General features: G+C 65.7%; 59 protein-coding genes (2 of these 59 only partly in view). 32 read left to right on the forward strand and 27 right to left on the reverse strand.

Annotated features, from left to right (window positions below; translation table 11 throughout):
• The 5 genes from flgG to AC1DNE_RS03080 form a co-directional block, all read left to right on the forward strand.
• Positions 1-10, forward strand: the final stretch of a protein-coding gene (gene flgG, locus AC1DNE_RS03060; protein ID WP_441471616.1) for a flagellar basal-body rod protein FlgG. Its footprint begins 782 nt before the window's first position; 10 of the gene's 792 nt are visible here — the last part of the coding sequence; its start codon lies off the left edge, out of view; it ends in the stop codon at positions 8-10.
• A gap of 16 nt (positions 11-26) precedes the next feature.
• Positions 27-1,082, forward strand: a complete 1,056-nt coding sequence (gene flgA, locus AC1DNE_RS03065; protein ID WP_441471617.1) for a flagellar basal body P-ring formation chaperone FlgA — start codon at positions 27-29, stop codon at positions 1,080-1,082.
• Between the two features lie 17 nt (positions 1,083-1,099).
• Positions 1,100-1,852, forward strand: coding sequence for a flagellar basal body L-ring protein FlgH (gene flgH, locus AC1DNE_RS03070; RefSeq protein WP_441471618.1), 753 nt, complete (start codon positions 1,100-1,102; stop codon positions 1,850-1,852).
• 320 nt (positions 1,853-2,172) lie between these two features.
• The gene (locus AC1DNE_RS03075) at positions 2,173-2,895 is read left to right on the forward strand and encodes a 2'-5' RNA ligase family protein (protein WP_441471619.1); all 723 of its coding nucleotides are present in this window, start codon (positions 2,173-2,175) and stop codon (positions 2,893-2,895) included.
• A 162-nt stretch (positions 2,896-3,057) separates the two neighbouring features.
• Positions 3,058-4,035, forward strand: a complete 978-nt coding sequence (locus AC1DNE_RS03080; RefSeq protein ID WP_441471801.1) for an HAD family hydrolase — start codon at positions 3,058-3,060, stop codon at positions 4,033-4,035.
• 120 nt (positions 4,036-4,155) lie between these two features.
• Here AC1DNE_RS03080 and dksA read toward each other — a convergent pair whose 3' ends face one another.
• The 3 genes from dksA to AC1DNE_RS03095 all read right to left on the reverse strand — a co-directional run bounded on the left by dksA (position 4,156) and on the right by AC1DNE_RS03095 (position 7,145).
• A complete protein-coding gene (gene dksA / locus AC1DNE_RS03085; RefSeq protein ID WP_441471620.1) occupies positions 4,156-4,578 on the reverse strand; it encodes an RNA polymerase-binding protein DksA in 423 nt (140 codons plus the stop codon).
• Positions 4,579-4,762: 184 nt separating this feature from the next.
• Positions 4,763-5,671, reverse strand: a complete 909-nt coding sequence (locus AC1DNE_RS03090; RefSeq protein WP_441471621.1) for a hypothetical protein — start codon at positions 5,669-5,671, stop codon at positions 4,763-4,765.
• Positions 5,672-5,771: 100 nt separating this feature from the next.
• Positions 5,772-7,145 (reverse strand): MBOAT family O-acyltransferase, encoded by a 1,374-nt coding sequence (locus tag AC1DNE_RS03095; protein ID WP_441471622.1) that lies wholly within the window; start codon positions 7,143-7,145, stop codon positions 5,772-5,774.
• A gap of 20 nt (positions 7,146-7,165) precedes the next feature.
• On the opposite strand from AC1DNE_RS03095, the gene AC1DNE_RS03100 reads away from it, so the two are divergent.
• The 6 genes from AC1DNE_RS03100 to fabF all read left to right on the forward strand — a co-directional run bounded on the left by AC1DNE_RS03100 (position 7,166) and on the right by fabF (position 12,846).
• On the forward strand, positions 7,166-7,966 hold the full coding sequence (locus tag AC1DNE_RS03100) for a CerR family C-terminal domain-containing protein (protein ID WP_476766856.1): 801 nt from the start codon (positions 7,166-7,168) through the stop codon (positions 7,964-7,966).
• A complete protein-coding gene (locus AC1DNE_RS03105) occupies positions 7,963-8,922 on the forward strand; it encodes an HlyD family secretion protein (protein WP_441471624.1) in 960 nt (319 codons plus the stop codon). The genes AC1DNE_RS03100 and AC1DNE_RS03105 overlap by 4 nt, the downstream gene beginning before the upstream one ends.
• Positions 8,923-8,951: 29 nt before the next feature.
• The gene (locus AC1DNE_RS03110) at positions 8,952-9,845 is read left to right on the forward strand and encodes an ABC transporter ATP-binding protein (RefSeq protein WP_441471802.1); all 894 of its coding nucleotides are present in this window, start codon (positions 8,952-8,954) and stop codon (positions 9,843-9,845) included.
• Positions 9,842-10,981 (forward strand): ABC transporter permease, encoded by a 1,140-nt coding sequence (locus AC1DNE_RS03115; protein WP_441471625.1) that lies wholly within the window; start codon positions 9,842-9,844, stop codon positions 10,979-10,981. Before AC1DNE_RS03110 ends, AC1DNE_RS03115 begins: the two co-directional genes overlap by 4 nt.
• 73 nt (positions 10,982-11,054) lie before the next feature.
• The gene (locus AC1DNE_RS03120) at positions 11,055-11,570 is read left to right on the forward strand and encodes a winged helix-turn-helix transcriptional regulator (protein ID WP_441471626.1); all 516 of its coding nucleotides are present in this window, start codon (positions 11,055-11,057) and stop codon (positions 11,568-11,570) included.
• Between the two features lie 10 nt (positions 11,571-11,580).
• A complete protein-coding gene (gene fabF / locus AC1DNE_RS03125) occupies positions 11,581-12,846 on the forward strand; it encodes a beta-ketoacyl-ACP synthase II (RefSeq protein WP_441471627.1) in 1,266 nt (421 codons plus the stop codon).
• Between the two features lie 9 nt (positions 12,847-12,855).
• On the opposite strand, the gene AC1DNE_RS03130 is transcribed toward fabF, so the two are convergent.
• From AC1DNE_RS03130 to AC1DNE_RS03140, 3 genes are all read right to left on the reverse strand, one after another.
• Positions 12,856-14,385, reverse strand: coding sequence for an acyl-CoA carboxylase subunit beta (locus AC1DNE_RS03130; protein ID WP_441471628.1), 1,530 nt, complete (start codon positions 14,383-14,385; stop codon positions 12,856-12,858).
• Between the two features lie 119 nt (positions 14,386-14,504).
• Positions 14,505-15,293 (reverse strand): ATP12 family chaperone protein, encoded by a 789-nt coding sequence (locus AC1DNE_RS03135; protein ID WP_441471629.1) that lies wholly within the window; start codon positions 15,291-15,293, stop codon positions 14,505-14,507.
• A 42-nt stretch (positions 15,294-15,335) separates the two neighbouring features.
• Positions 15,336-15,992: a methyl-accepting chemotaxis protein gene (locus tag AC1DNE_RS03140; RefSeq protein ID WP_476840908.1), complete on the reverse strand. Its 657-nt coding sequence runs from the start codon at positions 15,990-15,992 to the stop codon at positions 15,336-15,338.
• A gap of 10 nt (positions 15,993-16,002) precedes the next feature.
• Here AC1DNE_RS03140 and AC1DNE_RS03145 point away from each other — a divergent pair, with 10 nt between their 5' ends.
• Complete coding sequence (locus tag AC1DNE_RS03145) at positions 16,003-16,872, forward strand: hypothetical protein (protein WP_476840909.1); 870 nt, start codon at positions 16,003-16,005, stop codon at positions 16,870-16,872.
• Here the strand turns inward: AC1DNE_RS03145 and AC1DNE_RS03150 are convergent.
• Complete coding sequence (locus AC1DNE_RS03150) at positions 16,794-17,108, reverse strand: hypothetical protein (protein WP_441471631.1); 315 nt, start codon at positions 17,106-17,108, stop codon at positions 16,794-16,796. The genes AC1DNE_RS03145 and AC1DNE_RS03150 overlap by 79 nt on opposite strands.
• A gap of 123 nt (positions 17,109-17,231) precedes the next feature.
• Positions 17,232-18,230, reverse strand: a complete 999-nt coding sequence (locus AC1DNE_RS03155) for a P1 family peptidase (protein WP_441471632.1) — start codon at positions 18,228-18,230, stop codon at positions 17,232-17,234.
• Positions 18,231-18,403: 173 nt separating this feature from the next.
• On the opposite strand from AC1DNE_RS03155, the gene AC1DNE_RS03160 reads away from it, so the two are divergent.
• A complete protein-coding gene (locus AC1DNE_RS03160) occupies positions 18,404-19,030 on the forward strand; it encodes a Spy/CpxP family protein refolding chaperone (RefSeq protein WP_441471633.1) in 627 nt (208 codons plus the stop codon).
• A 119-nt stretch (positions 19,031-19,149) separates the two neighbouring features.
• A complete protein-coding gene (locus AC1DNE_RS03165; protein WP_441471634.1) occupies positions 19,150-19,866 on the forward strand; it encodes an MgtC/SapB family protein in 717 nt (238 codons plus the stop codon).
• A gap of 56 nt (positions 19,867-19,922) precedes the next feature.
• Here AC1DNE_RS03165 and AC1DNE_RS03170 read toward each other — a convergent pair whose 3' ends face one another.
• Positions 19,923-20,165 (reverse strand): hypothetical protein, encoded by a 243-nt coding sequence (locus AC1DNE_RS03170; protein WP_441471635.1) that lies wholly within the window; start codon positions 20,163-20,165, stop codon positions 19,923-19,925.
• Positions 20,166-20,375: 210 nt separating this feature from the next.
• On the opposite strand from AC1DNE_RS03170, the gene AC1DNE_RS03175 reads away from it, so the two are divergent.
• Complete coding sequence (locus AC1DNE_RS03175) at positions 20,376-20,528, forward strand: hypothetical protein (RefSeq protein ID WP_441471636.1); 153 nt, start codon at positions 20,376-20,378, stop codon at positions 20,526-20,528.
• A 31-nt stretch (positions 20,529-20,559) separates the two neighbouring features.
• Here the strand turns inward: AC1DNE_RS03175 and AC1DNE_RS03180 are convergent, their stop codons facing one another.
• Positions 20,560-20,868, reverse strand: a complete 309-nt coding sequence (locus tag AC1DNE_RS03180; RefSeq protein ID WP_441471637.1) for a hypothetical protein — start codon at positions 20,866-20,868, stop codon at positions 20,560-20,562.
• A 76-nt stretch (positions 20,869-20,944) separates the two neighbouring features.
• Here AC1DNE_RS03180 and AC1DNE_RS03185 point away from each other — a divergent pair, with 76 nt between their 5' ends.
• The gene (locus AC1DNE_RS03185; RefSeq protein ID WP_441471638.1) at positions 20,945-21,265 is read left to right on the forward strand and encodes a DUF1059 domain-containing protein; all 321 of its coding nucleotides are present in this window, start codon (positions 20,945-20,947) and stop codon (positions 21,263-21,265) included.
• Between the two features lie 270 nt (positions 21,266-21,535).
• Here the strand turns inward: AC1DNE_RS03185 and rpsD are convergent, their stop codons facing one another.
• From rpsD to murI, 3 genes are all read right to left on the reverse strand, one after another.
• A complete protein-coding gene (gene rpsD / locus AC1DNE_RS03190; protein ID WP_441471639.1) occupies positions 21,536-22,153 on the reverse strand; it encodes a 30S ribosomal protein S4 in 618 nt (205 codons plus the stop codon).
• A gap of 301 nt (positions 22,154-22,454) precedes the next feature.
• Entirely contained in the window at positions 22,455-22,685 is a 231-nt protein-coding gene (locus tag AC1DNE_RS03195) for a hypothetical protein (protein ID WP_441471640.1), read from the reverse strand.
• 63 nt (positions 22,686-22,748) lie between these two features.
• Entirely contained in the window at positions 22,749-23,609 is an 861-nt protein-coding gene (murI, locus tag AC1DNE_RS03200; RefSeq protein ID WP_441471803.1) for a glutamate racemase, read from the reverse strand.
• 135 nt (positions 23,610-23,744) lie between these two features.
• Here murI and AC1DNE_RS03205 point away from each other — a divergent pair, with 135 nt between their 5' ends.
• Positions 23,745-24,695: a bifunctional helix-turn-helix transcriptional regulator/GNAT family N-acetyltransferase gene (locus tag AC1DNE_RS03205; RefSeq protein WP_441471641.1), complete on the forward strand. Its 951-nt coding sequence runs from the start codon at positions 23,745-23,747 to the stop codon at positions 24,693-24,695.
• Here the strand turns inward: AC1DNE_RS03205 and AC1DNE_RS03210 are convergent.
• Complete coding sequence (locus tag AC1DNE_RS03210; RefSeq protein ID WP_441471642.1) at positions 24,684-25,961, reverse strand: flavin monoamine oxidase family protein; 1,278 nt, start codon at positions 25,959-25,961, stop codon at positions 24,684-24,686. The two genes, AC1DNE_RS03205 and AC1DNE_RS03210, sit on opposite strands and share 12 nt — an antisense overlap.
• A 501-nt stretch (positions 25,962-26,462) precedes the next feature.
• Between AC1DNE_RS03210 and AC1DNE_RS03215 the strand changes: the two genes are divergently transcribed.
• Positions 26,463-28,607: a TonB-dependent hemoglobin/transferrin/lactoferrin family receptor gene (locus AC1DNE_RS03215; RefSeq protein ID WP_441471643.1), complete on the forward strand. Its 2,145-nt coding sequence runs from the start codon at positions 26,463-26,465 to the stop codon at positions 28,605-28,607.
• 105 nt (positions 28,608-28,712) lie between these two features.
• On the opposite strand, the gene AC1DNE_RS03220 is transcribed toward AC1DNE_RS03215, so the two are convergent.
• The 3 genes from AC1DNE_RS03220 to AC1DNE_RS03230 all read right to left on the reverse strand — a co-directional run bounded on the left by AC1DNE_RS03220 (position 28,713) and on the right by AC1DNE_RS03230 (position 32,295).
• Entirely contained in the window at positions 28,713-29,531 is an 819-nt protein-coding gene (locus tag AC1DNE_RS03220) for an RNA methyltransferase (RefSeq protein WP_441471644.1), read from the reverse strand.
• Between the two features lie 179 nt (positions 29,532-29,710).
• On the reverse strand, positions 29,711-30,850 hold the full coding sequence (locus AC1DNE_RS03225) for a dipeptidase (protein WP_441471645.1): 1,140 nt from the start codon (positions 30,848-30,850) through the stop codon (positions 29,711-29,713).
• Positions 30,851-31,044: 194 nt separating this feature from the next.
• Positions 31,045-32,295 (reverse strand): NAD(P)/FAD-dependent oxidoreductase, encoded by a 1,251-nt coding sequence (locus tag AC1DNE_RS03230; protein WP_441471646.1) that lies wholly within the window; start codon positions 32,293-32,295, stop codon positions 31,045-31,047.
• Between the two features lie 264 nt (positions 32,296-32,559).
• On the opposite strand from AC1DNE_RS03230, the gene AC1DNE_RS03235 reads away from it, so the two are divergent.
• From AC1DNE_RS03235 to AC1DNE_RS03265, 7 genes are all read left to right on the forward strand, one after another.
• Positions 32,560-33,537 carry a hypothetical protein gene (locus AC1DNE_RS03235; protein ID WP_441471647.1) on the forward strand — a complete coding sequence of 326 codons (978 nt, stop codon included), beginning with the start codon at positions 32,560-32,562 and terminating at the stop codon, positions 33,535-33,537.
• Positions 33,538-33,584: 47 nt separating this feature from the next.
• Entirely contained in the window at positions 33,585-34,268 is a 684-nt protein-coding gene (locus AC1DNE_RS03240; RefSeq protein ID WP_441471648.1) for a glutathione S-transferase family protein, read from the forward strand.
• A gap of 36 nt (positions 34,269-34,304) precedes the next feature.
• Positions 34,305-34,988, forward strand: coding sequence for a ribulose-phosphate 3-epimerase (rpe, locus tag AC1DNE_RS03245; protein ID WP_441471649.1), 684 nt, complete (start codon positions 34,305-34,307; stop codon positions 34,986-34,988).
• A 141-nt stretch (positions 34,989-35,129) separates the two neighbouring features.
• Positions 35,130-36,434, forward strand: a complete 1,305-nt coding sequence (gene purB, locus AC1DNE_RS03250) for an adenylosuccinate lyase (protein WP_441471804.1) — start codon at positions 35,130-35,132, stop codon at positions 36,432-36,434.
• 43 nt (positions 36,435-36,477) lie between these two features.
• Positions 36,478-37,056, forward strand: coding sequence for an RBBP9/YdeN family alpha/beta hydrolase (locus tag AC1DNE_RS03255; RefSeq protein ID WP_441471650.1), 579 nt, complete (start codon positions 36,478-36,480; stop codon positions 37,054-37,056).
• Positions 37,057-37,117: 61 nt separating this feature from the next.
• Positions 37,118-37,783 (forward strand): class I SAM-dependent methyltransferase, encoded by a 666-nt coding sequence (locus tag AC1DNE_RS03260; protein ID WP_441471651.1) that lies wholly within the window; start codon positions 37,118-37,120, stop codon positions 37,781-37,783.
• A 240-nt stretch (positions 37,784-38,023) separates the two neighbouring features.
• Entirely contained in the window at positions 38,024-38,488 is a 465-nt protein-coding gene (locus AC1DNE_RS03265; protein ID WP_441471652.1) for a VOC family protein, read from the forward strand.
• A 60-nt stretch (positions 38,489-38,548) separates the two neighbouring features.
• On the opposite strand, the gene AC1DNE_RS03270 is transcribed toward AC1DNE_RS03265, so the two are convergent.
• The 8 genes from AC1DNE_RS03270 to AC1DNE_RS03305 all read right to left on the reverse strand — a co-directional run bounded on the left by AC1DNE_RS03270 (position 38,549) and on the right by AC1DNE_RS03305 (position 46,135).
• Entirely contained in the window at positions 38,549-39,664 is a 1,116-nt protein-coding gene (locus tag AC1DNE_RS03270) for a branched-chain amino acid ABC transporter substrate-binding protein (protein WP_441471653.1), read from the reverse strand.
• Positions 39,665-39,792: 128 nt separating this feature from the next.
• A complete protein-coding gene (locus AC1DNE_RS03275; RefSeq protein WP_441471654.1) occupies positions 39,793-40,167 on the reverse strand; it encodes a DUF6867 family protein in 375 nt (124 codons plus the stop codon).
• Positions 40,168-40,291: 124 nt separating this feature from the next.
• On the reverse strand, positions 40,292-41,023 hold the full coding sequence (locus AC1DNE_RS03280; protein WP_441471655.1) for an ABC transporter ATP-binding protein: 732 nt from the start codon (positions 41,021-41,023) through the stop codon (positions 40,292-40,294).
• A complete protein-coding gene (locus tag AC1DNE_RS03285) occupies positions 41,020-41,874 on the reverse strand; it encodes an ABC transporter ATP-binding protein (protein WP_476808333.1) in 855 nt (284 codons plus the stop codon). Before AC1DNE_RS03285 ends, AC1DNE_RS03280 begins: the two co-directional genes overlap by 4 nt.
• Positions 41,874-43,259, reverse strand: coding sequence for a high-affinity branched-chain amino acid ABC transporter permease LivM (gene livM / locus AC1DNE_RS03290; RefSeq protein ID WP_441471657.1), 1,386 nt, complete (start codon positions 43,257-43,259; stop codon positions 41,874-41,876). The genes AC1DNE_RS03285 and livM overlap by 1 nt, the downstream gene beginning before the upstream one ends.
• 4 nt (positions 43,260-43,263) lie before the next feature.
• Complete coding sequence (locus tag AC1DNE_RS03295; protein ID WP_441471658.1) at positions 43,264-44,187, reverse strand: branched-chain amino acid ABC transporter permease; 924 nt, start codon at positions 44,185-44,187, stop codon at positions 43,264-43,266.
• Between the two features lie 392 nt (positions 44,188-44,579).
• Complete coding sequence (locus AC1DNE_RS03300; RefSeq protein ID WP_476766850.1) at positions 44,580-45,812, reverse strand: NAD(P)/FAD-dependent oxidoreductase; 1,233 nt, start codon at positions 45,810-45,812, stop codon at positions 44,580-44,582.
• Entirely contained in the window at positions 45,809-46,135 is a 327-nt protein-coding gene (locus AC1DNE_RS03305; protein WP_476766849.1) for a cupin domain-containing protein, read from the reverse strand. The genes AC1DNE_RS03300 and AC1DNE_RS03305 overlap by 4 nt, the downstream gene beginning before the upstream one ends.
• Before the next feature lie 178 nt (positions 46,136-46,313).
• Here AC1DNE_RS03305 and AC1DNE_RS03310 point away from each other — a divergent pair, with 178 nt between their 5' ends.
• The 3 genes from AC1DNE_RS03310 (at position 46,314) to AC1DNE_RS03320 (ending at position 48,251) form a co-directional block, all read left to right on the forward strand.
• Entirely contained in the window at positions 46,314-47,003 is a 690-nt protein-coding gene (locus AC1DNE_RS03310; RefSeq protein ID WP_441471661.1) for a GntR family transcriptional regulator, read from the forward strand.
• A gap of 141 nt (positions 47,004-47,144) precedes the next feature.
• Positions 47,145-47,663 (forward strand): flavin reductase family protein, encoded by a 519-nt coding sequence (locus AC1DNE_RS03315; RefSeq protein WP_441471662.1) that lies wholly within the window; start codon positions 47,145-47,147, stop codon positions 47,661-47,663.
• 135 nt (positions 47,664-47,798) lie between these two features.
• A complete protein-coding gene (locus tag AC1DNE_RS03320; RefSeq protein WP_441471663.1) occupies positions 47,799-48,251 on the forward strand; it encodes an SRPBCC family protein in 453 nt (150 codons plus the stop codon).
• Between the two features lie 47 nt (positions 48,252-48,298).
• On the opposite strand, the gene AC1DNE_RS03325 is transcribed toward AC1DNE_RS03320, so the two are convergent.
• The gene (locus AC1DNE_RS03325; RefSeq protein WP_476803942.1) at positions 48,299-49,642 is read right to left on the reverse strand and encodes a methyl-accepting chemotaxis protein; all 1,344 of its coding nucleotides are present in this window, start codon (positions 49,640-49,642) and stop codon (positions 48,299-48,301) included.
• Between the two features lie 327 nt (positions 49,643-49,969).
• Between AC1DNE_RS03325 and AC1DNE_RS03330 the strand changes: the two genes are divergently transcribed.
• The 3 genes from AC1DNE_RS03330 to AC1DNE_RS03340 all read left to right on the forward strand — a co-directional run bounded on the left by AC1DNE_RS03330 (position 49,970) and on the right by AC1DNE_RS03340 (position 53,755).
• Entirely contained in the window at positions 49,970-50,470 is a 501-nt protein-coding gene (locus tag AC1DNE_RS03330; RefSeq protein WP_441471665.1) for a (2Fe-2S)-binding protein, read from the forward strand.
• Positions 50,471-50,564: 94 nt separating this feature from the next.
• Positions 50,565-52,928, forward strand: coding sequence for a xanthine dehydrogenase family protein molybdopterin-binding subunit (locus tag AC1DNE_RS03335; protein WP_441471666.1), 2,364 nt, complete (start codon positions 50,565-50,567; stop codon positions 52,926-52,928).
• 17 nt (positions 52,929-52,945) lie between these two features.
• A complete protein-coding gene (locus AC1DNE_RS03340) occupies positions 52,946-53,755 on the forward strand; it encodes an FAD binding domain-containing protein (RefSeq protein ID WP_441471667.1) in 810 nt (269 codons plus the stop codon).
• A 154-nt stretch (positions 53,756-53,909) separates the two neighbouring features.
• On the opposite strand, the gene AC1DNE_RS03345 is transcribed toward AC1DNE_RS03340, so the two are convergent.
• A complete protein-coding gene (locus AC1DNE_RS03345; protein ID WP_441471668.1) occupies positions 53,910-54,263 on the reverse strand; it encodes a SnoaL-like domain-containing protein in 354 nt (117 codons plus the stop codon).
• 122 nt (positions 54,264-54,385) lie between these two features.
• Here AC1DNE_RS03345 and AC1DNE_RS03350 point away from each other — a divergent pair, with 122 nt between their 5' ends.
• Positions 54,386-54,582 carry the beginning of an AAA family ATPase gene (locus tag AC1DNE_RS03350; RefSeq protein WP_441471669.1) on the forward strand. 724 nt of this gene lie beyond the right edge of the window, so only the first 197 of its 921 coding nucleotides appear in the window; the start codon lies at positions 54,386-54,388; its stop codon lies beyond the right edge, outside the window.

The raw sequence follows: 54,582 nt of genomic DNA on the forward strand, positions 1-54,582 counted from the left end.
CCGCGGCTGATCGGAGGCTTCGCATCATGGTCCGCCTCTCCCTGATCGCTCTCCTGCTCTCCGGCACCGCCACCCTGGCGGCTCCGCAGCACGGCCAGCAGCACCCGCAGCCTGCGCCGGCCTCGGTCGCACCTGCCGCCGCGGCGCCGGTTGCCGCGTTGCCGCGCAAGCTGCAGCTGCGCTCCGAGGTCAACCTCCCCCGCGATCTCGTCACCTTCGGCGATCTCATCCCGGGGCTCTCGGGCGAGACCGCCGCGACGGCCGCCTTCCGCGCGCCGGGCCTCGGCGAGACCGGTACGATCCAGGTCGCGCGTATCATCGAGGCGGCGCGGGCCGCCGGCATCATCCGCGAAACGTCGGACTTCGACAGCCAGGGCTTCGCCCAGGTGGTCGTGACGCGCGCCGCGCGCCGGATCACTGCCGCGGACATCGAGATCGCGGTGAAGATCGGGCTGCAGGAGCGCTTCGGCATCGATGCCCGCATCTTCGCGCTGGCAATCGATGGCGGCGCTCCGGCCGTTGCGGTCGAGCCCGAGCTTACCGGCGATGTCGGCGTCCTCGACCTCTCCTTCGACGCCCGCTCGCGTCGCCTGCAGGCACGGCTTGCGGTGCCCGGCAGCATGGCGATGCGGCTGAAGCCGCTGCGCATCTCCGGTCAGCTCGTCGAAACGATGGAGGTGGTGGTGCCGAAGCGCCTGATCTCCCGCGGCGAGACGCTGGGCAAGGACGATGTCATCGTCGAGCGCCGCCCGCGCGACGGGCAGGGCGGCGAGATCATCAGCGACGCCCGCGCGGCGGTCGACAAGGTCGCGCGCCGGGCGCTGCTCGCCGGTGTGCCGCTGCGCGGCAGCGACGTCCAGCGCGAGGAGATCGTCGGCAAGGGCGATCTCGTCACCATCGTCTACGAGGCGCCGGGGCTGATGATCACGCTGCGCGGCAAGGCCAACGAGGCTGGCGCGATGGGCGATGTCGTCTCCGTCACCAATCCCCAATCCAAGCGCGTGCTGCAGGGCAAGGTCAGCGGGCCGGGGCGGGTCTCCGTCCAACCCTCCCTGAACGGCCGCATCGCCAGCGCCCAGTGACCCTCATGGAAACCGCTATGTATGCGCACCGCCTCGCCAAGCTCTCCGGCCTGCTGATGCTCACCGCCTCGCTCGGGGCCTGCGGCATCGGTGACCGCCTCGCCAATGTGGGCCAGGCGCCGACGCTCTCGCCTGTGGATGATCCGACCGCCGCCAAGGGCTACAAGCCGGTGCAGATGCCGATGCCGGCGATGGAGCATGCCTCCTACGCGCCGAACTCGCTCTGGCGCACCGGCTCGCGGGCCTTCTTCAAGGATCAGCGCGCCCGCAATGTCGGCGATCTCGTCACCGTCAAGGTCAAGGTCACCGACCGGGCGCAGCTCGACAATACAACCAAGCGCAGCCGCAAGAACGGCGAGGATTTCGGCGCTGGAAGGATCATGGGCTTCGAGAACAAGCTCGACAAGTTCCTGCCGGACGGTGCGAATGCGGGCGAGCTTCTGAAGCTCGATTCCGAAGGTTCGAGCGAGGGTGCCGGCTCCGTGCGCCGGAGCGAGCAGCTCGCCACCAATGTCGCGGCCGTGGTCACCCAGAACCTGCCCAACGGCAACCTGGTGATCGAGGGCAAGCAGGAGATCCGCGTCAACTTCGAAATACGCGAGCTGATCGTGGCCGGCGTGATCCGGCCGGAGGACATCGAGTCCGACAACACCATCGACTCGACCAAGATCGCCCAGGCCCGCATCGCCTATGGCGGCCGCGGCCAGATCACCGATGTCCAGCAGCCGCGCTACGGCCAGCAGGTGATGGATATCCTGCTGCCCTTCTGACCTTTCCCGAAATCCGGACGGCGCGGAACGCTCCCCCTTGTCTCCGCGCCGGCCCGAGCCGGCGGTCTCTCCCGAGCCGCCGACAACCCCGGCCGCCCGCAACGCTCCCCAAGCCAACCAGCTGGCGGCCAGAAGCCCCGCGTTCTCCCGACGCGGGGCTTTCGTCGTTGGGCGATGGCGTGGGGAGTGTCCGGGATCGGTGGGAAGCAGAACCCGAGTGCCGCTCCGCAAGTGGACATCGCCCGATCTCGACCTGGTTCGACCATAGGCGGCGGCGAATGTGATAGGATGTGTGCTGCATCGATTTGAAGGGTTTCGCCATGTCAAACAATGCAAAATCCCTTGTCGCGTTGTGCTTTGGTCTGGCGGCAGCTCTGATGAGTGTGTCGCCGTCTAATTCTCAGCAAAATCCGGTCACCGCCATCGATATCGCGCTGGAACCAGATGCAACAATGATCCAGCATGCACAGGCGGATAATGCCCGCCTGCTGAAAGCCTTCCCAAAAGGCTTTGCTCTGGACGCGACACGCCATCCGCACATCACGATGCTGCAGACATTTGTCCGCACCGCCGATCTCGAAAAAGTCTACGGGGCGGTCAATAACGTCTTGTCTACCGAGAAGCCGACAAGTTGGAAATTGAAAGCATACAAGTATTACTATATCCCCTCGCCACCGATCGGGCTGGCGGGAATCGTCGTTGAACCGACAGATGAATTACATCGGCTGCAGCAGAAAATAATCGAGGCAGTTGCGCCTTTCACGGCGAAGACTGGAACGCCAGCAGCCTTCATGAGTACTGAAAATGGCCGTGACATCCAAAAATTCTTGATCGGCTACGTCTCCAATTTTCCGAAAATAGCAGCTGGCGAGAAATTCAATCCCCACGTCACGATCGGTGTTGGTACCATCCCCTATCTAGACACCATGCTCGCGGAACCGTTCGCCGCCTTTACGTTCTCGCCAGTGGGAGCTTCAGTTTATCAGCTTGGCAGTTTTGGCACCGCTCGCAAGGAACTCAGGGCTTTGGCACTGACACCCTAAGGGAGGCGGAGAGGACGCATAAGCTCAGGACACGCGTCGCGCCCGCGTGGGCACAGTATATTTGGCTTTCATGGCAGGCGCTGGCCTCGAAAGGAGCCAATCATGTCACCGAATGCGCTTTTCTCCAGGCCTAGCCGTCGCAAACTGGTCTCGGCCTTGGCAATGCTTCCGGCGTTTTCCGGAGCCCTAACCTTCTCCGCATTGGCACAAACAGAGACTGCGAGCATTCCGCTCCCCTCTTGGAACGATGGCTCAGCCAAGCAAGCGATCCTGGCATTCGTAGCCGCTGTGACACGCGAGGGTTCGCCGGATTTCGTGCCTCCCGAAGAGCGCATCGCGACATTCGATAATGACGGCACCCTTTGGGTGGAGCAGCCTGGGCCAACTCAGTTGGCATTCGCAATCGACCGGGTGAAGGCTTTGGCGCCCCTGCATCCAGAATGGAAAGACACACAACCATTCAAGGCAGTGCTGGAAAACGATATGGAAACGCTCTCCAAAACTGGGGAGCGGGGCTTGGCCGAGTTGGTCTTGGCGAGCCACGCGGGAATGACGACAGAGGAGTTTCAGAAGATCGTCATCGACTGGCTCGCGACCGCTCGGCACCCGCGCTTCAAGCGACCATACACCGAACTTGCCTATCAGCCGATGGTCGAGTTGCTCGCCTATCTCCGCTCCAATCGGTTCAGGACTTACATCGTCTCAGGCGGCGGCATCGAGTTCATGCGTCCATGGACCGAGCGGGTCTATGGTGTACCGCCGGAACACGTTGTCGGCTCCTCGATCAAGACCAGGTTTGAGCTGCGCGACGGCAGGCCCGAGCTCTTCCGATTGGCGGAGATGAACTTCATCGACGACAAGGCCGGCAAACCGGTCGGCATAAACGAGTTCATTGGACGCCGCCCGGTCGCCGCTTTCGGCAATTCCGACGGCGACTTAGAAATGCTGCAATGGACGACGCTGGCTGGAGGCTTACGCTTCGGCCTCATTGTCCACCATACCGACGCAGAGCGTGAATACGCTTACGATAGGGACTCGCCCTTCGGACAGCTCGACAAGGCGCTAGATGCCGCGATCCTGAATAAGTGGACGGTGGTCGACATGAAGAACGACTGGAAGCGCATATTTGCGTTTGAGTAGCAGCTAAGGTCCCGAGTTGGGTCGGAAGGCGCCATTCCGCCGCAACTCTTGACCATCTAAAAAAGGCCCCGCGCCATGGGGGCGGGGCCTTCGAACTGGTAGGCAGCGAGGCGCCGCTCCTCAATCGTCGCGGAAGACGCGTTCGTTGCGCTCGTGGCGCTCCTGGGCTTCGAGCGAAAGCGTCGCGATCGGCCGGGCTTCCAGACGCTTCAGCGAGATCGGCTCGCCGGTCTCCTCGCAAAAGCCATAGGAGCCGTCGTCGATGCGAGCGATGGCGGCCTCGATCTTGGCGATGAGCTTGCGCTGGCGGTCGCGGGCGCGCAGCTCGATGGCCCGGTCGGTCTCCGACGAGGCCCGGTCGGCGATGTCAGGGTGATTCTCGCTCTCGCTCTGCAGGGTGACGAGGGTTTCCTTCGCCTCCTTCAGGATCTCGTCCTTCCAGGCGAGGAGCTTGCCGCGGAAATACTCACGTTGACGATCGTTCATGAACGGCTCGTCATCGCTCGGCTTGTAGTCCGCATCGAGGATGATCTGCTTCGACATGGGCGCGCTCTCTGAGTTGTCCGCTCACGCGCCCCTCGGCTTTGCCGTGGGAGGGTGAGCCGATTTGGCGCCCTTATAGCGATCCGTTTCAAGCGGAACAATCGCTTCCGACATCGCAATCAACGGCTTCGTGATCGCGGCCCGCCGAAAGGCCGAAAACGTGAAGAAAACCGCGATTAACGGCCTATCTTTCGAACTTGCCGAGTGCCGCCGCGATGTCGGCCTCGACCAACCGGGCAATAGGCCCGCGATAATGGTTGTGATCGAAGAACAGATTCGGCTCGTGCAGGGCTGGCCGATCAACCCGCCAGTCGACAAGAGCGGTGTTCGGGCGCCGAGCGGCGAGGTCGGCGAACGCCTTTCGGCAGGCCGCGTCAGCCGCGGCGTCCGGTGTTCCCGGCTTCGAGAGCGCGGTGACGTAGACCGGCGGCCGCACGAGAATCAGGGCCGTCCGCTGCGGCGCCGACTTCATCAATTCCTCGAGCTTCGCCGCAGCGGGGAAGGGACCGTCGACGTTGCCGCCGCCCAGTTCCACCGGTTGCTCCAGGCGCGCACGAAGCTCAGGCCGTTGCTCATGGCCCTGTAGCTCATTGCCGGCCTCGTAGTCCCAGTAGCCGTCGGGGCGCGCGCGCTCGGTCTTTCGCGAGGTCAGATAGGCGAAACGGCCCGGAATTTCCTCGATCAGGTCGTAGCGCATCAGTCCGCCGACATAGTCGAAGATGCTGCGGCTCAGCAGCCAAAACGGAAACGGCCTCTCGTTCGGCAGGGCCGGGTTGGAGGTGCACCAGTAGCTGTCGATGCCGACGACGATCGCCCGGGCCGGGGGCTGGCGATGGTGTCTCAGGAACCAGTCGATCGTTGCCAGTATCTCCCGCGGCATCGTCCCAGGTGCGATCAATGAGACGAAGGGGATGCCGGTTTTCTCCCGCAACTGCCCGGGGGAGATCAGCTGGATCTGCGAATTGCCGAAGATCGCCCCGGTGAACTGTGGATCACGCCCGCGGCTGGCCAAGGCCGTGCGCGGCCCTTGCGGGCGCACTCCCTCTTTCAAGGCAAGCGGTGTACGGCCGGAATCATAGGGGTCGACCAGCACTGCGAGCGTCAGGAAGGCGGCCGAGATCAGCGCGGCCGCGGCAAGCAGCGTCGCGATGAAGTTCCTCCACCTGGCCGCCTGACCCGGCGTGCCGGCCGGCTCAGAACTGGAAGTAGATGAACTCATAATTCGCGTCTTCGCCGATCTTCAGCAGGATGATGACGAACAGCAGCCCGGTCAGCACGGCGATCCAGCGGGCCGGTGGCAGCTTGTGGACGAGGTTCCAGGCGGTCGGGCCGATGATGGCGAAGCCCGCGGCCAGCACCAGCGCGCGCCATTTGAAGCCGGTCCCGATCGGGGCGAGGCCGAACAGCCCCTTGTAGATGGTCATCGCGGCTTCGAAGTTCGAAGCCCGGAACAGCACCCAGCAGAGCACCACGAAGAGGAAGGTCAGGAGCCAGCCGAGCGGCGCCGGCATCGGCCAGCCGGCGCGGCGCCAGAACAGCGCGAGGATCAGCGCGAGCCCGTGCGCCACGCCCCAGGCGACGAAGGTGAGGCCCGCGCCATGCCAGAGGCCGCCGAGCGCCATGGTGGCGAAGAGCGCCCAGACCTGGGTCGGCAGGCCGGATCGGGAGCCGCCGAGCGGGATGTAGAGATAATCGCGCAGGAAGCGCGACAGCGTCATGTGCCAGCGCCGCCAGAAATCCTGGATGCTGAGCGAGCGATAGGGCACCTCGAAATTCTGCGGCAGCACGATACCGAAGAGCAGCGCGAGGCCCAGCGCCATGTCGGTGTAGCCGGAGAAGTCGAAATAGATCTGGAAGGTGAAGGCGAGCGTCGCCTGCCAGGCTTCCATCACGCTGACGACCTTGCCGGCAGCGGCGGCTGCGAAGATCGGGTTGGCATATTCCGCCAGCGGATCGCCGATCAGCACCTTCTTGGCGAGGCCGAAGGTCAGGAGCATCAGGCCGCGCGCGATCCGCTCGGCGGCGTCGGGGCGCTGATAGGGCCGCTCGTCGAACTGGTGCATGATCTCGCGCCAGCGCACCAGCGGACCGGCGAGCACCTGCGGGAAGAAGGCGATGTAGAGCGCGTAGCGGACGAGATCGTAGCGCGGCGCCTGCCCGCGCCTCAGATCCGTCAGGTACATGATGTGGTGGAAGGTGAAGAAGGAGATGCCGAGCGGCAGCGCGATGTCGAATTTCGGCGCCGGCAAACCGGGAATCATTCCGGCGAGACTGGCGAAGAAGTTGAAGTACTTGAATACCGCCAGAACGGCGAGGTTCAGCACGATGGCCAGCGTGATGAGCCCGCTCGACTTCGTCTTCAGGAATGCTTCGGCAATCAGCCAGTTCACCCCGACGGAGAGGGCGAGCAGCGGCAGGAAGCGCCAGTCCCAATAGCCGTAGAAGGCGAAGGACAGCACGACCAGCACCGGCAGCCGCCATTGCGGCGCGAAGCGCTCGGCCAGCCAGTGGAGGGCCAGTGCCAGCGGCAGAAAGGCGAGCAGGAAGGCGAAGGAGTTGAAAAGCATCGGGCGGGGTGGGTGAGGGAATGGCTGCCGCCTTAGCCCATTCTCCCGCGCAAGTCATGTCATGGAGCGGCGGAGTTGCCGGGAAAGCCGCGGGAGTTCTTGTGCGATATTCAATCAATCAATTGATTGAATATCGCACAAGGAGTATTTTCATTCGGATGATCGCGACCTCAGATGCAGACCGTGGAACACGGGAGGCCCTGATCCGTGCGGGGCTGGAGCTGTTCGGAAAAAACGGCTTCGACGCGAGTTCGATCCGCGAAATCGCGCAGGCTGCAGGGGTCAACAGCGCCGGTATCGCCTATCATTTCGGGGGGAAGGACGGTCTGCGCCGGGCCTGTGCCGAGGCGATCGTGGCCACGATGCGGGAGCGGGTTCTGGGGCAGGAAAAGCTCGCTCCCTTGCCGTCGGCGTTGCATCCGGACGAGGCCTTGGAGGCCATGCTCATGGCGGTCAGCCGCGTGATCGCCTTCGCCACCCGGGCTCCCGAGAGCGAGGCGATCGCCCGCTTCGTCGTTCGCGAGATGATGGAGCCGTCTTCCGCCTTCGATCTGCTCTACGAGGGCATGGTGGGGCCGATTCACGGCCGGCTTTGCGCTCTGTGGGGCATGGCGACCGGCGGGGATCGCGAAGCGCAGGGAACCAAGCTCGCCGTCTTCGCGATGATTGGTCAGGTCCTCTACTTCCGGCTCGCACGGCCCGCCGTCATCCGGCGGATGGAATGGCAGGCGATCGGCGAGGTCGAGAGCGAAGCCATAGCCAGCACCATCCGCGCGACGATCACCGCCTCGGTTCTGGCAGCGCGAGGAGAACGCTCATGATTCTCGGCTTGCTCTGTTCCGTCGTTCTGTTGGGCTCGATCATTCCGGGCTGCGTGTCGGATTCGATCACGATCGCCGGCTATGTCGAGGGCGAATATGTGCGGCTCGGCCCGATCGATACGGCACGTATCGAACGCATCGACGTGCGCCGTGGCGAGCGCGTCGCGGCCGGAAGGGTCGTGGCTACGCTGGAGACGACGGATGCGCAGAATGCGGTCGCGGAAAGCGAGGCCCGGCTGATCCAGGCGCAGGCGCAGCTCGACAATCTGCGCATTGGCAGGCGCCCGGAGGAGATCGCCGTGATCGAGGCGAGCCTCGTCTCGGCCCAGGCGCAGCAGCGCGAGGCCGAGCGGGCGCTGGAGCGGCGACAGGATCTGCTGCGGCGCGGCGTCTCGACCCAGGCCGATTTCGACCAGGCGGAAATGGCGCGCGACGTGGCAGCCGCGAGCGTGCGCCAAAGCGCCGCTAATCTCGCCGTCGCGAAGCTGGCGGCACGTCCCGACGAGATCAAGGCGAGCGAGAACGCTGTCGAGGAGGCGAAGGCTACGCTGGCACAGGCACGCTGGAAGCTGGAACAGCGCCGCCTTGCGGCTCCCTCGGCCGGCCGCGTCAGCGACGTGCTGCGGCGCGTCGGGGAGCTCGCGGGACCGAGCGCGCCGGTCTTGCTGATGCTGCCTGACGGGGCGGCCAAGCTGATGCTCTATGTGCCGGAAGCGTGGATTTCGAGCGTAGAGCCAGGGATGCGGCTCGATGTGCACTGCGATGGCTGCGCGGCAGGGCTGACGGCGAGCGTCACTTATGTCTCGCCGGAGCCCGAATTCACGCCGCCGGTGATCTATTCGGCGCAGACGCGCCAGAAGCTGGTCTATCTCGTCGAGGCACGCCCGGATGGCGGGCCGCAATCGGCACTCCAGCCCGGCCAGATCGTCGACGTCATGTTGCGGGGGCAGCGGTGAGCGCGCCGCTCGCCATCGATGTGCGCGGCATGACCAAACGCTTCGGCCGGCGTACGGTCGTCGACAACGTCGACCTGGCCGTGGGGACCGGGGAAATCGTCGGCTTTCTCGGCCCCAATGGCTCGGGCAAGACGACTACGATCCGGATGATCTGCGGCCTGCTCAAGCCCGATGCCGGGGAGGGCACGGTGCTGGCGCTCGATATCCGCACGCAGAGCGCCGCGATAAAGCGCCAGGTCGGCTACATGACGCAGCGCTTCTCCTTCTACGAAGACCTGACTATCGCCGAGAACCTGACCTTCGTGGCGCGGCTCTACGAGCTGGAGTCGGTCGAGGAGGCGGTGGCGAAGACGCTCGACGGGCTCGGGCTCGCCTCGCGCAAGGACCAACTCGCCGGCACGCTCTCCGGCGGCTGGAAGCAGCGGCTCGCGCTTGCGGCCTGCATCATGCACCAGCCGAAGCTGCTGCTGCTCGACGAGCCTACTGCGGGCGTCGATCCCAAGGCGCGACGGGAGTTCTGGGACGAGATCCATCGGCTTGCCGGCGAGGGGATCACCGTGCTGGTCTCCACCCACTACATGGACGAGGCCGAGCGCTGCCATCGCATCAGCTACATCGCCCATGGCCGCATGCTGGCGACGGGAACCGTCGATGACGTGGTCGGCGGCTCCGGCCTCGTCACTTATGTCGTCCATGGGGCGCTGAAGCCCGCGCAGATCGCGGCGCTGTCGGCGGCCGAGGGAGTCGAGCAGGTCGCTCCGTTCGGCGCGGCGCTGCATGTCGTCGGGACGGACAGGGACAAGCTGGAAGCCGCGCTTGCGCCGCTTGCGCGCGCGAGCGGGCTCCGTGTCGAGCCGGGAGAGACCAGCCTGGAGGATGTCTTCATCAAGTTCATGGCCGACGCAGGGGAGCGGGCGGTATGAGCGCGCTGTTCTCCATTCGCCGGCTTGGCGCGCTGCTCGCCAAGGAATTCGTGCAGATGCGGCGCGACCGCATCACCTTCGCGATGATGCTGGCGGTGCCGATCCTCCAGCTCCTGCTCTTCGGCTATGCGATCAACAACGACCCGCGTGGCCTGCCGGCCGCGATCCTGGCGCTCGGGCAGGACCGCTATACGCGCGCCGTGGTCTCGGCGCTGGAGGTCTCGGACTACTATCGCTTTCGCGAGCGGCCGCAGAGCGCGGCGCAGGCGGAGAGCCTGATGGCCAAGGGGGATATCTCCTTCCTCGTGACCATTCCCAGCGATTTCGGCGTGCGGGTCGAGCGGGCTGACCAGCCGCGCATCCTGGTCGAAGCGGATGCGACAGATCCGGCTGCTGCGAGCGGCGCGGTCTCGGCGCTGGGGACGATCGTCAGCCGCGCGCTGCTGCGCGTGCAAGGCGAGCCCGAGACGAACCCGGCTGCCGCCGGCGCGGACGGGCTCTCCTTCGTGGTCCATCGCCGCTACAATCCCGAGAACATCACGCAGTACAACATTGTCCCCGGCCTGCTCGGCGTCATCCTGCAGATGACGATGGTGATGATGACGGCGATGGCGCTGACGCGCGAGATCGAGCGCGGCACGATGGAGAACCTGCTCGCCATGCCGACGACGGCCGGCGAGATCATGCTTGGCAAGGTTTTGCCCTATCTGGTGGTCGGCGCGATACAGGTCGTGATCGTGCTCAGCGCGGCCAAGCTGCTCTTCGGCGTGCCGTTCCTCGGCGATCTTGCGCTTCTCCTGAGCTGTGTCCTGATCTTCGTTCTGGCGCTCGTGCTGCTCGGCTACACCATCTCGACGATGGCGCGCACGCAGCTTCAGGCGATGCAACTCACCTTCTTCTTTTTCCTGCCATCGCTGATGCTGTCCGGATTCATGTTCCCCTTCGCAGGCATGCCGGGCTGGGCGCAGACCTTGGGCGAACTGTTTCCGCTGACGCACTTCCTGCGCATCATCCGCGGGATCATGCTGAAGGGCGCCGATCTCGGGGATATCGGCGACGAGGTGTTCTATCTCAGCCTGTTCGTGCCGGTTTATGCCAGCGTTGCACTGATGCGGTTCCGGAACACGCTGGATTGAGYGGAGCTGCCGCGTGAAAAGCAGATCGCCGAAGTAACTTGCAAAATGATAGTAACTGAACTAGCTGGGGCCCATGCAGCCCCGGCTCGTCCCGCTCGCCGAATGTCCCTGCGCCCGCGCGGTCGAGGCCGTGGGCGAGTGGTGGAGTATCCTGATCCTGCGCGACGCGCTGCAGGGCTTCACCCGTTTCGACGAGTTCCAGCGCAGCCTCGGCATCGCGCCGAACATGCTGGCGCGACGCCTGAAACATCTCACCGAAGCCGGGCTGTTCCAGCGGCGGCTCTATAGCGAGCGGCCCAAGCGCTACGAATATGTGCTGACCGAGCGGGGCAGGGATTTCTTCCCGGTCGTCGCTGCGCTGGTGGCCTTCGGTAACCAGCATCTCGCGCCGGAAGGGCAAGCCTTGCTGCTCGCTGATCGGGAAAGCGGGCGGCCGGTCGTTCCGGCCTATGCCGATGCAGAAACCCTACAGCCCGTGAATTCCGACAACGTCACCGTCATCGCTGGCCCGCAGGCCAGCCCCGGCATGCTGCAACGCCTCGCCATCGTGGCGGCGCGGGATGTGGCTGCGCCGGTCCACCGCACATAGGAGTTTTCGCATGCGCCGTATCGTCGTCACCGGAATGGGCGTGGTCTCGCCGCTCGGCTGTGGAACCGAGATCGCCTGGCAGCGCCTGCTCGCGGGGCGTTCTGGCCTGCGCCGCCTGCCTGACGCCATCGTCGAGACCTTGCCGGCCAAGGTCGCGGGCATCGTGCCGTCAAAGGCCGAGGATGCCGAGGGCGGCTTCGATCCCGATGCGGTCATCGCGCCGAAGGACCAGCGCAAGATGGACCGCTTCATCCAGTTCGCACTGGTCGCCGCCAAGGAGGCGCTGACGCAGGCCGGCTGGCAGCCGCAAAGCGAGGCCGAGCGCGAGCGCACCGCGACGGTGATCGCCTCCGGCATCGGCGGTTTCCCGGCGATCGCCGAGGCGGTGCGGACCACCGACGAGCGTGGGGTGCGGCGGCTTTCGCCCTTCACGATCCCGTCCTTTCTCGTCAATCTCGCCGCCGGCCATGTCTCGATCGAGCACGGCTTCAAGGGGCCGATCGGTGCGCCTGTCACAGCCTGCGCCGCCGGTGTTCAGGCGATCGGCGACGCGGCACGCCTGATCCGGGCCGGCGAGGTCGATATCGCGCTCTGCGGGGGCACCGAGGCTTGCGTCGATCTCGTCGCGCTGGGCGGTTTTGCTGCCGCGCGCGCGCTTTCGACGGGCTTCAACGACGAGCCCGAGAAGGCTTCGCGGCCCTTCGACGCGGATCGCGACGGCTTCGTCATGGGCGAGGGCGCCGGCCTGCTGGTGATCGAGGCGCTGGAGCATGCGCAGGCGCGCGGCGCGACGATCCTGGCCGAGCTGACCGGCTACGGCACGAGCGCCGACGCCTATCACATCACCTCGGGACCAGAGGATGGCTCAGGCGCGCGGCGGGCGATGGAGACGGCGCTGAAGCAGGCCGGGCTCCAGCCGGCCGATGTCGCCCATCTCAACGCCCATTCGACCTCGACCCCGGTCGGCGACCGTGGCGAATTGGCCGCGATCAAGGCGGTATTCGGCGATGAGGGCGGCATCGCGATCAGCGCGACGAAATCGGCGACCGGCCATCTGCTCGGCGCCGCCGGCGGACTGGAGGCGATCTTCACGATCCTGGCGCTGCGCGACCAGATCGCTCCGCCGACGCTCAACCTGGAAAGCCCGGACGAGGCGGCGGCCGGGCTTGACCTCGTGGCGAAGGAGGCGCGCCCACTCGCGATGGAGCACGCCATCTCGAACGGCTTCGGCTTCGGCGGGGTCAATGCCAGCGCTGTGTTCAGGCGCTGGCCGTAGGCAGACCGCTCACAGCGGAATGTTGTCGTGCTTGCGCCAGGGCCGCTCGACGTTCTTCGTCCGCAGCATGGCCAGCGCCCGAGCGATGCGCCGGCGCGTCGAGTGCGGCATGATGACTTCGTCGATATAGCCGCGCTCGGCGGCGACGAAGGGCGACATGAAGCGGTCCTCGTATTCTTTCGTCTTGGCCGCGATGCCATCCGCGTCCATGCCGCGGAAGATGATCTCGACCGCGCCTTTCGCGCCCATCACCGCGATCTGCGCCGTCGGCCAGGCATAGTTGACGTCGGCGCCGATGTGCTTGGAAGCCATCACGTCATAGGCGCCGCCGAAGGCCTTGCGGGTGATGATCGTGACCAGCGGCACGGTGCATTCGCTATAGGCGAAGAGCAGCTTGGCGCCATGCTTGATCAGGCCGCCATATTCCTGCGCCGTGCCCGGCAGGAAGCCGGGAACATCTACAAGTGAGACGATCGGGATCTCGAAGGCGTCGCAATAGCGCACGAAGCGGGCGGCCTTGCGCGAAGCGTCGGAGTCGAGCACGCCGGCCAGCACCATCGGCTGGTTGGCGACGATGCCGACGGTGCGGCCCTCGATGCGGCCGAAGCCGGTGACGATGTTTTTCGCGTAGGCTTCCTGAATCTCGAAGAAGTCGCCCTCGTCGACCGTCTTCAGGATCAGTTCCTTGATGTCGTAGGGCTTGTTCGGATTATCGGGGACGAGCGTGTCGAGGCTCATGTCGACACGGTCGGGCACGTCGAAGCTCGGCCATTCCGGCACGCCGGCCGTGTTGTTGGCCGGCAGGAAGTCGAGCAGGCGCCGCACCTGCAGGAGCGCCTCGACATCGTTCTCGAAGGAGCCGTCGGCGACCGAGGACTTGGAGGTGTGGACCTTGGCGCCGCCGAGCTCCTCGGAGGTCACGGTCTCGTTGGTGACGGTCTTCACCACCTCCGGCCCGGTGACGAACATGTAGCTGGTGTCGCGGACCATGAAGATGAAGTCGGTCATCGCCGGGGAATAGACGTCGCCGCCGGCGCAGGGGCCCATGATCACCGAGATCTGCGGGATGACGCCCGAAGCCTGCACGTTGCGCTTGAAGACCTCGCCATAGCCGCCGAGCGCCGCGACGCCCTCCTGGATGCGGGCGCCGCCGGCATCGAACAGGCCGACGATCGGCGCGCGCATCTTCAGCGCCATGTCCTGGATCTTGATGATCTTCTGCGCGTGGGTCTCGGAGAGCGAGCCGCCGAAGACGGTGAAGTCCTTCGAGAAGACGAAGACGGTGCGGCCGTTGACCGTGCCCCAACCGGTGACGACGCCGTCGCCGGGGATCTTCTCGCCCTTGTCCATGCCGAAGTCGACGGCGCGGTGCTGCACGAACATGTCGAACTCCTCGAAGGAGTCCTTGTCGAGCAGGAGCTCGATGCGCTCGCGGGCCGTCAGCTTGCCGCGCTTGTGCTGGGCCTCGATGCGGCGCTCGCCGCCGCCCTTGCGGGCGCCCTCGCGCCGGGTTTCGAGCTGTTCGAGGATGTCCTTCATGGCGGCAAGGCTCCCGGCCGGAAATCGCGTCTCGAAAGCCGGCTTAAGCGGGGCTGTGTTGAGAGTCCATTGCGACGTTTGCCGAAGCGCGCCCGCGCATTCTGCAGACGAACGGCGGCTCAGCCTTTCGACAGCAGAAGCGCTGCAGCGTCGAACTCGCGGCGGCGGATGGCGCGGCGCTCGGCGGCTTCCTCGTCCTGGCCCCAGACGGAGATCTGGTAGTCCTCGTCGAGATGGGCAGCCTGCCAGGCCGCTTCCGCGTCGATCGACCCGCTGGCGAGGGCGAGCAGGATGATCGTCGAGCCCGTCAACGTCATGACGTTGTGCGCGCCGGCCAAAGCGAGCGGTGCGGGGATGTCCCCGACCTGCCGGGCGACGGCGGCCAGCGTCTCGGCCGGCTGCTCGGCGAAGACGACGCCCTCGGCCAGAACGAAGCGGGCGCCGATCAGCGCCTCGACGCTCTCCAGGATGGGCTGCCAGACGGCGTCGTAGCGCGCGACAAGCGCCTCCGGTTCGCCGGCGCGATAGCAGAGCGCGTCCGAAGCGGCGTAGCGCACGATCTCGGCGCGAACCGCTTCCTGCTGATCCTCGACGCCGTCCAGCGCCGAATTGACCAGACGCGTGAGCGGCATCTGCGCGGGGTCGATCCGCTCGGCCTGCCGCTCCCATTCCGCCGCGAGCGCGTCTGCGACATTGCGGGAGCCCACCGCCAGCGGCTTGCGCGCCGGGGTGCGGGCGGTGCGGCCGTCGAGCGCGACATGGAACAGACCGTCGCGCTCGAGCACGCCGGCCTCCTTGTAGAAACGGGCGGGCAGGGGATTACGCATGGCCTGCTGGGCGGCCGCCACGGGATCGGGCTGGCTGGCGCCGGGCGAACCGAAGCGGGCGAGAAAATCGTCAGTGGACATGGCGCTGCCATACCGCATTCGCGCCAGGCATGAAACCGGTCTTCAGGCAGCTCGGACGCGCCCGAGGAACTGCGCGACCTCGGCATCGAGATGTGAAGATTGGAGCGAGAGCTGATCGGCGGACTGGGCAATGTGGCTGGCGGCCTCGTCGGTCTCGGCCGCGACGCGGCTGACGATATCGATGTGGCCGGCGGCAGCGATCGTTTCATCGGCAGCCTGACGAATGTTGTCGGCGATGCCAGCCGTCGCCACGTTCTGCTGTTCGACGACGACCGCGACCGTGCCGGAGATCTGGTTCAGCGAGCCAATGGTTGCGTTCATTGCGTCGATCGCTGCGATGGCCTCGTAGCCCGAACGATGGATTGCCTCGATCTGGCCCTGGATTTCCTCCGTCGCGCGCCAGGTCTGGTTCGCAAGGGACTTGATCTCCTGCGCCACGATGGTGAAGCCGCCGCCGGAGCGCCCGAGCCGCGCCGCCTCGATAGATGCATTGAGCGCCAGCAGGTTGGTGTGCTTGGCGATCGTCGAGATCACCCCGGCGATATTGCGGATCTCGTCGGCCTTGCGCGAGAGATCGCCGACGGTGTGCAGGACGTTGCCGGCCTGCAGGGTCGCGTCGCCGACGATACGTGCTGTTTCCGTTACTTGCCGGTCCACCTCCGCGAAGGACTGTGCCAGCTCGGAGGTGACCTGCGTCACCGCCACAACGTTGGACGAGGTCTGGCGCGAAGATTGCGAGGCTGCGGTCGAGCGCTGCAAATACCTCAAGCGCGCCGTTCTTCATCTGCTGCGCGGCGGTGCGAAGAGACTGCACGGACGCTATCACGTCGCGCGCGATGCGGGCGATGGCGTGCTCGAAGTCATTCGCGACGCTGTGCAGGATCCGCTGCTTTTCGTTCGCCGCTCGGGCTGTGGTCTCGGCGACGTCGCGGCGGGCCTCGTCGGCGACCTCGCGCGCGGCGTCGGCCTGCCGGCGTTCGGTTTCCGAGATTTCGAGGGATTGTCGCAAGGACCAGACGAGCCAGCTGAGTGCTGCGGACTGCACGACGACGATCAGGCCGTGGAGCAGCACACGGCCGATATCGTTGCCGTTCAGAAAGACGCCTGTCGGCTGCAGAAGGCTGAGGAGGAGATGATGAGCCGCGATCGCGATGGTGGCCGGGACGAAGACGCGCCAGTCGAGCCAGCCGGCGAGCACGGCCAGCATGGCGAAGAAGTACATGTGCATGTCGGATTGATAGGGGTGCCCGGCAAAGGCGTAGACCAGCAGCATGACCTGGCAAAGTGTCGCGATGCTGGTGATCTGCCGGGTGGGCCAACCCGTGCCATAGACACGCCACGCCAGAGTGCCGAGCGCGGCCAGCGCCGCCCCCGCCAAAACAAGAGATCGCCGGCTGATCAGAGGCTCGGTGAGCGGGGCGAGCGCCAAAAGGGTCGCATTGATCCACAGGAGGAGGAGCAGCAGGCGGGCGAAATGTGCGCGAAACCGGGCGACGTCGTTCATCGACTGCTCCATTCGGCAGAGCCTACGCAGAGTCGGGCGAGGCCAGCATCGATCACCAGCCAGGCTCCGGCCTGATAGAGCGCTCCAATAAAGCGGTCGTTCTCGCCAAGCGTGACGGTGACGGCGGGTGTCGTGTCGATCCGGATCAGGCTGCCGCCGGCAGTGGCAATGGCGGCGGCCATGTCGTGCGCCGAACTGCCGGCCGGGAAAAAGGCCGCGACGGGGCGGCCTTGCACCGGCCACGCCGCGATCAGGAAGGCACCTAACGCTGCGGCAATACCGCAGACCAGGCCAAAGCCGATCTCCCGCATCCTGCCCCCCTAGCCTTCCGGCCTTGCAGGCTGAACCTATCGCTCAGGTTGCAGGAGCAGGCTTGCGATTTGGTAAATCGGCTGGGTTCGGAAGCGGTGTGCCCGCGGTGGTTGCGTCGCCGCTCAGCTGCCGAAACGGTCTCTCCAGGCCGGTCTGGCTTCGGGGAAGGGCAGTGCCGTTGCGGCATATACCCCGCGGGCGACGGCACGGGCCAGGACATCGGCTGCGGTGGCGCAAAGTTCGGTGAGAGCGAAAGCGTCGGACGGCGCTCCGCTATGGCCCGTCGCTGCGGCAAAGACGACGTCACCGTCGAGCGGGGCGTGGGCCGGTCGCAGGGCGCGGGCAAGCCCGTCATGAGCTGCCAGCGCAAGCCGCCGCGCCTGGGCCTTGGTCAGCACCGCATCGGTCGCCACGAGCGCGATCGTCGTGTTCTGGCCGGTGCCTCCCTTGAAGCGCAGGGCCAGGTCCGCCGGGGCGATCGTCGCCGGCCAGCCGAGCCCGCCGAACTCGCCTTCACGCTCATAGGGCGCGGCCCAGAAATGCGGGCCGTCGCCGATCGTTGCGGTGCCGACGGCGTTGACCGCGACGAGGGCGCCCACGATTTGCCCGGTCGCGGCACGGGCGCTCGCCGAGCCGATGCCGCCCTTGAGGTTGGCCGTCGTCGCGCCGAAGCCGGCTCCGGCAGTACCCAGCGCGAAAGAGGTCGATGCGCCTGCGGCGGCCTTCGCGCCCAGTTCGCCATAGGGCGTGTCGCCGTCTCCACGCGCCCAGGGCTTCTCGCCGCCATTGGTGAGGTCGAAGAGGATGGCCTGCGGGACGATCGGGACGCGGAAGGCGCCGACCTGGAACCCGCGCCCTTCTCCCGCCAGCCAGCGCATCACGCCGTCGGCCGCACCGAGCCCCCAGGCGGAGCCGCCGGAAAGCACGATCGCGTCGATATGCTCGACCGTCATCTCCGGGATGAGCAGCGCCGTCTCCCGGGTGCCGGGCGCGCCGCCGAGCACGGCGACGGAGGCGACCGTCGGGCGCTCGAAGACGACTGCCGTCACGCCGGTCGCTGCCGCGACGTCATCGGCATGGCCGACATGGAGGCCGCGGACGTCAGTGATGAGGTTTTGCATGGAACGTCCGATGGCGAACCGAATCGCGTCGCGCGCGTTGTCGCCACATTACGATCTTTTCATCTTGAGGCCATTGCCGGGTCAGACATCAGGAGGCAGGCTGACCTCATCGCCAATCGGCTTCGAGACCCGCTGCGCGACACACCGACCGGACTGCCTCAAGGGAGATTCCCATGAAACCCATCGCCCTCATCGCCGCTTCGTCGATTGCGATGCTCGCCGGCACCCTCGCATTCGCGCAGCCGCAGCCGGTTCCACCGGCAGGTGGCGATCAGAAGCAGGAGCGTACCGACAGCCGCGACCAGCGCCGGCAGGATTGGCGCGAGCAGCGTGCCGAGCGCGCCAAGGCGCGGCTTGACGAGCGGCTGGCGAAGGTGCGCGCCGACCTCAAGCTCAAGCCCGAACAGGTCCCGCTGTTCGACAAGGTCGAGGCGCTCGTCAAGCGACGGAGCGAGCAGCGTGTCCAGCAAATGGCGGGGATGCGCGAGGAGCGCGAAAAGCTGCGCCATGCCGATCTGATGGAGCGCCTGGATGCAGCGGCCACGCGGCAGAATGAGCGGGCGGTGCGTTCCAAGGAACTGGCGGACACGGTTCGCCCGCTCTGGGTCACGCTCAGCGACGAGCAGAAGACCGTGCTGCGCCGCTCGGTGCGCGAGGCAGTGGCGGAAGGGCGTGAGCGTTTCCGCGAGATGCGGGCCGGGCGCGGCGGCTGGCAGCAGAACGAGGACGATCGCGGGCCGCGCCGCTGGCGCGACCGGGAAGACCGGCGCGATCGTGGTGGGTACGACGACGACGAGTGAGCTAAGGTTACAGCCGCCAATTCCTGCCTGGCACTGAATCCTGACGACATGGCGCCTCCGGCTTGCCGGAGGCGCACCTTCATGCGAAGCACCGCCGCCTGCCACGCGAGCCAGCGGCCATGCGCTTCATCCAGACCTTCGAACTCGCGCCTTTCCTGGACACGGTCGTCAGCCTGACGGCCGCTTTCGTGCTGGGCATACTGATTGGCGCCGAACGCCAGTATCGGCAGCGCACTGCGGGATTGCGCACGACCGTTCTCGTCGCGCTCGGGGCTGCGGCCTTCGTCGATCTCGGCATGCGCATCGAGGGAGCGCCCGGCGCCATCCGCGTGATCGCCTATGTCGTCTCGGGCATCGGCTTCCTGGGCGCCGGCGTGATCATGAAGGAGGGCACGAACGTTCGCGGCCTCAACACGGCGGCGACGCTCTGGGGCTCTGCTGCCGTGGGGGCCTGTGCCGGCGCGGATATGATCGCCGAGGCGGTGCTCGTCGCGGCCTTCGTCATCCTCGGCAATACGCTGCTGCGGCCGCTCGTCAACGCGATCAACCGCATCCCGCTCAACGAGCGGACACTCGAGGCGACCTACGAAGTCGTTGTCACCGCAAGGACCCAGGCGCTCGCCGAGGTGCGCGAGACGCTCGTCGACTATCTCGAAGCGGCGCAATATCCGGTCAGCGACATTACGACGGTCGAGCGTGGCGAGGACGCAGTCGAGATCGTTGCCAAGCTGATCAGCACGGCGGTCGACCGGAAAGAACTCGATCAGGTCGTCGACAGGCTGGCGCGCCTGCCGGCTGTGAGCCATGCGACCTGGGAGAGCAGCACCGCCGATTGACCGGGCCGGTCATTGCGAGCGGCCGTATCGCGATGCTGCCGACTTTGCTCAGGCGCTCAGCCGCCGACGGCGTCGGTCACGCATTTCTTGGTGAAGCTCGTCTTGGCGGCGCCGGCCAGCTTCTTGTCGGCCGCCTGCTTGTCGCAGGTCGAGGTCGCGTCCTTCTCGCATTTGGTCAGGAAGCTGGTTTTGGCAGCGCCAGCCAACTTCTTGTCCGAAGCCTGGATATTGCAGCTTTGGGCATAGGCCAGGCTCGCGGAGCAGGACAGCGCGAGGGCAATCAACAAGGTTTTGGTCATGGCGAATCTCTCCGCGGTAGCGAGGGCAACGATGACGCTACGGCATTATGGCGACACTGAGAACGGAATTCATCGGCTTCGCCCCGATTTTGCCGAACTTGCTAACGTGCGGATCTGAATAGGGATTTCGTGATTTACCATATCCGTTCAGATCGGATTCACGGCTTGCCGTTTACGTTTTGTCAGGAAAGGCAATGCGAGAGGTTAGCCATGAAGCAGATGTGGTTAGCATGGGCTATGCGGGCCTTTATCGGCTCCGTTTTTGTCGTGTGCCTTTTCGGGCCCTACGCGCTGTCGATCCTGATCGGCTGCATCGGGCTGGGCTGCTACTTCTTCCGTGACGAGGTCGGTTCGCATCTCTAGGAGATGCCCGCCGCGGCTGCTCGGTCGCGGTTCACCTGATCCGACGCAGGTGACAGGTCTTCACTCTTCCGCCCCGTCCATCCGAACGCCAGACGCAGCCGGAGTTGCTCGGCGTCCGATCATAGAGATGGATGGCCGCGCGGCGCTTGCGGTCGAAGCTCTGGTTCGAGAAATCATGGCCTCCGACGCGGACGTTACGCCCGAACCGCACTTCGGCCTGCGCCGTCGATAGCGTTGCCAGAAAGCCCAACAGGGCGAGCCATCCAAGAGCGCGGCCGCGCAGGCATCTGCGGGCCCGGACATCGGGATTCCCGGCGAAATGCGCGGTCGTCGTCTTCATTGGCATCGGTGAATCTTAGGAAAGCGGCGCCGAGTGCTCAAGGACGGGCGGCTGCCCTCGGATCGGAGGGGCTCGCTTGCCGCTGTATCTTTTTGCGGCGGCCTCGGCAGAAGCGTATGGTGAGTTGCGCAGCCTTCAGCTGATGCAGCGGAGGGTTTGCTGTTTCCCAAGGGAGGATGCCATGGGTCGCAAGTTCATCGACTGCCGGGCATTTCCGAGTGAGATGAAGTGCTCAATCGCGATCAGTGCCGATACTGAAGGCGAACTCCTGGAGGCGGCGGTGCAGCATGCCGTCGCAGTGCACAGGCATCAGGATACGCCCGAGCTACGTGACCAGATCAAAAGTGTCATCAGGGATGGCATGCCCTCCGAGAGGGCGCCGGATCGCGCCGCTTGACGCGCCAAACGCGGCGGCTCCGCTTAAACAGCACAGTTGGACAGCGATAAAGCGCCTCGCAGCGTTGGCCATGAGCACATGAAGGCTGGCTTCTACCAGGAGAGCGGGGAGCCTGCGGAACTCTGCCGGGCGTCTCCAAGAGCGCCTTGAGGGAGCCGCGCCGAATATGCGGCCACCCGAAGGGAGGTAAAAACATTTTGGGGGAGGGCAAAATCTTGCCCTCCCCCAAAGCATTGAACGTAAACGGATATTCTGCCCGTGCCGAACGGCTTAGCGCGAGTAGAACTCGATAACCAGGTTCGGTTCCATCTGCACCGCGTAGGGCACGTCCGACAGCGTCGGGGTGCGGGCGAACGTGGCGGTCGACTTGCTGTGGTCGGCGTCGATGTAATCGGGAACGTCACGCTCGGCCAGCGTGGCCGACTCGATGACGATCGCGAGCTGGCGCGAGCTCTCCTTGATCGCGACGACGTCGCCCGGCTTGACCTGATAGGAAGCGATGTTGACGCGCTTGCCGTTCACGGTGACGTGGCCGTGGTTGACGAACTGACGGGCCGCGAAAACGGTCGGCACGAACTTGGCGCGGTAGATCACCGCGTCGAGACGGCGCTCGAGCAGGCCGACCAGGTTCTCGCCCGAGTCGCCCTTCAGGCGGATGGCCTCGGCGTAATAGCGGCGGAACTGCTTCTCGGAGATCGAGCCGTAGTAGCCCTTCAGCTTCTGCTTGGCGCGCAGCTGGGTGCCGAAGTCGGACGGCTTGCCCTTACGGCGCTGGCCGTGCTGGCCGGGGCCGTACTCGCGGCGGTTGACCGGGGACTTCGGGCGGCCCCAGATGTTCTGACCGAGACGGCGGTCAATCTTGTACTTCGCCTCATGGCGCTTCGACATGTCGCGTGTCCTCTATGGTTCGCGAGTTTGAGGACCGCGCCCTCCTGCTCCCTGGCATCTTGCCGGGCATCCTGCGGATGCCACGTTGGTAAGCTGCCATTTTCTTTGCATCGGTTTGCCCGAAAAGCGGGAACCACTTTTCGGACCGATGCACCGGGGCGACAGATCCGGCTTCCGAAGGAAAGCGGATCACGGGTGCGGAAAAAGTCACGCGGCCCCGTGAGGAGCCGCGTGACGAGAGGCCTATGACCTAAAGCCGGCTTCGAGTCAATTCCGCTCCGGCGGAAACCACCGCTCAGCGCTAGTAGCGATAGCGGCGATAATAGTGGTGGTGATGTCGGTGGTGGTTGTACCAGCCATAGTGATGGCCGCGGTGCCAGCCATGGTGCCGGCGCGGACCATGGCCATGATAGGCATGATGTCCGTGGCCCCCGTGCCAGCCGTGAGGCCTCGCCTGCGCTTCGGAGGTCGCTCCGAAACCGATGAAGGCGAAGCCGAGTGCAAGCACTGACAGAAGCAGCAATTTTCTCATGCGCATGCCTTCCTTGCGATGGTCGCCATCACAAGGAACGCGAGGAGGGAATCAGAGTTCCTGTCAGCTCACCAGCGGCATGGGCTCGATCGCCACATGCGCGAGGCCGTAGCCGGCGAGCGCGATCCGCAAGGGACCGCTCAGCCCTGCGCCGGAAGTGAAGATGGCGGTGGCGTTCGGGCAGGGGACGTCGCCCACGGGGCCGAGCAACTCGACGACGCGGCGCGCGATCGCCGGAGCGGGATCGATCCATTCCACGGGCCAGGGCGCGAGCCGCTTCATCCGCTCCAGCAGAAGCGGGTAATGCGTGCAGGAGAGCGTGACCACGTCGGTGCGTCGCCCGTTCGCCTCGACGAAGCAGGGCGCGATCTCGGCGAGCAGCGCCTCATCATCGACGGGTTCGCCCTTCAGCGCCTGCTCGGCCAGGCCCGCGAGCCGCGTCGCGCCGATGAGCGTGACGTCGCAGGCGGCGGCATAGGTCTCGATCAGCTCGCGGGTATAGACGCGCGCGACCGTACCGGGGGTGGCGAGCACGGAGATCATCCCGCTCTTGGTTGCGGTTGCTGCCGGCTTGATCGCCGGCACGGTGCCGACGAAGGGGATGGCAAAGCGCGCCCGAAGCGTTGGCAGGACCAGCGTCGAGGCCGTATTGCAGGCGATTACCACGAGGTCGGGATGACAGCGCGCGATCAGCCGCTCCATCACGGCGAGGATGCGGGCGACGAGCGCGTCCTCCGCGAGCCGGCCATAGGGAAAACCGGCATCGTCGGCGGCGTAGACGATATGGGCGCCCGGGCAGGCCTGCGTCGTGCGCGAGAGCACGGTAAGGCCGCCGAGCCCGGAATCGAAGACAAGGATGGTGGGTTGGGGGCGCGGGATCGCGAGGGGGCGGTATCCCGTTCCGGCGAGAAGATCGACCTGCATGTCAGCGCCGTGAGACATCAAAACCCGACTTCGCCAGAGACCGGTTAAAGGATGGTCAATGTCGTATCGTCAGCCTGTCTCGAAATTAGTTGATTCTGTCTACTAGTTGAATTGGTGTCGCGGCGGAGGTGAGCCATGGATGCCATTGAGACCGAAGCCGTCGCTGCGATCCGCCGGTTCAATCGCTTCCATACCCGCTGGGTCGGGGCGCTCGGCGGCAGCCGGCATAGCTCCGGGCTGTCGCTGGCGGACGCGCAGGTGCTCCACGAACTGGCGCAGCGCGACGATTGGCAGGCGGCGGAGCTGGCCAAGGCGCTCGACCTCGATCCGGCCTATCTGTCGCGCATCCTGCGGCGCTTCGCGACGCGTGAGTGGCTCGACCGCAGCCGGTCTTCGGTCGACGGGCGGGCATGGCGCCTGCAATTGACCGATGAGGGCAGGGCCGCCTTCGCCGCGCTCGACGGTGCGTCAGACGCTCAGGCGCGGTCGATCCTGTCGCGACTGCCTCTCCCCGAGCAGGCTGACCTGGTTGACGCGCTCGCCACGACGCAGCGCCTTCTCTCGGGAGAGCGGCAAGCCTGTCCTCGTCCCACTATCCGCGAGCACCGGCCCGGCGATATCGGCTGGGTGATTGCTGCCCATGGGCGGCTCTATGCCGAGGAATATGGCTGGGATCAGAGTTTCGAGGCGCTGGTCGCCGAGATTGCCGCCAAATTCCTGCGCGAATTCAAGCCCGATCGCGAGCGCTGCTTCATCGCTGAATTGGAGGGGATGCCGGCAGGTTCATCCTTTGTCGTCGAAGAGGACGAAGAGACCGCGAAGCTCAGGCTCTCGCTGGTCGAGAAGCGCGCGCAGGGGCTGGGGCTCGGCAAAGCGCTGGTGCGCGATGCCGTCGACTTCGCCCGCAGGGCGGGTTACCGGCGCATGGCGCTCTGGACCAACGACATTCTCCATGCCGCCCGCGCGATCTATGTCGCGGAGGGCTTCCGCCTGGTTGCGGAAGAGCGGCTCCATTCCTTTGGCCAGGACCTGGTCGGGCAGAACTGGGAGCTTGTGCTCCGGCCCGAGATGGCGTCAGGCCTTTAGCCGCGCCAGTGCTGCGGCTGCTGCCCGGCCGGCGAGCGTGGCCCCGCCCACGGTCATCGCGCCGCCGCCCGCAGTCGCCTCTCCGGCAATGAGCAGGCGCCCGCCGATCGGCTGGGCGAGGGCTTCCCGGGCCTTCTCATGGCCGGGATCGCAGACGGAATAGGAGCCGCGCGCGAACGGGTCGGTCCACCAGGCCGGGAAGGAAGCGGCCTTGACCGTCTTGCGGAAGTCGGCGCCGACCATCTTCGCCAGGAGGTCGACGACATGGGCGCGCGCTTCTTCCGGGCCGGCCTCGGAGAGCTTGCGCGCATAATCGCCGCCGCAATAGCCGATGACGATGTCCTTGCCGTCCGGGTACATGTCGAAATTCATCATGCGCTCGGGTGCGCCGGTCTCGAGCAGGCTCGCGCCAGGCGTGAGGCCGAAGCGATCGCCTTCGACCTTGAGCGCGATCTTGGTCAGCGCTCCCATGTGCAGCCCGCCGAGGGCGTCGCGGGTGGCTGCCGGAAGGTCCGGGGCAAAGCGGATGGCGCCCGACTTGAGCACGCCGACCGGCACGGTGAGAATGCAGGCATTGGCGCGGATGTCGCCCGAAGGCGTGGTGACCGTCACGGCCGGTCCGTCCCAGCGGATCGCTTCGACCGCCTGATTGAGGCGAATATCGAGGCCCGCGGCGGAGCGCGTGACGAGATTGCCATAGCCCGAGGGGACAACGAGATCGTCGCCGGCCCAGAGACGCTGATAGTCGCGCGCCGAAATCCGGCTTGATTCCTCGCCGATCGAGAGCAGCAGGCCCGACGCCGCGATGGGGGCGCTGTTCGGGCCGAGATCGCCGAGCAATTCTGCGATCGACATGTCGCGCCCGGCGAGATCTACCGTCTCGAGCCGCCGGTCGATCTGGTTGAAGGCATCGCGCCGGCGGCGGCGATCGGCGTCAGCCATGGGGTGGCCGTCGGTAAAGACCCGGAAACCGCCACCCCGGGGTTCCGATGCGGTCTCGACACCGAGATCGCGGGCAATCTGGACCCAAGGGTTGCGCTCCGCCCAATGGATGAACATTGCGCCCGCGTCGTATGCCGCGCCGAGAGAGGCATCGGTAAAGGCGCGTCCGCCGACGCGTCCGCGGGCCTCCAGCACGATGGGCTTGCGACCTGCGGCGCGCAGCGCCTGAGCCGCGGCAATGCCTGCCGCTCCCGCGCCGACGACGACAACATCGGCATCGGTCGCGGCAGAGCTGCGGCCGGCGACGGCGAAAGCAGTGACCATGGCGCTGCCCCCAGTCAGCAGCCTGCGGCGGGTCACTCTGGCATGACGGAGATTCATGACACGACAATGCGCGCTGTCTGCGACGTTGCAATGGCCGGAAGCGCGGAAGACGCGGCTTTGACGATCACGACATCGGGAGCGAGGCGTGGCCACAAATCTATCGCGTGTAATTCTACATTAGAATAGTTCTCTTTTGGAATGAATCTATTGTTTATGCGAATGTTTTCCGACAATTGACAGTATACGACTCAATCAATATCGATCCTGTCGCCTTGCATTAGCGTATAAGGCCTTCTTTTTACTCATTTTAAATTGCCGCTCAAGGCCGAAGGGCCGAGCGGCAAGGACGGGATACGGGCGATGGGGAATCTTTCCGGCCGGCTTCGCGGCAGTGTTGCGCTTGGAAGCCTGGCATTGGTGCTTTTTGTTTCGACTGCTGAAGCGCAACAGCGGAACCAGCAGGCGGCGCCTGCACCGAGTTCCGTCGGCGAGGCGCCGGTTGTGCTGGATCAGATCAATGTGCAGGGGGAGGGTGCGCCAGGCGGCGCGCTGGTGAGCGGGCCGACGACGACGCGCGTGACGCGCCAGGAACTCGACCGCGAGCAGATCCAGAGCCTGACGGACCTGTCGAACCGGGTCGAGGCGGGCATCACGCTCAACCGCCAGACCAACTCGCTCAATATCCGCGGCCTCGATGGCGCGCGCGTGCTGACGACCATCGATGGCATCCGCCAGCCCTTCCTCATCGATACCCGCGTCAATCGCGGCGCCCAGAACGCCTTCGATTTCGATTCACTGTCGACGCTCGACCTGCTGCGCGGCGGCAGCGGCGCCAGCACGCTCGGCGGCGGCGCGCTCGGCGGCGCGCTCGCGGTGCGCACGCTCGATCCGGAAGACCTGCTGCGCAATGGCCGCTCCTACGGCGCGCTCGCCAAGACCGGCTATGACAGCACCGACCGCGCCTGGTTCGGCAGCGCCGCTGCGGCAGCGCGCATGGGCAATACCTCCGTGTTGCTGCAGGGCGGCTTCCGCAACGGGCACGAGACCGACAACCGGGGCGATGACAAGACCATCGGTGCGGCGCGCACGGCGCCCAACCCGACCGACTTCAACCAGTACAACTTCCTCGGCAAGATCTATCAGCAGGTCGGCGAGGCGCATCGCTTTGGTCTCACCGGTGAGATGTTCAAGCGCGCCGACCGCGTCCAGACCCGCACGAACGCTGTTTCGCTGACCGGCAATTTCCGCCCCGGTTCCTACGAGACCGGCGAGGATGTCGAGCGCAATCGCGTCTCGCTGAGCTACGACTACAACATGCCGGGCTCGTTCTTCGATGAGGCCCATGCCGTCGCTTATTGGCAGCGCCTGAAGCGCAACGATCTCGTCAACGCCTGGCGCTACACCAGCATTGTCGGCCCCTATGCGCGCGACAACGAGAACGAAGAGAACGCCTACGGCTTCAACGGCCACGTTATCAAGAATTTCCAGACCGGCGCGTTCTCGCATCGCGTGCTGGCCGGTACTGAGCTGCGCATGTCGACGCTGGAGCAGTTCTCCTCGGGTATCGACAACTGCCCGGCGCGGCCGGCTTCCGGCCTCTTCGCCGCGCCGTTCACGACCTGCAACAATCTGCACACCAACCAGGCCGACCAGCCGAAGGTCGATGGCAAGCTCGTCGGCATTTACCTGCATGACGAGATCGGCATGCTCGACAATCGCCTGCGCCTGACGCCGGGTGCGCGCTTCGACTGGTATGAGGAGAAGCCGCAGAACACGCCGGCCTACACGCTGGGCGGTTCCCGCCCCACGGGGCTGCCGGCGTCCTCCAGCGATACCGGTTGGTCGCCGCGGGTGCGCCTCGAATACGACATCCTGAAGAACGCGCCCTGGGTGAAGGACGTCACCTTCTTCGCGCAGTGGGCCAAGACCTTCCGCGCCCCGACGGCGAACGAGCTCTATGGCCGCTTCGGCGGGCCGGGGACCTATCTGCGCGTCGGCAATCCCGACCTGCGCCCTGAAGAGGGCAACGGCATCGATGTCGGCCTGCGCTTCGGCGACAAGCAGCTCGGCGGCTCGATCACTTACTTCTACACGAAGTACCACAACTTCATCGAACAGCAGCAGATCGCTCCCCCGAACGCGCTCTATCCGCAGGGCGGGATCGTCGGCTTCCGCAACATTCCGCGTGCCGAGATCCAGGGCGTGGAGATCAACGGCCGATATGCCTTCGCTCAGAACTGGCTGGTCCGCGGCTCCTTCGCCTACACCCGTGGCGTGAACCAGACCGACAATACCTACCTGAACTCGATCCCGCCGGTGCAGGGCATCCTCGCCATTGCGTATGGCACGGACAGCTGGGGTGCGGAGGTTTCGACCAAGCTCGCCGGCAAGCGCGACGATGTCGCGGCGACGACGGGCGCCAACCAGGGCTTCCGGGCGCCGGGTTATGCAATCTTCAATGCTTCGGCCTGGTGGCGACCGATGCCGCAGATCGCAGACCTTGAATTGCAGATCGGCGTCTATAATATCTTTGATCGCAAGTACTGGGATGCGGTTAACGTTCCCACCGGGGTACTGGCGCAGGCTCGCGATTACTATACCGAGCCGGGCCGCACCGTGAAGGCGACGTTGAAGTATCAATTCTGACCGGGTGTTTCGAGACCCCCCGACCAGACGAGCCGGCCCTTCGGGGCCGGCTTTTTTCTTGAGAAGAGCGCGCCTTCATTCCGGAATGACGGTGCGTTTTGTCGATCAGTCTTCCGAGGTTTCGGCCTGCCGCGCGAGCAGGCGGGCCTTCTTCGGTCCCTCGACCAGCGACTTGAAGACGCCGCGCAGCGTGCGGGCCTCCTGCTCGGTCATGTCGAGCCGGTGCAGGATGTCGCGGAGGTTAGCGGTCATGACCGGCTTCTTGCCGGCGGGAAAGAAGCCGCAGAGGTCGAGCTCGGCTTCGAGATAGTCGAACATCGACAGGATCATCTCCCGCTTGGCCGGCGGAGAGGGATTATTCTCGCGGAAAGGCGGCTCGCCATTGGTCGTCTTGAACCATTCATAGCCGTTGAGCAGCACGGCTTGGGCGAGATTCAGCGAGGCGAAGGCTGGATTGACCGGGAAGGTCAGGATCGCGTCGGCGAGGCTGATTTCCTCGTTGGTCAGGCCGATGCGCTCGCGCCCGAACAGGATGCCGACGCGCTCGCCGCCGCCGATGCGGCCCGCGACCTCCGGCATCGCCTCGGCCGGGGTGAGCACGCGCTTCATCTGGCCGCGCTCACGGGCCGTCGTCGCCAGCACATGGTTGAGGTCGGCGATCGCCTCGGCCGCGCTGCCGAACAGCCGGGCATTCTCGAGGATATGCGTCGCGCCGGAGGCCGCCGCCGTGGCGCCCTTCTTGAGGCCGCCACCGCCCGGCCAGCCGTCGCGCGGCGCGACGAGGCGCATCTCGGAGAGGCCGAAATTCGCCATGGCACGGGCGCACATGCCGATATTCTCGGCGAGCTGCGGCTCGACCAGGATGACAATGGGGGCAGTGGCCTGGACGGCCGGGCGGGTGCGGTCGGTGCCGGAACCGGTCATGGGAAATCAGGTCTTGTCTTTGCGATGAGGCTGGCATCGCACTCCGACTGGCCGAGCGCGATGGGCAAGCTCATACGTCATGCTCGCCCTTGTGGCGAGCATCCACGTCCTGATCCCACGCCAGACAATGAGAGACGTGGATGGTCGGGACAAGCCCGACCATGACGCTATCGGGAGCGTCAGCCCGCCGCCGCTTCCACCGCACGGAGCACGCGCAGCATGTTGCCGCCGGCGAGCTTGGCGAGGTTTTCCTCCGACCAGCCGCGGCGGATCAGCTCGGCGATCACCGACGGGAAGGTCGTGGTGTCCTCCAACCCGTCCGGATTGACCCAGCCGAAGAAGTCCGAGCCGATGCCGATGTGATCATGGCCGATGCGCTTGGCGAGGTATTCGACATGGTCGCAATACTCCGGCAGCGTCGCGGTCGGGCGCGGGCCTGACTTGGCGACGATCTCGGCCTCGACCTTTGCATAGTCCATGCTCTCGGGCGTCTTGCCGTACTGGTCCTTGGCCGGGCGGTGCCAGTCGCGCGAGGCCTGGCTGATGAAATCCGGCACGAAGGTCGCCATCACGACGCCGCCATTGCCGGCGACACGGTCGAGCACGTCGTCGGGAACGTTGCGCGGGTGGTCGCAGAGCGTGAAGGCGTTGGAATGCGACCAGACCAGCGGCGCGCTTGAGACGTCGAGCGCGTCATGCATCACCTTCGGCGCGACATGGGCGAGGTCGATCACCATGCCCAGCTTGTTCATTCGGCGCAGCACGTCCTTGCCGAAGGCGGTGAGGCCATTGTGGCGCGGGGCGTCGGTAGCGGAATCGCACCAGTCGGTGGTGTCGTTGTGACAGAGCGTCATCAAGCGCACGCCGAGATCGTAGTAGGCGTCGAGTGCGTCGAGTTCGCCGTCGACGGCAGAGCCGTTCTCGATCGTCATGAACAGGGCGATGCGCCCCTCGGCCTTGGCGGCCTCGACATCCGCCGCGGAGAGGCCGGGGCGGAAGGCGCTCGCGTGGCGCTTGAGGATGTCGCGCATCAGCGCGATCTGGGCAAGGGCGAAACCGGCGGGATTGGCCTGCTTCGGCGGGACATAGGCCGCGAAGAACTGCGCCGCCATCTTGCCGGCCTGCATGCGCGGGATATCGGTGTCGCCTTCCGCGTGGACCTCGTCGAGGCCGTAGGCGGCGACATCGCCCTTCGCGTTGCGGTCCTTGCGGATGACGTAGGGCAGGTCGTTATGGCCGTCGATCAGTGGCACACGGTCAAGCAGGGCGAGCGCGGCGGCGTAGGCATTGTCCTGGACGGGCGGTTTGGCGAGGGCCATGGCGAGGTCTCGGTGAGAATCGGGAGCCGGATCGTGGCAGGGCGCGGACTGGCAGGCGAGGGGGCTTGGCGCAGGGCTGACCGTCTTCCCGCGTCATGCTCGGGCTCGACCCGAGCATCTCATGCCGACAGGCGCCGCTATAGGCTGGCAATTCTCGGGTCCGCGCAGGCGCGGCCCGAGAATGACGGCGCTGCTTAGGCGAAGCGCGACGGCGCGAAGGGCGACGGATCGACGAAGACCTTCCGGCCACTCACCATCTCGGCGACCATGCGGCCGGTGACGGCGGCGAGCGTCAGGCCGTGATGGGCGTGGCCGAAGGAGAACCACAGACCCTTGTGCTTCGGCGCCGGGCCGATGATCGGCATCATGTCCGGTGTGCACGGCCGGCGGCCAAGCCAGGGCTCGGGATCGACACGTTCGCCGAGCGGGAAGAGCGCCTTGGCGATCGGCTCGGCCCGTGCGAGCTGGACTGGGGTCTTGGGTGCGTCGCGATCGGCGAACTCGGCGCCGGTGGTCAGGCGGATGCCCTGCTGCATCGGCGCGAGGAAATAGCCGCGCTCGGTGTCGAGCACCGGGTGGTTGAGCACAGCATTGCCCTGCGGCTTGTAATGCATGTGGTAGCCGCGCTTGACCGCGAGCGGCAGCCGGTAGCCGAGCTGCTTGGTCAGCACGTCGGCCCAGGGGCCGAGCGCGACGACGACGTCCTTCGCTTCGGCCTTGGTGCCGTCGGCGAGGGTGACGCTCCACCCGGCGCCGCTCTGCGCGAGCGTCGCGGCATCGCCGATGGCGAGCTTGCCGCCGAGCTTCTCGAAGAGTGCGACATAGGCCTTGGACAGGCCGAGCGGATCGATGACGGTGACCGGATCGGTCCAGTGCAGGCCGCCGATCAGGCTGGCATGGTCGAGATGCGGCTCCTCGGCCCTGAGGGCGGCCATGTCGAGGGCGCGGTAGTTCACGCCGAATTCACGCTTCCAGCGGGCGGCCTCGGCGAGGCGCTCCTCGCGCTCCCTCTCGGTGCGGAACACCTTCATCCAGCCCTTGCGGCGCAGAAGCTCCGTGGCGCCGGCTTCCTGCGCCAGAGCGTCGTGCTCGGTGACGCAGTGCTCGATCAGCTTCGCGTATTTGTGGGCGATCGCCTCGTGGTGGGAGGCGCGCGAATGCATCCAGTAGGAGAACAGGAAGGGCGCGAGCTTCGGGATCGCGCTCCAATGGTAGGACGCGTCGATGGTGTTGTTCATCGCGTAGCGGAAGAGCGCGCCGAAATCATGCGGGAAGCCGTAGGGGTAGACGCCCTCGCGCTGGATCAGGCCGGCATTTCCGTAGCTCGTCTCCTCGCCCGGCCCGCGCCGGTCGACGAGCAGCGTGGAGCGGCCGGCCTTCTGCAGGTGAAGCGCGACCGAAATGCCGACGATGCCGGCGCCAAGAACGATCGTATCCACCTTCATGAACCTACTCCTGCCAACCCCTTTTTCCGCAAAATACCGGTTTGCGCCGGCTTGTCAGCGGCGCGACCGGATTTTGCGTCGGATCGCGGTATCTTTCGTAAGTTCTGCGCCATCTTTGTGAAAGTGTCCCGTTAAGGCAGCATTCGAGGCGTATGGGCGCAACTTTATGCCGGCGCAGGACCGCTCCGCTCGGCGTGCAGGTGACGCCCCGGGCGCGATGGGCCAGTGTGGGGCCGTTTCGCGAACGATTCCAGAGCTATGCCGATGCGTCCAGTCGCCCTTCTCGCCGCCGCGCTCGCATGGCTCGGGCGCTACGGCACGCAAGGCTTCGCGCTGTCCATTTTTCTCGGTCTCGCGCTCCCGCAGTTTTCCGCCGCGGCGCGGCCGGTGCTGCCCATCACCATCTTCTGCTTCACGACCGTCGTATTCATGCGGGTCGATCTGGGAGTCACCGCCCGGCTGCTGCGCCGGCCGGCCAAGCTTGCGGCCTCCTGCCTGTGGCTGATCACCGGCCCGGTGCTGCTGATCGGCGGGGCGCTGCTGCTCGTCGGGCGCGAGAACCTCGATCCGGGGATCGTGCTCGGGCTCGCGATCATGGGGTCGGCGCCGCCGATCATGTCCTCGCCGGCGGTGGCGATCCTCTACGGCTTCGAGCCGTCGCTGATCATCGCCAGTGTCATCGTCACCACCATTCTGAGCCCCCTCATCGCGCCGTTTCTGGTCGAGCTGCTGGCGGGGGCGGCGGTGCCGCTCGACCGCGGGGTGCTGATGCTGCGGCTGCTGATTTTCATCGGCGGCGGCATGGCGGTCGCTTTCGCGCTGCGCGCGTGGCTCGGCACCAAGCGGATCAAGGCGATGAAGGCCAATCTCGATGGCTTCGGCGTGCTGATGTATTTCATCTTCGCCATCGCGGCGATGGATGGTGTGACGCGGGCCGCGCTCGGCAATCCCCGGCTCGTCCTGTTCGTCCTGGCCTGCGTCTTCGCGGTCTCTGCGGCGGGGTTGCTCTCGAGCTGGCTCGTGTTGCGGAAGCTGCCCGCATCGGAGCGCTTCATGATCGGCTACGGCACGGGCCAGCGGAATATGGGGTTGCTGGTGGCGGCGCTGGGCGCCGGCGTCTCGCCGACGACCTTCCTGTTCTTCGCGCTGGCGCAGTTCCCGATCTACCTCTTGCCGTGGCTGCTGGGCGGCATCGCGGCGCGAATCCGGCGCAAGGAGTCCAGTCAGGCTGCTGACGGGTGATGACGCGCCGTCCTGCGAGGTTTTCACCGCCGCAGGAGAACCGCGTCGTGATCACACTCTATTCCGGGCCGCTGAGCCTGTTCTCGCGCAAGGTCGAGATCGCGCTGGAAGAAAAGGGCCTCGCCTTTCAGCGTATCATGGTGCCGTTCAACCAGACGACCGGCTACGATCCCAAGCATCCCGAGGTGGTCGCGCTCAACCCGAAAGAGCAGGTGCCGGTCCTCAGCGATTGCGGGCTCGTGCTCTACGACTCCACAGTGATCAACGAATATCTCGATGAGGCCTATCCCGAGCCGAAGCTGATGCCCGACAGCCCGGTCGAGCGAGCGCGCTGCCGGCTCGACGAGCTCTATGCCGACGAGATCATGCTGCAGGCGCTGAGGCCGCTGATGAACCGGACGAGCCCGCCTTCGCCCGACCGCGACCGGCGCATCGCGCAGGAGGCCGATGCCCTGATCGCCGAGGAGGCGCTGATGCGCCATTACGAGGTGCTGGAGCAGAAGCTGGCGGGGCGCGAGTTCTTCGGCGGCCGGCTTTCGCTGGCCGATATCGCGCTGTTCATGAGCGTGCTCTTCTCCCGCCGGCTCGGCGGGCCGCCGCTCGACGGTTTCGAGGCGCTGGCCAGTTGGTTCGTCCGGTTGAAGCTGCGCCCGGCCTTCGCGAAGGTGGCGGCGGAGATCGCGGAAGCCGACAGAAGGCTGTCCTTTCCGGTGAAACTGCGCTCGGCATGATTGCGGCGGCAGGGGCATGGCGTTAAACCGCCAGCCATGACGCACCCCATCCGTATCGCCCCCTCCATCCTCTCGGCCGATTTCGCCAAGCTGGGCGAGGAGGTGCACGCGGTCGATGCGGCCGGTGCCGACTGGATCCATTGCGACGTGATGGACGGGCATTTCGTGCCGAACATCACCTTCGGCCCCGATGTGCTGAAGGCGATCCGCCCGCACACCAAGAAGTTCTTCGACGTGCATCTGATGATCGCGCCCGTCGACCCCTATGTCGAAGCCTTCGCCAAGGCCGGCGCCGATCTGATCTCCTTCCATGTCGAAGCCGGACCGCACCCGCACCGCACGCTGCAGGCGATCAAGGCTCAAGGGAAGCAGGCCGGCATCGTGCTCAATCCCGGTACACCGGCGAGCGCAATCGAGGCACTGATCGCGGATGTCGACCTCATCCTGCTGATGACGGTCAATCCCGGCTTCGGCGGGCAGAGCTTCATCCGCTCCGTGGTCGAGAAAGTTGCGCAGGTGAAGGCGCTGATCGGCGACCGCCCGATTGCGCTGGAGATCGACGGCGGCGTGACGCCGGAGACCGCGCCGCTGGTCGTGAAGGCCGGCGCGAACGCGCTGGTCGCCGGCTCGGCCGTGTTCAAGGGCGGGCCTTCGGCCTATGCCGGGAATATCCAAGCGATCCGCAAGGCGGCAGAAGCCGCGCGCGGCGACTGGGTTTGAGATTATTGCCGTTTTCGGCGCCGACCGTCATGGTCGGGCTTGTCCCGACCATCCACGTCTTGGCAGATCGAGGGTGGTGTTCAAGTCGTGGATGCTCGCCACAAGGGCGAGCATGACGGCGGTGCAGAGGCTGAAACGAGCATGATCCCGCGCTATTCCCGCCCCGAGATGGTCGCCATCTGGGAGCCGCAGACCCGCTTCCGCATCTGGTTCGAGATCGAGGCGCACGCCACCGACAAGCTCGCCGAGCTCGGCGTGGTGCCGAAGGAGGCCGCGGCGACGATCTGGGCCAAGGCCAAGGACGCCGTCTTCGATGTCGCGCGCATCGACGAGATCGAGCGCGTCACCAAGCACGACGTCATCGCCTTCCTCACCCATCTGGCCGAGATCGTCGGGCCGGAGGCGCGCTTCGTCCACCAGGGCATGACCTCGTCGGATATCCTCGACACCACGCTCTCGGTTCAGCTTGCGCGGGCCACCGATATCCTGATTGCCGATGTCGACGCGCTGCTCGCCGCGATCAGGCGCCGTGCCTTCGAGCACAAGCTCACCCCGACGATCGGCCGCTCGCACGGCATTCATGCCGAGCCTGTGACCTTCGGGCTCAAGCTCGCGCAGGCCTATGCCGAGTTCGATCGATGCAAGGCTCGTCTGATCGCTGCACGGGCCGAGATCGCAACCTGCGCCATCTCGGGCGCGGTCGGCACCTTCGCCAATATCAACCCGCAGGTCGAAGCCTATGTGGCCGAAAAGATGGGGCTCACCGTCGAGCCGGTCTCGACCCAGGTGATCCCGCGTGACCGGCACGCGATGTATTTCGCGACGCTCGGCGTCGTCGCTTCCTGCATCGAGCGGCTGGCCACCGAGATCCGCCATCTGCAGCGCACCGAGGTCTATGAGGCGGAGGAGTATTTTTCGCCGGGCCAGAAGGGATCCTCGGCGATGCCGCACAAGCGCAACCCCGTCCTCACCGAGAACCTGACCGGCCTTGCCCGCCTCGTGCGCGGCATGGTCACGCCTGCGCTGGAGAATGTTGCGCTCTGGCATGAGCGGGATATCTCGCACTCTTCGGTCGAGCGCATGATCGGCCCGGATGCGACGGTGACGCTCGATTTCGCGCTGGCGCGGCTGACGGGCGTCGTCGACAAGCTGCTGATCTATCCGCAGAACATGCGCCGGAATCTCGACCGCCTCGGGGGCTTGCACAATTCCCAGCGCGTGCTGCTGGCGCTGACGCAGGCGGGCGCGAGCCGCGAGGACGCCTATTCCATGGTCCAGCGCAACGCGATGCGCACCTGGGAGCATGGCGAGGACTTCCTGACCAATCTGCTCGCCGACAAGGACGTGGCGGAGAAGCTCTCGGCCTCCGAACTGCAGGCGATGTTCGACGAGGGCTATCACTTCAAGCATGTCGACACGATCTTCCGCCGGGTGTTCGGGGAATAACTGACGGTCTGGACTTCGGCGACGGCAGGGCTATCTACGGCTGATGAAATCCTCCGACGTCGATATCCTCATCATCCCCGGCTGGTCGGGCTCTGGCCCGGATCATTGGCAAAGCCGTTGGGAGTCCCGGCTCCAGACGGCGCGCCGCGTTGTTCAGGACGACTGGTACAAGCCGTCTCGCCATGTCTGGGCCGGGCGCATCGTGCAGGCGGTGCGCAGCGCGACGCGGCCGGTCGTGCTCGTCGCCCATTCGGCCGGCGTGAGCGCCGTCGCCCATGCGGCGGAACATCTGCATCCGGGCGAGGTCGCCGGCGCGTTCCTGGTCGCCCCGGCTTCCGAGGCGGCCAAGCGCGCGATCCCCGGCATGGGGCCGGACTTCATCGAGCACCGCCGCGAGAGGCTGCCGTTTCCCTCGGTGCTGATCTCCAGTGCGACCGACCCTTACTGCACGCAGGATGAGGCGCGGGAACTGGCGAAAGCCTGGGGTTCGGAGTTCGTCGATGCCGGGGACAGCGGCCATCTCAACAGCGAGTCCGGGCATGGTCCTTGGCCGGATGGCCTGCTGCGGTTCGGCGGGTTTCTCAAGAGCTTGACTGCGGTTCCTCAGAGGTTGAGCCAGTAGGCACGCTGCCCGCCCTCGCGACATCTCGCGAGAGGCATTTCGCTGGCGAGACTGTTCGAGCATGGATGCATTCTCCGATCCGCAGGCCGTCGCCCGCTATGCCGAGGGGCCGCCGCGTCTGGTGCCCGGCTTTGCCGATCTGCAACGCATGGTCATGCTCCTGCTTGCGGAGCGGGCCCCGGATGATGCGCGGGTGCTGGTCCTCGGCGCTGGTGGCGGCCTGGAAATCAAGGCATTTGCCGAGGCGCAGCCCGGCTGGCGCTTCGACGGGGTCGATCCGTCCGCCGAGATGCTGGATCTCGCACGGCTGACCCTCGGCCCTCTCGTCGCCCGCACGGATTTGCATCATGGGCTCATCGACATCGCGCCCGAGGGGCCATTCGATGCCGCGGCGTGCATCCTGACCTTGCACTTCGTCGAGAGGGAGGAGCGCCTGCGCACGCTTGGAGAGGTGCGGCGGCGCCTGAAACCTGGCGCCCCCTTCGCCGTCGCACATTTCAGCTTCCCCCAAGGCGATCGCGATCTCTGGCTGTCGCGTTATGCCGCCTTTGCGACGGCGTCCGGCATCGAGGCATCGCAGGCGCAGAAGGCCCGGTCGATGATCGCCGCGCGCCTGCCTATCCTCGCTCCCGAGGAGGACGAGCGGCTACTGCGCGATGCCGGGTTCAGCGATGTCAGCCTCTTCTATGCCGGCTTCGCGTTCCGCGGTTGGGTCGCCTACGCTTAGGCGAGCGGCCATCGTCGCAGGGCCGAACATCCAGGCGAAGACCGAGCGCCTGCCTCCATAGTTTGGATGATGCCGGCAATTGTCACTTGAGCATCGATCCTTCGCTGAGGCAGCGCGGCAGTCGCCGTCGCCGCGCTGGCTGGCGGATACCAATCCGGTCAAGACTCTATTGCCGAAGAGCCCTCAAGCGGCAATTCCATCAGTCGCTATGGTCTGCCCATCACGAAGGCCGTCAACATTATGAAACTTGCTCACATCAACTTGGTCGCCCGTAACGCAGAAGCGCTCGCGGCCTTCTATGTGAATGTCTTCAAATGCGAGCACCTTCGTGAACCCAAGGTGTTGTCGGGCGAGAAAGTATCACGAGGGAACGGCCTTCCGAATTCAGAGATATACTCGATCTGGCTGAAATTCCCCGATTGCGACGCCCCATTCCTGGAGATACATGAGCACAAAGTCACGCATGACCGGAAGCGGCCCAGGGTGAATGAACCTGGCTTCGGGCATATCTCCTTTCAGTTGGGAGATATCAGCGCGGGTCTGTCGGAGATCATCGAAGCAGGCGGGACGCGGGTCGGTGAAATCGTAGACTTTGGAACGGCGGCGAAGCCATTTCTCATTGCCTATGCGCGCGATCCAGAAGGCAACATTCTTGAACTTGAGCAGATCGTCCGGGCCGACGCCTGGGCTTCCTCTCCTCAATAGAAAACCCGCCCCGGAGGTCCGGGACGGGTTCTTCACGTCGGGCCGGATCAGCCGCCGAGATCAGTTCTCGATATAGGTGATCTTGCCGTCGGCACCCTTCTTCCAGGTGTAGACGGTGTAGTCCGGACGGGTGATGTCGCCCTTCTTGTCGAAGCCGATGTCGCCGATCACGGTCTTGACCGGCTGGCCGCCATGCAGCACGTCGGCGATCTTCTTCGGATCGGTTGAGTTCGCGCGCTTGGCGCCTTCCGCCATGATCTGGACGGCAGCGTAGCTGTAGAGCGTGTAGGCTTCCGGCTTGAAGTTCTTGGCCGCGAACTTCTGGACGACGGCGGCAGCCTCCGGGCGCTTCTGCGGGTCCGGCGGGAAGGTCATCAGGGTGCCTTCGACGCCGGGGCCGCCGATCGTGGCGAACTCGTCGGTGGTGATGCCGTCACCCGAGACAAGCACGGTCTTCAGGCCCTGGTCGCGCATCTGACGCACGATCAGGCCGCCTTCGGTGTGCAGGCCACCCCAGTAGAGGTAGTCGGCACCGGCCGCCTTGATCTTCGAGACGAGCGCAGAGAAGTCCTTCTCGCCGGCGTTGACGCCTTCGTAGAGCACTTCCTTCACGCCGCCGGCGTTGAGGCCCTTCTTGGTCTCGTCGGCGAGGCCCTGGCCATAGGTCGTCTTGTCGTGGACGACGGCGATCTTCTTGTCCTTGAAGTTCTTCAGCAGATAGGCGGCGGCGACGCTGCCCTGCTGATCGTCACGGCCGCAGGTGCGGAAGGTGTTCCACAGGCCGCGCTCGGTGATCTTCGGGTTGGTGGCCGAAGGCGAGATCATCAGGATGCCGTTCTCGGCATAGACTTCGGAGGCCGGCATGGTGACGCCGGAGTTGAAGTGGCCGAGGACCCATTTCACGCCGTCGCCGACGAACTTGTTGGCAACCGAGACGCCCTGCTTCGGATCGGAGACGTCGTCGCCGACCGAGATGGTGATCTTCTGGCCGAGGACGCCGCCGGCGGCGTTGATGTCCTCGACCGCCTGCTCGGCGCCGTTCTTGAGCTGCGCGCCAAACGCAGCGTTCGGGCCGGTGATCGGGCCGCCGACGCCGAGTTTGATCTGCGCATTGGCCACACCGGACATGGCGAGGACCGCCCCGAGTGCAATGCCGCCCAACAGCAGTTTCTTCATGTGATGCAACTCCCCTCTATGATTGACAACGGGTTGGACGGTCCACCCGTCTCGGTGCGTTTTCGTCACCCTAAGCAGCAGTCTTGCGCTTTTTCGGTGGTCTGTCACGCACCAAGCTCGTGAGCTCTTCAGAGCAATTCAGGCCTGATCGGGACCCCGGGGCGCGGCCTCCAGCCGAAGGGGCCGGCGCGCTCGAAGAGCCAGTGATATTGCCGCGTCATCTGCTTGGCGCGGTTGTAGCGCCAGCCGGCGAAGCCGAAGGCGAGCAGCACGACGCAGTCGACGATGTAGTAGTGCAGCGTCAGCAGCGTGGCCTGGAACAGTGCGAAATGAATAAAGCGCACGAACAGGCCGAGGATCAGCATGTAGACGACGAGCTGCCAGTTCGGCCGCCAGGTCAGGGCGATGGCGCGGCCGGACATCCAGGCGAGCCAGCCGCCCATGATCACGGTGACCAGCAGGAAGAGCCAGACCGTCGGTTCTTCGTAGATGATGCCCTGCATCTCGTGCTCCCGGCTTCACGCGAGGGTGGAAGCGGCCAGCGTCGCCACAGCGATGGCATGGCGGGCGCGCAGCCGTCTCTCATCAAAAAGTTGCAGCGGCAGGGACAAGCCCGGCCGCCAGGCATCAGTGGCGGCCGCCTTCGAGATAGGCGGCGCGCACCTGCGGATTGGCGAGCAGTTCCTTGCCGGAGCCGCTCATCGTGATGACGCCGTTGACCATGACGTAGCCGCGATGGGCGAGCTTCAGCGCGTGGAAGGCGTTCTGCTCGACCAGGAAGACGGTGAGGCCCTGCGTTCTGTTGAGTTCGCGGATGGCCTCGAAGATCTGCTTCACGATCAGAGGGGCGAGACCGAGCGAGGGCTCGTCGAGCAGCAGCAGCTTCGGCCGGGCCATCAGCGCGCGGGCGATCGCGACCATCTGCTGCTCGCCGCCGGACAGCGTGCCGCCGCGCTGCTGCAGGCGCTCCTTGATGCGCGGGAAGAGCACGCAGATCTTCTCGAGATCCTCGTCGAAATGCTCGAAATTGCGGACGGCGGCGCCCATCTGCAGGTTTTCGAACACCGTCATGCGCGGGAAGATGCGTCGTCCTTCGGGGGACTGCGCTATGCCCAGACGGGCGATCTGGTGGCTCGGCATCCGGGTGATGTCCCGGCCCTCATAGGTGACCGAGCCTTCGCGCGCCTGCGGGTTGCCGAAGATCGTCATCATCAGGGTGGATTTGCCGGCGCCGTTGGCGCCGATCATGGTGACGATCTCACCGGCATTGACGTCGATGTCGACGCCCTTCAGTGCGATGATCTTGCCGTAATAGGTCTTGACGCCGCGGACGGCGAGGAGAGGCTGGGCCACAGTCACGAGATGCCGACCTCCGCTTCCACCACTTCGACCTCTTCGTCGTCGACGCCGAGATAGGCGGCGATGACCTTCGGGTCGGCCTGCACTTCGGCCGGCGTGCCGTCTGCGATCTTGGTGCCGTAGTCGAGGACCACGACATGGTCGGAGATTTCCATGACGACCGACATGTCGTGCTCGATCAGCAGCAGGGCCGTGCCGAGATCCTTGCGGATCGAGAGCAGCAGGGCGTTGAGGTCGAGGCTTTCGCGCGGGTTGAGGCCGGCAGCCGGCTCGTCGAGGCAGAGCAGGACCGGGTCGGTGCACATGGCGCGCGCGATTTCGAGCCGGCGCTGATCGCCATAGGGCAGGTCGGCGGCCGGATCGTCGGCGCGATGGGTGAGGTTGATCTTGTCGAGCCAGAACTTGGCCTTCTCGATCGCCGCCCGCTCGCTGGCCTTGTAGCCGCCGATCCCGAGCAGGCCGAGGAAGGTGAAGCCAGAGGCGATCATCAGCGGGTTGTGCTGGGCGATGAGCAGGTTCTCCAGCACCGTCATGCCGCCGAAGAGGCGGATGTTCTGGAAGGTGCGGGCGACCTTGGCCTTCCAGGAGATGCGGAAGTCCGGCATGCGCTCCAGCAGGAAGCTGGAACCGTCGTCATGGTTCAGCGCAATCAGGCCCTGCGTCGGCTTGTAGAAGCCGGTGATGCAGTTGAACACCGTGGTCTTGCCGGCGCCGTTGGGGCCGATCAGCGCGGTGATCTCGCCCTTGCGAGCCTCGAAGGAGAGGGCGTTGACGGCGGTCAGGCCGCCGAAGCGCATGGTGAGCTGCTCGACTTCGAGCAGGGAACGGCCGGAGGAGGTGGTCGAGGCCATCAGCCATGCCCCTCCTGAACGAGATCGGCCGAGATCGTCTTCTTTTCCTTCAGGAAGGCGGTCGGCTCGCGTACCGAGATCAGGCCGCGCGGCTTCCAGATCATGATCACAACCATGGCGAAGCCGAAAATCAGCATGCGGTACTTCGTCGGGTCGAAATCCTGCCCGAAGATCTGCTTCAGGAAATCGAGTTCGCGCAGCAATTCGGTGCCGCCGATCATGGCGATCGCCGCGATGGCGCAGCCCCAGAGCGAGCCCATGCCGCCGAGGACGACGATGGCCAGGATGACCGCCGATTCCATGAAGACGAAGGATTCGGGACTGATGAAGCCCTGGCGGGCGGAGAAGAACGCCCCGGCGAAACCGCCGAACATCGCGCCCATCGAGAAGGCCGTGAGCTTGGTGTTGGTGGTGTTGATGCCGAGCGAGCGGCAGGCGATCTCGTCCTCGCGCAGCGCCTCCCAGGCGCGGCCGACCGGCAGCCGGCGCAGGCGCAGCGTGACGAAGGCCGTCAGCAAAGCCAGGCACAGGATGAGGTAGTAGAGGAAGATCGTTCGGTACAATGGCGAGAATTCGAGCCCGAACGTCGCCGCGAAGCCATTATCGGCCGCGGTGAAGGGAATACCGAAGAAGGTCGGGCGCGGAATGCCGGAGATGCCGGCATAGCCGTTGGAGAACTCCGTCCAGTTGACCAGCACCAGGCGGATGATCTCGCCGAAGGCCAGCGTCACGATGGCGAGGTAGTCGCCGCGCAGGCGCAATACGGGGAATCCGAGCAGCATGCCCCAGAAGGCGGCGAGGATGCCGGCGAGCGGCAGCAGGATCCAGAAGGAGAGGCCGAAGTTCTTGGCGAGCAGCGCATAGGAATAGGCGCCGACCGCGTAGAAGGCGACGTAACCGAGATCAAGCAGGCCGGCGAGGCCGACGACGATGTTCAGCCCCCAGCCGAGCATGACGTAGATCAGGATCTGGACGCCGAAATTATCGATCCACTTCAGCGCGCCGCCCCAGCCGGCGAGGCCGATCGCGATTGCGGGGAAGCTGACGAGGAAGCCGAGGCCGAAGAGCGAGAAGAGCCGCGAATGGCGCTGGAAGAAGGCGATGGTGCCGTGCGGCAGCAGGCGCACTCGCGCCTTCTCCTTGCCGCGCCCCTGCTGGCGCAGCGCGATCAGGAAGCGCCCGACGAAGACGATGCCGATGGCCCAGGCGACGGCGTCCCAGCGCGGATCGAGCACCAGCACGTTGTCCATGTTCTGGCGCGTGCCCCAGGCCACGACCGGAATGCACAGGCCGAGCGTGACCAGGGCTGCGAAGCCGGCCTCCTTGAAGGCCGCCTTGAAGTCGCGGCCGGGAGCGGCCGTGGGTGTGGTCGGTTTGCTCGCCATGACGTCAGACCTTCTCGACTTCGGGGCGACCGAGGATGCCCGAGGGCATGAAGACCAGCACGAGGGCCAGGATGCAGAAGGCGGCGACGTCCTTGTAGTCGATGGTGAAGTAGGCGGACCACATCACCTCGATCAGGCCGATCAGCAGGCCGCCGATCACCGCCCCGGGCAGTGAGCCGATGCCGCCGAGCACCGCCGCGGTGAAGGCCTTGACGCCCGGCGTAAAGCCGTCGGCGAAGTTCACCACGCCGTAGAGCACGAGGTACATCACGCCGGCCACCGCAGCGAGGGCTGCACCCATCACGAAGGTGATCGAGATGGTGCGGTCGACGTCGATGCCGAGGAGGGCGGCCATCTTGCGGTCCTGCTCGCAGGCGCGCTGGGCGCGGCCGAGCGGCGTCTTCTGGACGATGTACCAGAAGGCCGCGAGCAGCGCCGCCGTCGTCAGGATGATGACGATCTGCTTGTAGGAGATCTGCACCGTGTAGACCGCGCTGTCGATCAGCGTGATCGACTTGTTCAGGATCGGCGGGATCGACTTGTTGCGTGGGCCCTGCACGACCTGCACGAAGTTCACCAGGAAGATCGACATGCCGATCGCAGAGATCAGCGGCGCGAGGCGGAAGGAGCCGCGCAAGGGCCGGTAGGCGACCCGTTCGATCGTCCAGTTCCAGAGCGAGGTGAAGAACATCGCCAGCGCCAGGACGATGACGAGCGCCAGCAGGATCATGCCGGCGCTCGTGCCGAGGACCGCCGTGACCAGCATGAAGAAGATCAGGGCGATGAAGGCGGAGAGCATGAAGATATCGCCGTGGGCGAAGTTCACCATGCCGATGATGCCGAACACCATCGTGTATCCGATGGCGATGAGACCGTAGATCGATCCCAGTGTCAGCCCGTTGATGAGCTGCTGCAGAAAGACTTCCATTGACGACGCCGACCCCTCGAACCAGCTCCCGTTCTCGTCATCAGCATGACGCTGACGCATGCGGGATGCGATTTCCATGCAGAGCTACCAATGGCTTGCGCCACCGACAATCGCTCCGCGTCAAATTTCTGTCAAAAGCAATTACGAACGAAACGCCTCGAAATTGTGCAGAATACTCTGCGCCGCAGCGCGCTTTCGGCGCATGATGATTGCGCCATGCGCGCGCGCCATCTGTGCCGTACGGCTTCGGCGAGCGGCTCCGAACGACAACGGCGGTTCGAAACAGGAACTCTTCAGGGAGGTGCGCCCGGGATATCGGTTGACGGGCGGTCAGCGGTTTTTCCGCTCCAGGGCATTCATCGAAGGGGATGATTGCTCCTGGGTTCGCCATGTCAGAACCGCGCGGGGCTGAAGGGGGAAAGATCGATCGGCGGCTGGCGCCCGGCGACGAGTGCGGCAACGAGATCGGCCGTCGCGTGGGATTGCGTCATGCCGTAATGGCCATGGCCGAAGGCATAGATCACGTGCGGATTGCGGTGCGCCGTGCCGATCACCGGCAGCGAATCGGGCAGGGAAGGGCGGAAGCCCATCCAGAGCTTGCCGCTGTCGAAGGCAGGCAGACCGTCGATCAGGCGGTTGGCCTTGTCGTAGAGGCGGCGGGTGCGGGCATGATTCGGCGGAGCACCGAGACCGCCAAACTCGACCGCGCCGCCGATTCGCAGGCCCGAGTCGAGAGGTGTCGTGACGAAGCCGTGGCCCTCGAAGCCGACCGGGCGCGACAAGATCCCGGAGACATCGGGAAAGCTGACATTGTAGCCGCGTTCGGTGTCGAGCGGCACGGCATCGCCCAACGCTGCCGCCAGCGGTGTGGCCCACGCGCCGGCGGCGACGACCGCGCGGTCTACCACGCGTTGCCAGCCATCGGGGCCGATCAGGGCGGGGCGATCGCCGAGGGAGATATTGCTGACGTCGGCCTTTTCGAAGACGGCGCCGCGTTCCAGCGCGGCCTCGAACAAGGCGAGCGTCAGCTGGTGAGGGTCGCTGATATGGGCGGCGTCGGGGTGGAAGGCCGCGCCGACGAAAGCGGGCTTTAGCGCGGGCTCGAGCTGACGCAGTTCGGCGGCCCCGATCATCTCGACCTTGATGCCGAAGGCTGCCTGGCGCTCCGCGACCTTGCGCGCCGCGGCCAGTGCCCCGGCATCGTCAAAAACGTAAAGTCCGCCCTTCTGATGGATATGGCGCGTCAGGTTCGTGCGCTCGGCGCGCGCGAGCCAGGCCGGCAGGGCGCGCTTCTGCAGGGCGGCGATTCCGACGATGGAGCGCTCATAGGCTTGCGGGCGCGAGGCGAGTGCGAAACGCAGCAACCAGGGCAGGAGCTTCGGCAAATAGGCCGGACGGATGCTGAGCGGGCCGAGTGGATCGGCCAGGAACTTCGGCACCTGCCGCAGGATCTTGGGGCTGGCGATCGGCAGGATATCGGTATGGGCGATCCAGCCGGCATTGCCGCGCGAGGGGCCGAAGGCCGGCTCCTGGCGTTCGACGATCAGGACCTCATGCCCCTCATCGAGAAGCGCATGGGCGATCGCGACGCCGACGATCCCTGCGCCGACAACCGCGACCTTCATGACAGGGCGAGCTCCTGGAGAGCCGAAGGCTGCTTCACCTCGATCTCGATGAATGCGATCGGATGGTCGGAGCCGTTCATCACGTCATGGCGGATGCCGGCCGCGCGCATATAGGCCTGCCCCTGATCCAGCGGCGTATCGATGACATCGTTGCCATTATGGATACGCAGCGTGCCGGCGATGAGCATCACCACGAAATAGGGCCAGCCATGCTGATGCCAGCCCGTCACGGCGCCCGGTTCGAAATCCCAGCGCGTGATCCGGGTCGTCTCGTCATCCTGCTGGACGGTCGGCACGGCGGGAATCGAACAGGCGAAGGCCATCCGCTAACTCCTTCTCGGCCCGCCGCATCATTGGTCGGTGCAGCGCTCCGATCCATCGGACCGGTTGTCGGGCTGTTGCCAACCAATCGCGGCGATCGCTGCCGAGCTTGATATATCTGTATTGATATATCAAGCTGTCAGGCGAGATCAAGGTGCCACGGCATCGCTCGGGGAAGCTATGAAGCAAAAGGAGGCCATCGATCCGGGCCGTGACGGCACGGACGTCGCCGGAGCGGGCGGGAGCCTGGCCGAGGTCGCCTACCGGCGCCTGGAAGAGGCCATCGTCACGCTCTCTCTGCGCCCCGGCGCGGTGCTGACGGAAGCGCAGCTGATCGACCTCGTCGGGCTCGGGCGGACGCCGGTTCGCGAGGCCTTGATCCGGCTGGCGCAACACGGGCTTGTCCAGATCCTGTCGCGCAAGGGCATTCTTGTCGCCGACATCAGCGCGATCGATATCATTGCGGCTCTCGATGCGCGCGAGGTGCTGGAACGCCTCGTGGTCGGCGAGGCGGCGAAGCGGGCGGGGCCTGTCGAGCGGATCGCGATTGTCGAAGCCGCGAAGGCAATGCGCCGGACCGCCGAGGATGGCGATGTTGCGGGCTATATGCGGCTCGACAAGGAACTGGACGGGCTGGTGGCCCAGGCCGCGCGCAGCCCCTATGCGACCCGCGCGGTCGAGCCTCTGCAGGCGCTGATCCGGCGCGCCTGGTATCATTTCGAGCGGCAGGACGACCTCGTGCCCGCCGCCCTGCACCATGGCAGCCTTGCCCAAGCCATCGCAGGCGCGGATTCGCTTGCCGCCACGGCGGCGAGCGATGCGCTGATGTCGCATCTTCGCAAAGGGTTGCTGGCGACGCTGGACCGCTGAGATGACCGCGGTCTCCATCTGATATATCTGATGGTACGACCCGGGCCGTGGCTTGCCCGGCGGCGACTGGTGCTGGCGGCTCCGAACCTCTACATGGTCAGGTATCCTCTGATCCGGAACAGTGAGCCGGCGCCCTAGTCCATGACGAAAACCGTTCACCCGCTGCCGCCCGCCCTGGAGCGCCCGGATGCTGCCGCGTTCCGCGATGCCATGGCGCAGGTCGTCAGTGCGGTGCATGTCGTGACGACGGAGGGGCCTGGCGGTCGCGTGGGGCTGACGGCGACGGCGGTCGCCTCTGTTTCCGATTCGCCGCCGACGGTGCTGGCCTGCCTCGCAAGGGCGAGCCGCACGCTGGCGGCGATCGAGGCAAGCGGCGCCTTCTGCATCAATACCTTGCCGGCCCATCTCGCCGAGCTGGCGGAGATTTTCGCGAGCCGGCGCGGCATCGATGGCGATGCGCGCTTCATGACGGCGCGCTGGGGCACGCTTACGACCGGCGCGCCGGTTCTGCTCGACGCGATTTCCGCCTTCGACTGCCGGCTGGTCGCTGCGCACGATATTGCCAGCCATCGCATCCTGATCGGCGAGGTCGCGGGCCTCGGCGGGGCGGGGCAGGGTGCGAGCCTGATCTATCGTCAGCGGCTGTTCGGTTCCGTCTGACTTTCCATCAATCACCTGTCCGCCTCGCCCCTTGTGCAGACGAGCGCTTTGCGACCATGGATAGGAACTGGACAGCCTTCGAACCGCGCCGGCCGCAGTCGTCCGAGCCGCGGCCTACAGCTCGGGAGATGCGCCATGGCGATGACGATGAACGGCGAGGTGACTCTGCCCGCCGCAAAGGAAGTGGTTTGGGCCAAGCTGAACGATGCTGACGTGCTGAAGGCCTGCATTCCAGGCTGCGAGCAGCTCAACAAGGACGATGAAACGCATTTCTCCGCCGTGGTGAAGGTCAAGCTCGGGCCGGTGAAGGCCAACTTCAAGGGCAAGGTCGAGCTCAACGACCTCGACCCGCCGAACGGTTATCGCATCGCAGGCGAGGGCGAGGGCGGCATCGCCGGCTTCGCCAAGGGCGGGGCCCGGGTCAATCTGAGCGATGCCGAAGGCGGTCAGACGCTGCTGCGCTACGAGGTCGAGGCCCAGGTCGGCGGCAAGCTGATGCAGCTGGGCTCGCGGCTGATCGATTCGGTCTCGAAGAAGCTCGCCGACGAGTTCTTCGCCAATTTTGCCAAGGCGGTCAGTGAAGGCTAGATCGCCGCGCGTCCTTTCCGACGCGAAGTGGCGATCTATCTCGGACCTCAGGAGGCCTTGCGCAGAGCGTCCAGCGCCTGGGAGACCGCCGTCTCGGCCGCGCCGACCTGAAGGGCGACGTCCGCCGCGGCCGCGTTTGCCCGTTCCAGGGCGCCCTGCGTCATGTCGAGGCTGTCGTTGACGGCGTTGGCGCTCTCGATCGCGACATCCGAACTGCCGGCGACCAGCGAGGCATCGTGAGCGATCATCGCCGTCACCCGGCTCTGCTGGGAGACGGCTTCCGAAATCGCCTCCGAATCCTGCCTGATCGCGTCAACCGTGGCGGCGATGGCTGCAGCATGTGCGCTGCAGGATTGGGCGCTGGCGGTCAGCTCGGCGATCTGGCCGGCAATGTCCTGCGTGGCGTTCGCGGTCTGCGTCGCCAGTGACTTTACTTCGGAAGCGACCACGGAGAAGCCGCGTCCGGACTCCCCGGCGCGCGCCGCCTCGATCGTGGCGTTGAGGGCGAGCAGATTGGTCTGCGCCGCGATGTCGGCGATCATGCCGACGACCTTGCCGATATTGCCCGTCACTTCGCGCAAGCGGGCGATCGCCTCGTTCATCTGCCCGGCATCGAGCACGGCCTGATGCGTGATCGACAAGCTCTGCCGGGCGCGCTGGCCGATATCGGCGATGTTGGCCGACATCTCCTCCGTGGCGGCGGCGGTCTGGATCGACTTTTCCCGGACGACCACCGATGCGCTCGCGACCTTGCCGACCGTATCCTTGATGAAGGCGGTGGCGCGACCGGTTTCGGTGGCCGTGGAGACGAACTGCTCGACCGCTTCGCTGATGGTGTTGTCCAGGTTGCCGATTCGGAATCGCAGGGTCGCGGCGGTCTGATCGATGGCGGAGGCCCGCCGCCGTGCATCGGCTTCCTCGTACTCCCGGTTCATCGTCATCGCGGTGTTGACGTCGTAGGTCAGCACCCGTTCGATCACGAAAAGATCCTCGGCGAATTGCCGCGGTGTGAACAGCGAGCGGCGGCGGCTCTCGAGGCAGAGCTCGCGGAACAGCGAGAAAGCGATCGAGGAGCGAGCCCTGGCGCGAACGCGGGCTTCCCTCTCGAGCAGACAGAGCCGCTCGGCCGAAGTGACGTAGTTCTCGTCGTAATCGCCTTCGAACAACAGGCGGAAATGCGCGGCGGAGGCTGGGTAGAGCGTCTCCGATACGGGGGCGACGCTGTTGCGAAGCTCGCTGTGGATGGAAAAGGCGCGCTCGAAATCGGCTGCAACCAACTGGTCGATCACGTCGTCGACCAAAGGGCGGTAGAGGCGCAGACGTGTGCGCTGCTTCTCGCCGTAGCCGATCGCCAGCAGCCGGCGTTGAATCTGTTCCATCAACACGGGCACGCGGCGACCCTCGTTCGCGGCCGGGATGGCGGCCACGAGCGCCGATGTTGTGGCAATACCCTTAAAAAAGCACCAACGCTGCAAGCTGGCTCACGATTTCCGGTCAGCGTCCGAGCAAGACGAAAACCGTCCTAATTCGGCGCAAAATGCATAGCACACTGAAAGTACCTGCCGCTTGACCCGGCAAAATCGTGGGTCCACATTCGTTTTTGAGCTGTTCCAAGGAAAAGCTGCCCGATGGGGCGAAGCTGCCGGAAGCGCTCAGCCTGACCCAGACCCAGGGAGGGGGTGGGCGGGCATCAGAGACGGGTCACAGGAGATGTGCTCATGACCACTGTTTCGCTGACGGTGAACGGCAAAGCCGTCACCGCCAATGTCGACCCGCGCACGCTGTTGGTGCAGCTTCTTCGCGAAGATCTGAGACTGACCGGCACCCATGTCGGTTGCGACACCAGCCAGTGCGGCGCCTGCGTCGTGCATCTCGACGGCAAGGCCGTCAAATCCTGCACCACGCTGGCCGTCTCGGTCGACGGTGCGAACGTGACCACCATCGAGGGGCTGGCCGATGGCGCCACCCTGCACCCGATGCAGGAGGCGTTCCGCGAGCATCACGGCCTGCAATGCGGCTTCTGCACGCCCGGCATGATCATGGCCGCCGTCGACATGGTGAACCGACGCGGCCACGAGCTCGACGAGAAGACGATCCGCGAGGATCTCGAAGGCAACATCTGCCGCTGCACGGGCTACCATAACATCGTCAAGGCGATCGCCGCCGGTGCGGAGGCGATGGGCAAGAGCGCGGCGCCGGTGCGCCAGGCTGCCGAGTGAGGCACCCGCCTGCGCCCCGTGGCGCGGGTTTTCATCCTTCATGCGTTCCAGCAGTGAGGCGTCCGAAAGAGGCGCTGTGCGAGGAGGGAACACCATGTCCGTTACCGGAATCGGCGCCGCAGTCCGCCGCAAGGAAGATCACCGCTTCATCACCGGCCAGGGCCGCTATACCGACGACGTCAACCGTCCGGGGCAGGCTCATGCCTACTTCCTGCGCTCGCCCCATGCCCATGCCAAGATCGGGGCGATCGACACCAAGGCAGCCGCGGCGATGCCGGGCGTGCTTGGCATCTTCACCGGTGCCGATCTCGCCGCCGACAAGATCGGCGGGTTGATCTGCGGCTGGATGATCCACAACAAGGACGGCTCGCCGATGCGTGCCGGTCCGCACCCGGCGCTGGCGCAGGGCAAGGTGCGCTATGTCGGCGACCATCTCGCCGTGGTGGTTGCCGAGACCCTGGCGCAGGCGCGCGACGCGGCAGAGGCGATCGTGGTCGATTACCAGGAGCTGCCGGCGGTGGTCGACACCGCCACGGCCATCGGCGCCAAGACGGTTGTCCATGACGAGGCGCCCGACAACAGCGTGTTCAACTGGCATCTCGGCGACAAGGACGCGACCGAGAAGGCGTTCAAGGCGGCCAAGCACGTCACGAAGCTCGACCTCGTCAACAATCGGCTGGTGCCGAACGCGATGGAGCCGCGCGCTGCCGTCGGCGATTACGACGCCGGAGACGGCGTCTTCACACTCTATACGACCAGCCAGAACCCGCATGTGGCGCGGCTCGTGCTCTCTGCCTTTATCGGCATCGCGCCGGAGAACAAGTTGCGCGTGATCGCGCCGGATGTCGGCGGCGGCTTCGGCTCGAAGATCTTCATTTATGCCGAGGAGACCGTCTGCGTCTGGGCGGCGAAGAAGGTCGGGCGGCCGGTGAAGTGGACGGCGGACCGGACGGAGGCCTTCCTTTCCGACGCACATGGCCGAGACCACGTCACCCACGCGGAACTCGCGACCGACGCGGAGGGCAGGATCCTCGGCATGAGGGTGCACACCACGGCCAATCTCGGCGCCTATCTTTCGACCTTCTCCTCCTCGGTGCCGACCTATCTCTACGCCCCGCTGCTCTCGGGCCAGTACGACATCCCGGCGATCTATTGCGAGGTCGACGCGGTCTACACCAACACCGCCCCGGTCGATGCCTATCGCGGCGCCGGGCGACCGGAGGCGACCTTCGTGGTCGAGCGGCTGGTCGAGGTCACGGCGCGCCAGCTCGGCAAGGATCCGGCCAAGTTCCGGCTGCAGAACTACATCAAGAAGTTCCCGCATCAGACGCCGGTCATCATGATGTACGACACCGGCAACTACAGCGCCTCGCTGAAGAAGGCGCTGGAGATGATCGACTACAAGGGGCTGGGCAAGCGCAAGCGCGACTCCGCCCGCAACGGCAAGCTGCGCGGCATCGGCTTCTCATCCTATATCGAGGCCTGCGGCATCGCGCCTTCGGCGGCGGTGGGCTCGCTTGGCGCAGGCGTCGGCCTGTGGGAATCGGCGGAGGTCAGGGTCAATCCGGTCGGGACGGTCGAGGTGCTCACCGGCTCGCACAGCCATGGCCAGGGCCATGAGACGACCTTCGCCCAGCTCGTCTCGGACCGGCTCGGCATTCCGATCGACAATGTCTCGATCGTCCATGGCGACACCGACAAGGTGCAGATGGGTATGGGCACCTATGGCTCGCGCTCGGGCGCCGTCGGCATGTCGGCGATCTTCAAGGCGCTCGACAAGGTCATCGCCAAGGGCAAGAAGGTCGCCGCCCATGTGCTGGAGGCGGATGAGGCCGATATCGACTTTGCCGACGGGCATTTCGCGGTGAAGGGCACCGACCGGAAGCTCGATTTCGGCTCCTGCGCGCTGCAGGCCTATATCGCCCACAAGTTCAACGGGCAGGAGCTGGAGCCGGGGCTGAAGGAGGGGGCGTTCTACGACCCGACCAACTTCACCTTCCCGGCCGGCGTCCATATCTGCGAGGTCGAGATCGACCCGGACACGGGTGTGACCCGGATCGATCGCTGGGCGGCGGTCGACGATTTCGGCAACATCATCAACCCGATGATCGTCGAGGGTCAGGTCCATGGCGGCATCGCCCAAGGCGTCGGCCAGGCGCTGCTGGAAGGCGCGCGCTACAATGACGACGGCCAGCTCGTGACCGCGAGCTTCATGGACTACTGCATGCCGCGCGCAGACGATTTGCCGTCCTTCGATGTCGGCATGACGGTGACGCCATGCCCGTCGAATCCGCTCGGCATCAAGGGCTGCGGCGAGGCCGGAGCCATCGCATCGCCCCCCGCCGTCATCAACGCCATCACCGACGCGCTCGGCCATGAGGACATCGCGATGCCGGCCACACCCCAGGCGGTGTGGCGCGCGGCGCAGAAGTCGATCAGCCGCATGGCGGCCGAGTGAGCTGAAAGGAAGAGCAAATGTACGCTTTCACCTATCACAAGCCCACCAGCGCCCGGCAGGCGGCGACGCTGCTTGCCAAGAAGGAGGACGCCAAGCTGCTGGCCGGCGGCCACACCTTGCTGCCGACGATGAAGCAGCGGCTGGCCTCGCCGACCGCGCTCGTCGATCTCGGCGGCTGCGCCGATCTCAAGGGCATCGCCCGCAAGGGCCGCAACCTCGTCATCGGCGCGATGACGACCCATGCCGAGGTCGCTGCCTCGGCTGAGGTGCAGGAAGCCATTCCGGCGCTCGCCTTCCTCGCCGACCATATCGGCGACCCGCATGTGCGCCATCGCGGCACGATCGGCGGCTCGGTCGCCAACAACGACCCGGCGGCGGACTATCCTGCGGCGCTGCTGGCGCTCGGCGCCACAGTCGTCACCAACAAGCGCAAGCTGACCGCCGACGAGTTCTTCACCGGGCTCTACGAGACGGCGTTGGAAGAGGGCGAGATCATCACGAAGGTCTCGTTCCCGCTCGCCTCGAAGGCGGGCTACGCCAAGTTCCGCAATCCGGCCTCCCGCTATGCCATGGTCGGCGTTTTCGTCGCCAAGCGCGGCAGCGAGATCCGCGTCGCGGTGACGGGCGCGGGCGAGGGCGGCGTCTTCCGCTGGCCGGAGGCGGAAGCGGCGCTCAAGACGCGCTTTGCGCCGAAGTCGCTCGACGGGCTCAAGCACACGGCTGACGGCATCAACGGCGACATTCACGCCGACCCCGAGTACCGCGCCCACCTGATCGGCTCCATGGCCAAGCAAGCCGTGGCGCAGGCGACGGCGAAGGCGGGCTGACGGCCGAGGGTTTGTCCGAGGCATGGCGGCACATGCTCCGTGATGCCCGGGCTCGACCCGAGCATCTCGTGAAGGCGAGGCGTGCTTCTTCCGGCAGGAGATTCTCGGGTCAGCGCTTCGCGCTGCCCCCAGAATGACGATCTACGGAGATGCTTCAGTAGAAGAAACGTTCCTCGGCGATCCGGCCGTTCGCGACGGTGTAGAGACCGACCTCGTCCATCACGCGGCGTTCGCCGGTCTCCTTGACGGTGACGTCGACATGGAAGCGGACGGCGAACTGGTCGCCGTTGAGATAGGGGCCTTCGCTGCTGAAATCGTGCATCTCGTGGTTCGCGACCCACCACTCGCCCTTCTGCCTGACGGCTTCCTTGCCGCGGCAGACGGCCATCGGGCCGGACATGTTCTCGTAGCTGACGATGTCGTCGGCGTTGAAGCGGTTGGCGGCCTCGTGGTGCTTGCCCTCCTTGAGCAGGGCAACGAAGTCCTTGGCGATCTGATCGGTGGTCATGATCTGCGCTCCGTCGTTCAGGCATATCGAGCCTGGAGTTCTCTACCGCTCTGCCATGTCAGCAGCATGGCCGTGCGTTCCGCGCCTTCCTTCATCCTGCCCGCCGCGATAGAAAATCGGTCATGCTGAACGCTTCCCGCATTCCCGCCTCCATCGACGCCACGCTCGCCCTGCTGCAGTCGCAGGGCTATGTCGCCGACCGCGCGCTGGCGACAGTGCTGTTTCTGGCGCTCCGGATGAAGCGGCCGCTGCTGCTCGAAGGGGAGGCCGGCACCGGCAAGACCGAGATCGCGAAGGTGCTCGCCGCTGGCCTGGGCCG

It is taken from the genome of Allobosea sp. 05L423 (assembly GCF_056397745.1).

Bases quoted from the DNA above. Each gene is read 5' to 3' on its own strand.
- AC1DNE_RS03135 (WP_441471629.1), bottom strand. From the start codon at position 15,293: ATGTCCACTGACGATTTTCTCGCCCGCTTCGGTTCGCCCGGCGCCAGC.
- AC1DNE_RS03340 (WP_441471667.1), top strand. From the start codon at position 52,946: ATGTACGCTTTCACCTATCACAAGCCCACCAGCGCCCGGCAGGCGGCG.
- AC1DNE_RS03270 (WP_441471653.1), bottom strand. From the start codon at position 39,664: ATGAAGAAACTGCTGTTGGGCGGCATTGCACTCGGGGCGGTCCTCGCC.
- AC1DNE_RS03100 (WP_476766856.1), top strand. From the start codon at position 7,166: ATGGCTGCCGCCTTAGCCCATTCTCCCGCGCAAGTCATGTCATGGAGC.
- AC1DNE_RS03330 (WP_441471665.1), top strand. From the start codon at position 49,970: ATGACCACTGTTTCGCTGACGGTGAACGGCAAAGCCGTCACCGCCAAT.
- rpsD (WP_441471639.1), bottom strand. From the start codon at position 22,153: ATGTCGAAGCGCCATGAGGCGAAGTACAAGATTGACCGCCGTCTCGGT.
- purB (WP_441471804.1), top strand. From the start codon at position 35,130: ATGATCCCGCGCTATTCCCGCCCCGAGATGGTCGCCATCTGGGAGCCG.
- AC1DNE_RS03180 (WP_441471637.1), bottom strand. From the start codon at position 20,868: ATGAAGACGACGACCGCGCATTTCGCCGGGAATCCCGATGTCCGGGCC.
- AC1DNE_RS03285 (WP_476808333.1), bottom strand. From the start codon at position 41,874: ATGGCCTCGACCACCTCCTCCGGCCGTTCCCTGCTCGAAGTCGAGCAG.
- AC1DNE_RS03120 (WP_441471626.1), top strand. From the start codon at position 11,055: ATGCAGCCCCGGCTCGTCCCGCTCGCCGAATGTCCCTGCGCCCGCGCG.
- AC1DNE_RS03210 (WP_441471642.1), bottom strand. From the start codon at position 25,961: ATGGTCACTGCTTTCGCCGTCGCCGGCCGCAGCTCTGCCGCGACCGAT.
- AC1DNE_RS03195 (WP_441471640.1), bottom strand. From the start codon at position 22,685: ATGAGAAAATTGCTGCTTCTGTCAGTGCTTGCACTCGGCTTCGCCTTC.
- AC1DNE_RS03305 (WP_476766849.1), bottom strand. From the start codon at position 46,135: ATGGCCTTCGCCTGTTCGATTCCCGCCGTGCCGACCGTCCAGCAGGAT.
- dksA (WP_441471620.1), bottom strand. From the start codon at position 4,578: ATGTCGAAGCAGATCATCCTCGATGCGGACTACAAGCCGAGCGATGAC.
- AC1DNE_RS03115 (WP_441471625.1), top strand. From the start codon at position 9,842: ATGAGCGCGCTGTTCTCCATTCGCCGGCTTGGCGCGCTGCTCGCCAAG.
- AC1DNE_RS03220 (WP_441471644.1), bottom strand. From the start codon at position 29,531: ATGACCGGTTCCGGCACCGACCGCACCCGCCCGGCCGTCCAGGCCACT.
- AC1DNE_RS03105 (WP_441471624.1), top strand. From the start codon at position 7,963: ATGATTCTCGGCTTGCTCTGTTCCGTCGTTCTGTTGGGCTCGATCATT.
- AC1DNE_RS03095 (WP_441471622.1), bottom strand. From the start codon at position 7,145: ATGCTTTTCAACTCCTTCGCCTTCCTGCTCGCCTTTCTGCCGCTGGCA.
- AC1DNE_RS03320 (WP_441471663.1), top strand. From the start codon at position 47,799: ATGGCGATGACGATGAACGGCGAGGTGACTCTGCCCGCCGCAAAGGAA.
- AC1DNE_RS03205 (WP_441471641.1), top strand. From the start codon at position 23,745: ATGGATGCCATTGAGACCGAAGCCGTCGCTGCGATCCGCCGGTTCAAT.
- AC1DNE_RS03170 (WP_441471635.1), bottom strand. From the start codon at position 20,165: ATGACCAAAACCTTGTTGATTGCCCTCGCGCTGTCCTGCTCCGCGAGC.
- AC1DNE_RS03265 (WP_441471652.1), top strand. From the start codon at position 38,024: ATGAAACTTGCTCACATCAACTTGGTCGCCCGTAACGCAGAAGCGCTC.
- AC1DNE_RS03175 (WP_441471636.1), top strand. From the start codon at position 20,376: ATGAAGCAGATGTGGTTAGCATGGGCTATGCGGGCCTTTATCGGCTCC.
- livM (WP_441471657.1), bottom strand. From the start codon at position 43,259: ATGGCGAGCAAACCGACCACACCCACGGCCGCTCCCGGCCGCGACTTC.
- rpe (WP_441471649.1), top strand. From the start codon at position 34,305: ATGACGCACCCCATCCGTATCGCCCCCTCCATCCTCTCGGCCGATTTC.
- murI (WP_441471803.1), bottom strand. From the start codon at position 23,609: ATGCAGGTCGATCTTCTCGCCGGAACGGGATACCGCCCCCTCGCGATC.
- AC1DNE_RS03150 (WP_441471631.1), bottom strand. From the start codon at position 17,108: ATGCGGGAGATCGGCTTTGGCCTGGTCTGCGGTATTGCCGCAGCGTTA.
- AC1DNE_RS03345 (WP_441471668.1), bottom strand. From the start codon at position 54,263: ATGACCACCGATCAGATCGCCAAGGACTTCGTTGCCCTGCTCAAGGAG.
- AC1DNE_RS03225 (WP_441471645.1), bottom strand. From the start codon at position 30,850: ATGGCCCTCGCCAAACCGCCCGTCCAGGACAATGCCTACGCCGCCGCG.
- AC1DNE_RS03110 (WP_441471802.1), top strand. From the start codon at position 8,952: ATGACCAAACGCTTCGGCCGGCGTACGGTCGTCGACAACGTCGACCTG.
- AC1DNE_RS03295 (WP_441471658.1), bottom strand. From the start codon at position 44,187: ATGGAAGTCTTTCTGCAGCAGCTCATCAACGGGCTGACACTGGGATCG.
- AC1DNE_RS03315 (WP_441471662.1), top strand. From the start codon at position 47,145: ATGACGAAAACCGTTCACCCGCTGCCGCCCGCCCTGGAGCGCCCGGAT.
- AC1DNE_RS03155 (WP_441471632.1), bottom strand. From the start codon at position 18,230: ATGCAAAACCTCATCACTGACGTCCGCGGCCTCCATGTCGGCCATGCC.
- AC1DNE_RS03275 (WP_441471654.1), bottom strand. From the start codon at position 40,167: ATGCAGGGCATCATCTACGAAGAACCGACGGTCTGGCTCTTCCTGCTG.
- flgH (WP_441471618.1), top strand. From the start codon at position 1,100: ATGTATGCGCACCGCCTCGCCAAGCTCTCCGGCCTGCTGATGCTCACC.
- AC1DNE_RS03235 (WP_441471647.1), top strand. From the start codon at position 32,560: ATGCGTCCAGTCGCCCTTCTCGCCGCCGCGCTCGCATGGCTCGGGCGC.
- flgA (WP_441471617.1), top strand. From the start codon at position 27: ATGGTCCGCCTCTCCCTGATCGCTCTCCTGCTCTCCGGCACCGCCACC.
- AC1DNE_RS03130 (WP_441471628.1), bottom strand. From the start codon at position 14,385: ATGAAGGACATCCTCGAACAGCTCGAAACCCGGCGCGAGGGCGCCCGC.
- AC1DNE_RS03165 (WP_441471634.1), top strand. From the start codon at position 19,150: ATGCGCTTCATCCAGACCTTCGAACTCGCGCCTTTCCTGGACACGGTC.
- AC1DNE_RS03075 (WP_441471619.1), top strand. From the start codon at position 2,173: ATGTCAAACAATGCAAAATCCCTTGTCGCGTTGTGCTTTGGTCTGGCG.
- AC1DNE_RS03160 (WP_441471633.1), top strand. From the start codon at position 18,404: ATGAAACCCATCGCCCTCATCGCCGCTTCGTCGATTGCGATGCTCGCC.
- AC1DNE_RS03080 (WP_441471801.1), top strand. From the start codon at position 3,058: ATGCTTCCGGCGTTTTCCGGAGCCCTAACCTTCTCCGCATTGGCACAA.
- AC1DNE_RS03300 (WP_476766850.1), bottom strand. From the start codon at position 45,812: ATGAAGGTCGCGGTTGTCGGCGCAGGGATCGTCGGCGTCGCGATCGCC.
- AC1DNE_RS03260 (WP_441471651.1), top strand. From the start codon at position 37,118: ATGGATGCATTCTCCGATCCGCAGGCCGTCGCCCGCTATGCCGAGGGG.
- fabF (WP_441471627.1), top strand. From the start codon at position 11,581: ATGCGCCGTATCGTCGTCACCGGAATGGGCGTGGTCTCGCCGCTCGGC.
- AC1DNE_RS03230 (WP_441471646.1), bottom strand. From the start codon at position 32,295: ATGAAGGTGGATACGATCGTTCTTGGCGCCGGCATCGTCGGCATTTCG.
- AC1DNE_RS03335 (WP_441471666.1), top strand. From the start codon at position 50,565: ATGTCCGTTACCGGAATCGGCGCCGCAGTCCGCCGCAAGGAAGATCAC.
- AC1DNE_RS03255 (WP_441471650.1), top strand. From the start codon at position 36,478: ATGAAATCCTCCGACGTCGATATCCTCATCATCCCCGGCTGGTCGGGC.
- AC1DNE_RS03310 (WP_441471661.1), top strand. From the start codon at position 46,314: ATGAAGCAAAAGGAGGCCATCGATCCGGGCCGTGACGGCACGGACGTC.